Source organism: Spirosoma pulveris, assembly GCF_054781875.1.
In genome coordinates, this window is record NZ_BAAGTO010000010.1 from 57,672 (window position 1) to 114,138 (window position 56,467).

56 protein-coding genes and 1 riboswitch (2 of these 57 only partly in view) are annotated in these 56,467 nt (G+C 50.6%); of the genes, 28 read left to right on the top strand and 28 right to left on the bottom strand.

Annotated features, from left to right (window positions below; genetic code table 11):
* A protein-coding gene (locus ACYVJM_RS25345) for a 4'-phosphopantetheinyl transferase family protein (RefSeq protein ID WP_461151032.1) crosses the window boundary here: on the bottom strand, window positions 1-596 show its 5' portion. It extends 34 nt beyond the left edge of the window; only the first 596 of its 630 coding nucleotides appear in the window; it begins with the start codon at window positions 594-596; its stop codon lies beyond the left edge, outside the window.
* Between the two features lie 71 nt (window positions 597-667).
* On the opposite strand from ACYVJM_RS25345, the gene ACYVJM_RS25350 reads away from it, so the two are divergent.
* From ACYVJM_RS25350 to folB, 3 genes are all read left to right on the top strand, one after another.
* The gene (locus ACYVJM_RS25350) at window positions 668-1,567 is read left to right on the top strand and encodes a WD40 repeat domain-containing protein (protein WP_461151033.1); all 900 of its coding nucleotides are present in this window, start codon (window positions 668-670) and stop codon (window positions 1,565-1,567) included.
* Window positions 1,568-1,687: 120 nt separating this feature from the next.
* A complete protein-coding gene (locus tag ACYVJM_RS25355; RefSeq protein ID WP_461151034.1) occupies window positions 1,688-2,578 on the top strand; it encodes a DivIVA domain-containing protein in 891 nt (296 codons plus the stop codon).
* 81 nt (window positions 2,579-2,659) lie between these two features.
* The gene (folB, locus tag ACYVJM_RS25360) at window positions 2,660-3,010 is read left to right on the top strand and encodes a dihydroneopterin aldolase (RefSeq protein ID WP_461151035.1); all 351 of its coding nucleotides are present in this window, start codon (window positions 2,660-2,662) and stop codon (window positions 3,008-3,010) included.
* A 129-nt stretch (window positions 3,011-3,139) separates the two neighbouring features.
* Here the strand turns inward: folB and ytxJ are convergent, their stop codons facing one another.
* Complete coding sequence (gene ytxJ, locus ACYVJM_RS25365) at window positions 3,140-3,469, bottom strand: bacillithiol system redox-active protein YtxJ (RefSeq protein ID WP_297369132.1); 330 nt, start codon at window positions 3,467-3,469, stop codon at window positions 3,140-3,142.
* 54 nt (window positions 3,470-3,523) lie between these two features.
* Window positions 3,524-3,832, bottom strand: a complete 309-nt coding sequence (locus ACYVJM_RS25370; RefSeq protein ID WP_461151036.1) for a phosphoribosylpyrophosphate synthetase — start codon at window positions 3,830-3,832, stop codon at window positions 3,524-3,526.
* 57 nt (window positions 3,833-3,889) lie between these two features.
* Here ACYVJM_RS25370 and ACYVJM_RS25375 point away from each other — a divergent pair, with 57 nt between their 5' ends.
* Both ACYVJM_RS25375 and rsgA read left to right on the top strand, forming a co-directional pair.
* Window positions 3,890-5,140, top strand: coding sequence for a 3-deoxy-D-manno-octulosonic acid transferase (locus ACYVJM_RS25375; protein WP_461151037.1), 1,251 nt, complete (start codon window positions 3,890-3,892; stop codon window positions 5,138-5,140).
* 76 nt (window positions 5,141-5,216) lie between these two features.
* Window positions 5,217-6,143 carry a ribosome small subunit-dependent GTPase A gene (rsgA, locus tag ACYVJM_RS25380; RefSeq protein WP_461151038.1) on the top strand — a complete coding sequence of 309 codons (927 nt, stop codon included), beginning with the start codon at window positions 5,217-5,219 and terminating at the stop codon, window positions 6,141-6,143.
* Window positions 6,144-6,241: 98 nt separating this feature from the next.
* Here rsgA and ACYVJM_RS25385 read toward each other — a convergent pair whose 3' ends face one another.
* Complete coding sequence (locus ACYVJM_RS25385; protein WP_461151039.1) at window positions 6,242-7,618, bottom strand: cystathionine beta-synthase; 1,377 nt, start codon at window positions 7,616-7,618, stop codon at window positions 6,242-6,244.
* A 256-nt stretch (window positions 7,619-7,874) separates the two neighbouring features.
* On the opposite strand from ACYVJM_RS25385, the gene ACYVJM_RS25390 reads away from it, so the two are divergent.
* Window positions 7,875-8,282 (top strand): hypothetical protein, encoded by a 408-nt coding sequence (locus ACYVJM_RS25390; protein WP_461151040.1) that lies wholly within the window; start codon window positions 7,875-7,877, stop codon window positions 8,280-8,282.
* 63 nt (window positions 8,283-8,345) lie between these two features.
* Here the strand turns inward: ACYVJM_RS25390 and ACYVJM_RS25395 are convergent, their stop codons facing one another.
* From ACYVJM_RS25395 to mce, 4 genes are read right to left on the bottom strand one after another with little or no spacing between them, the layout of a single operon-like run.
* Window positions 8,346-8,963, bottom strand: a complete 618-nt coding sequence (locus ACYVJM_RS25395; protein WP_461151041.1) for a hypothetical protein — start codon at window positions 8,961-8,963, stop codon at window positions 8,346-8,348.
* Window positions 8,960-10,042, bottom strand: a complete 1,083-nt coding sequence (locus ACYVJM_RS25400; protein ID WP_461151042.1) for an AAA family ATPase — start codon at window positions 10,040-10,042, stop codon at window positions 8,960-8,962. The genes ACYVJM_RS25395 and ACYVJM_RS25400 overlap by 4 nt, the downstream gene beginning before the upstream one ends.
* A 46-nt stretch (window positions 10,043-10,088) precedes the next feature.
* Window positions 10,089-11,744, bottom strand: a complete 1,656-nt coding sequence (locus ACYVJM_RS25405) for a M1 family metallopeptidase (protein ID WP_461151043.1) — start codon at window positions 11,742-11,744, stop codon at window positions 10,089-10,091.
* A 13-nt stretch (window positions 11,745-11,757) separates the two neighbouring features.
* Window positions 11,758-12,165, bottom strand: a complete 408-nt coding sequence (mce, locus tag ACYVJM_RS25410) for a methylmalonyl-CoA epimerase (protein ID WP_461151044.1) — start codon at window positions 12,163-12,165, stop codon at window positions 11,758-11,760.
* A gap of 158 nt (window positions 12,166-12,323) precedes the next feature.
* On the opposite strand from mce, the gene ACYVJM_RS25415 reads away from it, so the two are divergent.
* Both ACYVJM_RS25415 and ACYVJM_RS25420 read left to right on the top strand, forming a co-directional pair.
* Window positions 12,324-12,650 carry a HesB/IscA family protein gene (locus ACYVJM_RS25415; RefSeq protein WP_012930277.1) on the top strand — a complete coding sequence of 109 codons (327 nt, stop codon included), beginning with the start codon at window positions 12,324-12,326 and terminating at the stop codon, window positions 12,648-12,650.
* Window positions 12,651-12,822: 172 nt separating this feature from the next.
* Complete coding sequence (locus ACYVJM_RS25420) at window positions 12,823-13,380, top strand: acyl-CoA thioesterase (RefSeq protein WP_461151045.1); 558 nt, start codon at window positions 12,823-12,825, stop codon at window positions 13,378-13,380.
* Between the two features lie 20 nt (window positions 13,381-13,400).
* On the opposite strand, the gene ACYVJM_RS25425 is transcribed toward ACYVJM_RS25420, so the two are convergent.
* The 4 genes from ACYVJM_RS25425 to ACYVJM_RS25440 form a co-directional block, all read right to left on the bottom strand.
* Window positions 13,401-14,429 carry a methionine synthase gene (locus ACYVJM_RS25425; protein ID WP_461151046.1) on the bottom strand — a complete coding sequence of 343 codons (1,029 nt, stop codon included), beginning with the start codon at window positions 14,427-14,429 and terminating at the stop codon, window positions 13,401-13,403.
* A 43-nt stretch (window positions 14,430-14,472) separates the two neighbouring features.
* Window positions 14,473-14,976: a GNAT family N-acetyltransferase gene (locus ACYVJM_RS25430; RefSeq protein ID WP_461151047.1), complete on the bottom strand. Its 504-nt coding sequence runs from the start codon at window positions 14,974-14,976 to the stop codon at window positions 14,473-14,475.
* A gap of 21 nt (window positions 14,977-14,997) precedes the next feature.
* Window positions 14,998-15,780: an SDR family NAD(P)-dependent oxidoreductase gene (locus ACYVJM_RS25435; RefSeq protein ID WP_461151048.1), complete on the bottom strand. Its 783-nt coding sequence runs from the start codon at window positions 15,778-15,780 to the stop codon at window positions 14,998-15,000.
* 98 nt (window positions 15,781-15,878) lie between these two features.
* Entirely contained in the window at window positions 15,879-17,072 is a 1,194-nt protein-coding gene (locus ACYVJM_RS25440; protein ID WP_461151049.1) for a Gfo/Idh/MocA family protein, read from the bottom strand.
* Window positions 17,073-17,150: 78 nt separating this feature from the next.
* Here ACYVJM_RS25440 and pnuC point away from each other — a divergent pair, with 78 nt between their 5' ends.
* The 3 genes from pnuC to ACYVJM_RS25455 all read left to right on the top strand — a co-directional run bounded on the left by pnuC (window position 17,151) and on the right by ACYVJM_RS25455 (window position 18,842).
* Window positions 17,151-17,825, top strand: coding sequence for a nicotinamide riboside transporter PnuC (gene pnuC / locus ACYVJM_RS25445; RefSeq protein WP_461151050.1), 675 nt, complete (start codon window positions 17,151-17,153; stop codon window positions 17,823-17,825).
* Between the two features lie 113 nt (window positions 17,826-17,938).
* On the top strand, window positions 17,939-18,349 hold the full coding sequence (locus ACYVJM_RS25450) for a lipocalin-like domain-containing protein (RefSeq protein ID WP_461151051.1): 411 nt from the start codon (window positions 17,939-17,941) through the stop codon (window positions 18,347-18,349).
* 190 nt (window positions 18,350-18,539) lie between these two features.
* Window positions 18,540-18,842, top strand: a complete 303-nt coding sequence (locus tag ACYVJM_RS25455) for an isoamylase early set domain-containing protein (RefSeq protein ID WP_461151052.1) — start codon at window positions 18,540-18,542, stop codon at window positions 18,840-18,842.
* 106 nt (window positions 18,843-18,948) lie between these two features.
* Here the strand turns inward: ACYVJM_RS25455 and ACYVJM_RS25460 are convergent, their stop codons facing one another.
* The 3 genes from ACYVJM_RS25460 to ACYVJM_RS25470 form a co-directional block, all read right to left on the bottom strand.
* The gene (locus ACYVJM_RS25460) at window positions 18,949-19,911 is read right to left on the bottom strand and encodes a hydroxypyruvate isomerase family protein (protein WP_461151053.1); all 963 of its coding nucleotides are present in this window, start codon (window positions 19,909-19,911) and stop codon (window positions 18,949-18,951) included.
* Between the two features lie 118 nt (window positions 19,912-20,029).
* Entirely contained in the window at window positions 20,030-23,152 is a 3,123-nt protein-coding gene (locus ACYVJM_RS25465) for a PVC-type heme-binding CxxCH protein (RefSeq protein ID WP_461151054.1), read from the bottom strand.
* 428 nt (window positions 23,153-23,580) lie between these two features.
* Entirely contained in the window at window positions 23,581-24,459 is an 879-nt protein-coding gene (locus ACYVJM_RS25470; protein ID WP_461151055.1) for a universal stress protein, read from the bottom strand.
* 237 nt (window positions 24,460-24,696) lie between these two features.
* Between ACYVJM_RS25470 and ACYVJM_RS25475 the strand changes: the two genes are divergently transcribed.
* From ACYVJM_RS25475 to ACYVJM_RS25520, 10 genes are all read left to right on the top strand, one after another.
* Window positions 24,697-25,263: a fasciclin domain-containing protein gene (locus ACYVJM_RS25475; protein ID WP_461151056.1), complete on the top strand. Its 567-nt coding sequence runs from the start codon at window positions 24,697-24,699 to the stop codon at window positions 25,261-25,263.
* Between the two features lie 99 nt (window positions 25,264-25,362).
* On the top strand, window positions 25,363-25,740 hold the full coding sequence (locus tag ACYVJM_RS25480) for a DUF1622 domain-containing protein (protein ID WP_461151057.1): 378 nt from the start codon (window positions 25,363-25,365) through the stop codon (window positions 25,738-25,740).
* Window positions 25,741-25,920: 180 nt separating this feature from the next.
* Window positions 25,921-26,487: a hypothetical protein gene (locus tag ACYVJM_RS25485; protein ID WP_461151058.1), complete on the top strand. Its 567-nt coding sequence runs from the start codon at window positions 25,921-25,923 to the stop codon at window positions 26,485-26,487.
* A gap of 53 nt (window positions 26,488-26,540) precedes the next feature.
* A complete protein-coding gene (locus tag ACYVJM_RS25490; RefSeq protein ID WP_461151059.1) occupies window positions 26,541-27,518 on the top strand; it encodes a mechanosensitive ion channel family protein in 978 nt (325 codons plus the stop codon).
* Window positions 27,515-28,075: a DUF421 domain-containing protein gene (locus tag ACYVJM_RS25495; protein ID WP_461151060.1), complete on the top strand. Its 561-nt coding sequence runs from the start codon at window positions 27,515-27,517 to the stop codon at window positions 28,073-28,075. The genes ACYVJM_RS25490 and ACYVJM_RS25495 overlap by 4 nt, the downstream gene beginning before the upstream one ends.
* Window positions 28,076-28,097: 22 nt before the next feature.
* A complete protein-coding gene (locus ACYVJM_RS25500) occupies window positions 28,098-29,144 on the top strand; it encodes an AI-2E family transporter (protein WP_461151061.1) in 1,047 nt (348 codons plus the stop codon).
* 23 nt (window positions 29,145-29,167) lie between these two features.
* Window positions 29,168-29,566, top strand: coding sequence for a hypothetical protein (locus ACYVJM_RS25505; RefSeq protein ID WP_461151062.1), 399 nt, complete (start codon window positions 29,168-29,170; stop codon window positions 29,564-29,566).
* Between the two features lie 36 nt (window positions 29,567-29,602).
* Complete coding sequence (locus ACYVJM_RS25510; protein WP_461151063.1) at window positions 29,603-29,866, top strand: hypothetical protein; 264 nt, start codon at window positions 29,603-29,605, stop codon at window positions 29,864-29,866.
* Window positions 29,867-30,041: 175 nt separating this feature from the next.
* Window positions 30,042-32,072, top strand: coding sequence for a heavy metal translocating P-type ATPase (locus ACYVJM_RS25515; protein ID WP_461151064.1), 2,031 nt, complete (start codon window positions 30,042-30,044; stop codon window positions 32,070-32,072).
* 450 nt (window positions 32,073-32,522) lie between these two features.
* Window positions 32,523-35,108 carry a TonB-dependent receptor domain-containing protein gene (locus ACYVJM_RS25520; protein WP_461151065.1) on the top strand — a complete coding sequence of 862 codons (2,586 nt, stop codon included), beginning with the start codon at window positions 32,523-32,525 and terminating at the stop codon, window positions 35,106-35,108.
* Between the two features lie 18 nt (window positions 35,109-35,126).
* Here ACYVJM_RS25520 and ACYVJM_RS25525 read toward each other — a convergent pair whose 3' ends face one another.
* A complete protein-coding gene (locus ACYVJM_RS25525) occupies window positions 35,127-35,444 on the bottom strand; it encodes a DUF305 domain-containing protein (protein WP_461151066.1) in 318 nt (105 codons plus the stop codon).
* Between the two features lie 278 nt (window positions 35,445-35,722).
* Here ACYVJM_RS25525 and ACYVJM_RS25530 point away from each other — a divergent pair, with 278 nt between their 5' ends.
* A complete protein-coding gene (locus tag ACYVJM_RS25530) occupies window positions 35,723-37,459 on the top strand; it encodes an APC family permease (protein ID WP_461151067.1) in 1,737 nt (578 codons plus the stop codon).
* Window positions 37,460-37,503: 44 nt separating this feature from the next.
* Here ACYVJM_RS25530 and ACYVJM_RS25535 read toward each other — a convergent pair whose 3' ends face one another.
* The 3 genes from ACYVJM_RS25535 to ACYVJM_RS25545 form a co-directional block, all read right to left on the bottom strand.
* A complete protein-coding gene (locus ACYVJM_RS25535; protein WP_461151068.1) occupies window positions 37,504-37,905 on the bottom strand; it encodes a peptidylprolyl isomerase in 402 nt (133 codons plus the stop codon).
* Between the two features lie 185 nt (window positions 37,906-38,090).
* Entirely contained in the window at window positions 38,091-39,803 is a 1,713-nt protein-coding gene (locus tag ACYVJM_RS25540) for a GMC oxidoreductase (protein WP_461151069.1), read from the bottom strand.
* A 220-nt stretch (window positions 39,804-40,023) separates the two neighbouring features.
* Window positions 40,024-40,554 (bottom strand): gluconate 2-dehydrogenase subunit 3 family protein, encoded by a 531-nt coding sequence (locus tag ACYVJM_RS25545; protein ID WP_461151070.1) that lies wholly within the window; start codon window positions 40,552-40,554, stop codon window positions 40,024-40,026.
* Window positions 40,555-40,868: 314 nt separating this feature from the next.
* Between ACYVJM_RS25545 and ACYVJM_RS25550 the strand changes: the two genes are divergently transcribed.
* Window positions 40,869-42,125, top strand: coding sequence for a cation:proton antiporter (locus tag ACYVJM_RS25550; protein WP_461151071.1), 1,257 nt, complete (start codon window positions 40,869-40,871; stop codon window positions 42,123-42,125).
* Window position 42,126: 1 nt separating this feature from the next.
* Here ACYVJM_RS25550 and ACYVJM_RS25555 read toward each other — a convergent pair whose 3' ends face one another.
* The 8 genes from ACYVJM_RS25555 to ACYVJM_RS25590 form a co-directional block, all read right to left on the bottom strand.
* Window positions 42,127-43,527, bottom strand: a complete 1,401-nt coding sequence (locus ACYVJM_RS25555; RefSeq protein ID WP_461151072.1) for a chloride channel protein — start codon at window positions 43,525-43,527, stop codon at window positions 42,127-42,129.
* Between the two features lie 92 nt (window positions 43,528-43,619).
* Complete coding sequence (locus ACYVJM_RS25560) at window positions 43,620-44,645, bottom strand: nucleoside hydrolase (protein ID WP_461151073.1); 1,026 nt, start codon at window positions 44,643-44,645, stop codon at window positions 43,620-43,622.
* 29 nt (window positions 44,646-44,674) lie between these two features.
* Window positions 44,675-45,079 carry a hypothetical protein gene (locus ACYVJM_RS25565; RefSeq protein WP_461151074.1) on the bottom strand — a complete coding sequence of 135 codons (405 nt, stop codon included), beginning with the start codon at window positions 45,077-45,079 and terminating at the stop codon, window positions 44,675-44,677.
* A gap of 281 nt (window positions 45,080-45,360) precedes the next feature.
* Complete coding sequence (locus ACYVJM_RS25570; RefSeq protein ID WP_461151075.1) at window positions 45,361-46,104, bottom strand: Dph6-related ATP pyrophosphatase; 744 nt, start codon at window positions 46,102-46,104, stop codon at window positions 45,361-45,363.
* On the bottom strand, window positions 46,101-47,156 hold the full coding sequence (locus ACYVJM_RS25575; RefSeq protein WP_461151076.1) for a YncE family protein: 1,056 nt from the start codon (window positions 47,154-47,156) through the stop codon (window positions 46,101-46,103). The genes ACYVJM_RS25570 and ACYVJM_RS25575 overlap by 4 nt, the downstream gene beginning before the upstream one ends.
* Window positions 47,153-49,111 carry a TonB-dependent receptor plug domain-containing protein gene (locus tag ACYVJM_RS25580; RefSeq protein ID WP_461151077.1) on the bottom strand — a complete coding sequence of 653 codons (1,959 nt, stop codon included), beginning with the start codon at window positions 49,109-49,111 and terminating at the stop codon, window positions 47,153-47,155. The genes ACYVJM_RS25575 and ACYVJM_RS25580 overlap by 4 nt, the downstream gene beginning before the upstream one ends.
* Window positions 49,112-49,174: 63 nt before the next feature.
* Window positions 49,175-49,384: riboswitch (cobalamin riboswitch) on the bottom strand.
* A gap of 89 nt (window positions 49,385-49,473) precedes the next feature.
* Window positions 49,474-50,850, bottom strand: coding sequence for a M16 family metallopeptidase (locus ACYVJM_RS25585; protein ID WP_461151078.1), 1,377 nt, complete (start codon window positions 50,848-50,850; stop codon window positions 49,474-49,476).
* A 221-nt stretch (window positions 50,851-51,071) separates the two neighbouring features.
* The gene (locus ACYVJM_RS25590; protein WP_461151079.1) at window positions 51,072-52,415 is read right to left on the bottom strand and encodes a M16 family metallopeptidase; all 1,344 of its coding nucleotides are present in this window, start codon (window positions 52,413-52,415) and stop codon (window positions 51,072-51,074) included.
* A 49-nt stretch (window positions 52,416-52,464) separates the two neighbouring features.
* Here ACYVJM_RS25590 and ACYVJM_RS25595 point away from each other — a divergent pair, with 49 nt between their 5' ends.
* A complete protein-coding gene (locus ACYVJM_RS25595) occupies window positions 52,465-53,235 on the top strand; it encodes an SDR family oxidoreductase (protein ID WP_461151080.1) in 771 nt (256 codons plus the stop codon).
* On the opposite strand, the gene ACYVJM_RS25600 is transcribed toward ACYVJM_RS25595, so the two are convergent.
* Window positions 53,232-54,176, bottom strand: coding sequence for a sugar phosphate isomerase/epimerase family protein (locus ACYVJM_RS25600; RefSeq protein ID WP_461151081.1), 945 nt, complete (start codon window positions 54,174-54,176; stop codon window positions 53,232-53,234). The genes ACYVJM_RS25595 and ACYVJM_RS25600 overlap by 4 nt on opposite strands.
* 698 nt (window positions 54,177-54,874) lie before the next feature.
* Here ACYVJM_RS25600 and rplC point away from each other — a divergent pair.
* The 4 genes in view from rplC to rplB are tightly spaced (at most 30 nt apart) and all read left to right on the top strand, a layout consistent with a single transcriptional unit that may run on beyond the window.
* Window positions 54,875-55,495, top strand: a complete 621-nt coding sequence (gene rplC / locus ACYVJM_RS25605) for a 50S ribosomal protein L3 (RefSeq protein ID WP_461151082.1) — start codon at window positions 54,875-54,877, stop codon at window positions 55,493-55,495.
* Between the two features lie 3 nt (window positions 55,496-55,498).
* Window positions 55,499-56,128, top strand: coding sequence for a 50S ribosomal protein L4 (rplD, locus tag ACYVJM_RS25610; protein WP_297368443.1), 630 nt, complete (start codon window positions 55,499-55,501; stop codon window positions 56,126-56,128).
* 3 nt (window positions 56,129-56,131) lie between these two features.
* Complete coding sequence (rplW, locus tag ACYVJM_RS25615; protein ID WP_012930240.1) at window positions 56,132-56,419, top strand: 50S ribosomal protein L23; 288 nt, start codon at window positions 56,132-56,134, stop codon at window positions 56,417-56,419.
* Window positions 56,420-56,449: 30 nt separating this feature from the next.
* A protein-coding gene (rplB, locus tag ACYVJM_RS25620; protein ID WP_012930239.1) for a 50S ribosomal protein L2 crosses the window boundary here: on the top strand, window positions 56,450-56,467 show its start. It continues 807 nt past the right edge of the window; 18 of the gene's 825 nt are visible here — the first part of the coding sequence; the start codon lies at window positions 56,450-56,452; its stop codon lies beyond the right edge, outside the window.

A 56,467-nucleotide genomic window follows, 5' to 3' on the forward strand; every position in this document is an offset into this window, starting at 1 on the left:
TGAAAGCACCGGATAATGAGTTGCGCCTGGTGGTCGGGTAAGCGAACATGTCCCACTAACTGCTCAAAGTCATCCGCAAAAGGCTCGATCAGTAAGTGCTCCCGAAAGGTAAGCTGACGCTTTCCGTAAAGTTTATACAGAGCTTCCTTGGCGCACCAGTAAACCGCCAGCCGGTTTGGGTCGCCGGCCGCGTGCTGGAGCTCACTCTCCGACAAAACACGTGGTACCACACGCCTGAACTGCTCCCGAATCGGCTCAATGTCAATACCCACCGGGCGTGACCGATGCAGTACCGCAGCAGCCCATCCATTCGTGTGAGACAGGGAAATATGCCAGGGAGAGTCGATAAGGTGCGGCTTCCCGTACTCATCTTTGTACAAGCCGCCATAATCCATTCCCTGCTCTTCAACCAATTGCCGAATCGTTACCCGACAGGCCAGCCATTCGATGCGTTGGGCAGGATGGCTAATGCGCGCCAGATCCTCCTGTTCCGACACGGTTAGCCGCACCTGAGCCCGTAATACAGGCTCATCCTCCGAAATAGCCTTCAGCCGGGCGATACAGTCACCGTTTATATCCAATTGAAAAGTCACCATCAAAAATCGGAAGTCATTCGAGAAAAAGAAAGGATTAACGACCTTTGGGCAACAACTTATCTTTTCATTCAGTGATTGTCGAGAAATTAGATACGTTTGGTGGCCACCGCGACCCTGTATATACCCTGGAACATGGCCTGACAGCCGAACAGTTTTTTTCGGCCGGTGGCGACGGGCAGGTTGTCCGGTGGCATCTGGACCGGCCAGATTTGGGCGAACTGGTGGCTAAAGTGCCCGCTTCGGTGTATGCAATGGCCCTGCATCCAGTCAGCCAGTTGCTGTGGGTTGGCCAGAATTACGAAGGCATTCATTTGATCGATTCGGTTAGGAAACAGGAAGTAGCCTCGCTCAAACTTACCTCGGCGGCTATTTTCGACATCAAGTTTTACAAAGACGACGCCTTCCTGGCCCTATCGGATGGGGTTGTCGCCATTGTGGCTACCGATCAACTCGCCGTTCGAAAACACTTGAAAGCGTCCGATCAATCGGCACGATGCATAGCCATCAATCCCGTTGAGCGTGAACTGGCCATTGGCTACAGCGATAATGTTGTTCGTATTTTTGATTTAATCACGTACGAACTCAAGCAGGTTATTCAGGCCCACGGTAATTCTGTCTTTACACTTGCCTACTCTCCGGATTTTCAGCAGTTACTCACCGCCGGGCGCGATGCGCATTTAAAAGTATGGGCGGTGGAAAAAGGCTATACGCTTCAACAGGATATTGTGGGGCATATGTTCGCCATTAACCACCTGTCTTTCAGCCCGGACGGCCGCCTGATCGCTACGGCCAGCATGGATAAGTCGCTTAAAATTTGGGACGCGGAAACCTACAAACTGTTGAAAGTAGTGGATCGGGCCCGCCACGCCGGACATGGCACATCCGTCAATAAAGTACTTTGGACAAATTATCATCAATTATTACTTTCGGCCAGCGACGACCGTACCATTTCGGTATGGAAATTGATTTAAACCCTTTAGGCAAAGTAGGTTTCGTCTATTTTTCAGACAATTTTTTGTAAAATAGATATTAAGGCAGTTAATTCACCTTTATCTAGGTATTTAGTAACACATTAAACTTGTAGCGCACCAATGAAAATTACGCCAATTGAAATCCGGCAGCACACATTTGAAAAAGGGTTGCGCGGCTATAAAACCGAAGAAGTTGACGCATTTCTGGCTTCGCTATCTCAGGAATGGGAACGCTTGACCGGCGAATATAAAATGTTGAAAATGCAGCTTGAACTGGCCGAAAAAGATTTAGGCAAGCTCAAGGAAGTAGAAATGACCTTGTTCCGAACGCTTAAAACAGCCGAAGATACAAGTACTCAAATCACAGAACAGGCCAATAAAGCGGGGGAAAAATACATCGACGACGCTCGGCAGAAAGCCGATGAAATGCTGGCCGATGCCCGAAAACGGTCTACACTGATGGTGCAGGATGCCGAAAACCAGGCGCGGTATCTGAAAGACAACATTCTTAATGATATCAAATCGTTGGAACACGATTTCAAAGCCCTGGAGAATTACAAGGAGAACCTGGCCATTCAGATTCGCACGCTTGCCAGCAATGCCGTTGATAGCGTGGATCGTTTCGAGAAGAAGTTTGCCAAGCAAAATCTGAGGGGTAAAATTGATGATGTGACTTCGCAGTTGTCGGAAGAGTTGAAACAACCCGAAGCTGAAGTCCAGCCGGATGCAGCAACACCTACCGACGTGGTGGCGGAACTGCCACCGCTGATTGACCGGGAAGAGTCTGTTCCGGAAGCGATTCCGGTCGATGAGGCCGTTATTGAGAAACTCGATGAATCGCTGCATTCCAACCATCCGACAACGGATTCTGCCGTTATCGAAAGTACAGACGATACAGCCTCAACGTCTTCGCTGGTAGACGTACATACGACTGATACCGAAGAACCATCTGTAGAGGCAGCCGAAGAGGTAACGACCAAAAAAACCGGCTCTTTTTTCGACCAGATTTAAGCACACTAGAAAAACAGTCACCCCGATATATCCCTGACTAGCAGCGGGGGTTTATCGGGGTGATTCATCTTTACGCACGTTATGGGAACAATTTCTTTAGAGGGGTTAGAATTTTTTTCGTACCACGGATTTTACGACGAGGAACAGAAAATCGGCAACAAATATTCGGTCGACATTGTTGTAACGGCCGATTTTTCGGAAGCCGCCCGACGGGATCGCCTGAGTGCCACTGTCAACTACGAAGATCTGTACCGAATTACGGCCGGTGTCATGAAACAACCTGCCCGGCTGCTCGAACATATTGCCCACCAGATCATCCAGGAAATCAGGGCGACTTACACTGAACTTGAAGCAGTAGAAGTGAGCGTTTCCAAATTCAACCCGCCCATCGGGGGGGTCTGCCACCGGGCGAAAATAACTTTAAAGGAGTAGTTAGAAGTGAGGAGGGCTGACGCAAAAGCAATACATGCGTCAGCCCTCCTCACTTCTAACTCCTCGCTCCTAATACTATTCTTTGAGCATCAGCCCTCCTACCTTCGCTTCTAACGCCTAACTCCTTCCTTAAACTGCCTGCTGAATACCGGCGAAGGAAATTGCCATGTGCGATGCATCGTAAATGCAGGCACCGTTCCGAATCAACAATACCTGAGGCGACTCATGCTCAACGCCAAATTCATGTTCAATTTTATTGGAAATAGGCCGATTGGCTAGTAAGTCAAGGTAATATGGCTTCACACCAAGTTGGTCATTCCAGTTCCGTTCCATCCGGCTAAGCGCCATAGCACTTATTGAACAACTTGTGCTATGCTTAAAAATCAAAACAGGCTGCTTTGCTGATTCTGCTTTGATCGTATCTAGTTGAGTGTCACTCGTTAGCTTGTTCCAGTTCATTGTACCAACATACATTCTGTTGACGTAAAATCATTTTTACCTATGAAAAGTTCGTCAATTTTCAGGTGTATATCGTAGTTTTTCGGCCATTTCCGGCGTGACCGCTTCGGCGTAGGTTCCGTACGCATCTACTAATGTTCCTTTGTTACCATTCTTCGCTTCAATTGCATACAAAACCATTTCATCGCCCGGGTCGGTTGCCCCTTCGAAGCGATAAACATCGACAACATCAAAGTCTGCCGGACGTAATTCAATGTTATCAGGCTGGCAGTGCAGGTGATCAGGTTTGAGGTTATAATCCTGGGTGAACCCCTGTTTTCTCAGCCCCTCAAGGGCTTCGGTCACTGTGTCGTACGCGTGCATAAGTAGGTGGTTTATTAATTGAGTAGCTTTGCCGAATATAACCAACCTTACCTTTCCTTGGTTTCGGTATTCTATAACACCGGCATATTTGCCTTTCAAACCCTGCTGCGAGCGGTAGCTCCTTTTAACCCTAAAGCACAGCTGTGGGTAGAGGGAAGACGTAACTGGATCGATAAACTTCAGCAGATACTCGACGGCAATACCAGCCCAATTGCCTGGTTTCACGCGGCCTCGCTTGGCGAGTTTGAGCAGGGTCGCCCGGTTATTGAAGCGTTTCGGGCTGCGTACCCAGATTATAAAATTCTACTGACGTTTTTCTCGCCCTCCGGATACGAAGTAAGAAAAGACTACGACGGTGCCGATTATATCCTCTACCTACCTGCCGATACGCCCCGGAACGCTCGCCAGTTCGTTGAGATAGTGAGACCCCGAATTGTCTTTTTCATCAAATATGAATTCTGGTACAACTACCTGCGCGAACTAAAGGCTACTCAAATTCCGGTCATCTCGTTTTCGGCCATTTTTCGTCCCAACCAGCTTTTTTTCAAGCCCTGGGGGCAGTTTTACCGGAATATGCTCCGATATTTCGACCATATTCTGGTGCAGAATCAGGAATCAGTAAACCTGCTGGCTGGCATCGGGCTGACAAAGGTAACTCTCGGTGGTGATACGCGCTTCGATCGGGTCTCGCAGGTAGTCATTACGAAGAAAGCCATTCCCGTAGCCGAAGCCTTCAAAGCGAAGACCCCACTTCTGGTTATTGGCAGCGCCTGGCCCGATGATATGAACGTGCTGATTCCCTTCATTAACCAGTTTGACAAACCCCTCAAAGTTATTGTTGCCCCGCACGAGATTCACGACGAGGAAATTGACCGTTGGCAAAAGCAGTTGACAAAGTCGTCGGTACGCTTTTCTCAGGCAAGTCCAGAGACAGTTCGTTCGTTCGAGGTTCTCTTCATCGACAATATAGGCATGCTTTCGTCGCTGTATCAGTATGGTGAATTCGCCTACATTGGCGGGGCGTTTAAGCAGGGATTACACAATATTCTCGAAGCGGCTACTTTCGGTATGCCCCTGTTTTTCGGGCCGGACTACAACAAGTATCAGGAAGCAATCGACCTCATACATGAAGGAGCCGCTTTTTCCATCAGCAACGTAGCTCAACTTACAACGACGTTCGAACAACAGTACAAAAACCCGGCAGAAGCAGCCCGGATCAGCCGTCAATATGTGCAGCGGAACATTGGCGCAACGGCGAAGGTTATGGAGGTTGTACAGCAATTAAAGAGCGAAAGAGCGAAAGAGTGATCCGCCATGGTGCAGCGGGCATTCATGCCAGTCACTCTTTCACTCTTTCGCTTTTCACCCTTTCACTCTTTAAAAATTGCAACACGGCTTAGTCATACGTTCTACCGGCTCCTGGTACGAGATTCGTAACACGGACGGACATATTTTTCAGGGTCGGCTGAAAGGAAAGTTCAAACTAAAAGACCTCAAGGTTACCAACCCGATTGCCGTGGGCGACCGGGTAGTGTTTGACGTGGAAGATGAAGCCGAAAATACGGCCATCATTACCGACATTTCGACCCGCGACAATTACATTATCCGGCAGTCAGTTCATAAAACGGCGCACGGGCATATTCTGGCGGCCAATCTCGATCAGGCTGTCTTGCTGGCCACGCTGGCCATGCCCCGTACCTCAGCGGGGTTCATTGACCGGTTTCTGGTTTCGGCCGAATCGTTTCGTATTCCGACGACGATCGTCTTCAACAAAATCGACATCCTGAACGACGAAGGTCTGGAATTTCAGCAGGAAATCATCGACCTCTATGAGCGAATTGGCTACAACTGCCTGTCGACTTCCGCTACTGAAGGCGTGGGGGTGGAGGAATTTCGGGCGTTGCTCGACCGGAAAGTAACGCTGGTAGCCGGGCACTCGGGCGTTGGAAAGTCGTCGCTCGTGAACGCCATTGCCCCGGACCTGAACCTGCGCACCAACGAAGTTTCGTCCTTTGCCAACAAAGGTGTCCACACGACGACCTTCGCCGAGATGTTCGAACTCTCCCCCGACACGTTTATCATCGATACACCGGGGATAAAAGAACTGGGCCTGATGAATACGTCAAAAACGGAAATCGGCCACTACTTCCCCGAAATGCGCGACCGGCTGAACCAATGCCGTTTCAACAACTGTCTGCACATTAATGAGCCCGGCTGCGCCATTAAGGAAGCCGTTGCCGAAGACGAAATCGCCGAAAGCCGCTACATGAGCTACCTCAGCATGATCGAAGGCGGGGATAACAGGCGGTAAAAGGAATAAAAGGAGGAGGGGGACGAGAGGGAGGAAAGGGATTGTTCCCTACCCATTTTCCCTCTCGTCCCCCTCCTCCTTTTATTCCCCTATTTCCCTTAACTCGTCATTGCCGCCAGCAAATCGGCCTGGGTGATGATATGGACCTGCTCGCGCTCGTCGCGGACCAGCAACGCTTTGTTGTCGCGGTCGATTAGCGACGAAAGGGCATCAATAGTGTTATCGAGACCAACGAATTTGAACGGCTTATCCATCACTTCGCTCACCGGATGATCTTTCACCGCCGGGTCGTCGATGAGCCGGTTCAGCACCGTGGAATCGGTCAGGCTGCCGACAATGTGGCCATCCTCGTCCGTTACCGGAATCTGCGAAATACCGTAGCGGTTTAATATCTGTATCGCTTGACTGACCGAGACACCAACGCCAATAGTCGTTAGCTGTGACTGGCCTGCTTTGTTGTGCACAATGTCGCGGGCGGTTTTGAAGGCTCGGTCTTCCAGAAACCCGTGGTCCTTCATCCAGGTATCGTTATAGATCTTGGCGAGGTAACGTGTGCCGTGGTCGGGCAGCAGGATAACCATCACATCATCGTCGGTGAGGTGGGTTTTGGCCCATTCCAGCGCACCATGCACTGCCGTACCGCACGACCAGCCCACAAACAGCCCCTCTTCGCGCGCTAGTCGCCGGGTCATGATAGCGGCATCCTTGTCGGTTACCTTCTCGAAATAGTCGATAACGCTGAAGTCCACGTTTTGCGGCAGTATGTCTTCGCCGATGCCTTCGGTCAGGTAGGGATATATTTCGCCTTCGTCGAACTGGCCCGTTTCCTTGTATTTCTTGAACACCGAGCCGTAGGTATCCAGCCCCAGCGATACAAGGTTCGGGTTCTGCTCTTTCAGGAATTTCGACGTGCCACAGATAGTACCGCCCGTTCCGACGCCAGCAGCAAAGTGCGTGATTTTCCCGTCGGTATCGCGCCAGATTTCGGGGCCGGTGGATTCATAATGCGCGGCTGTATTGGCGAGGTTATCGTACTGGTTCGGGTACAGCGAATTGGGAATATCGCGGTTGAGCTTTTTGGCGACGGAATAATACGAGCGTGGATCATCGGGAGCCACGTTGGTAGGACAAACGACTACTTCAGCGCCCACCGCCCGCAGAATATCGATCTTCTCCTGCGACTGCTTATCGGCCATGGTAAAAATGCATTTATAGCCTTTCCCGATAGCAGCCAATGCCAGCCCCATACCCGTGTTGCCGCTAGTGCCTTCGATGATGGTACCGCCGGGTTTGAGGACGCCCCGTGTTTCGGCATCTTCGATCATGCGTATGGCGATGCGGTCTTTCACGGAGTTACCGGGGTTAAAATACTCGACCTTCGCCAGTATCGTTCCCCGAATCCCTTTCGTGACTTTATTGAGCTTCACCAGGGGCGTGTTGCCGATGGTCTCAATGATAGAATTATAGTAGTTCATGTTGGTGAAGGGCCATGCAGGCCAGCTTTTAATAATGCAGTCTGTGGTTTACCAGTTAACGCCGGAAGCCGGTAGTTCGTTTTACCGCTTCCTAAGGTTAAGATTTTGGCCGCTCTCTTGGGCAGTTCGTTCCCTGTTTCTATCAGTTCAGTCTATGTTTCCGCGTGTTCAGCCAACCGCCTATTCATGAGGGACTTATAGCGCCATACCTTTGACCTGTTCTTCTTTTATAACCAACAACAAATACATAAACATCATGAAAACGTTAGCTCAATCTTTACTCGCTGCCCTGCTCCTGAGCACGGCCACGCTTGCCTCAGCGGAAACCATTCACCCAACTACAACGGCGAACCCAACCGTTACGACAAACTCGTACAAAGCCGCCGTTTTCCCATCGGCCGTCCCCTCAAAACTGAACGTCTATGTGGAGCGCGCACCCGGTCAACCCATGACGATTTCGTTTAAATCGACTGATGGACTGGTTTTAGGAAAACAGTCGGTAGGCAAAAAACAAGGCAACTTCCACTTCCAGTTCGACCTATCGGATTTGAAAGACGGCACCTACACTGTTGAAATCACTTCGGGCAGCGACGTATCCGCGCACCCGATCACGCTGACGACACCAGCGTTAAAGTCAGTAACCCGCACCATTTCACTGAACTAAACAAGGGGTATTTATACAAAACGCCACGGCCGTAAGCTCGTGGCGTTTTGTATTTGAAGGAGGCTACTGGTTATATTGAACGAGGAAATCCGCGACCTGCTTGTGGAAGTGCGCGAAACTGCGGGATTGTTTGGCTAGCTCTTCAAAATCGGCAGACAAAGCGATTTTTTCTGCTACATTGGACATAGTTAGTCCATTATCTTTTGTACCATACAACAACTTCTTTAAATCACTCTGCGGCTTACTTTCAAGGCTTTTATCTGGAAATTTGTTACTTAAGCCAACTTTGTAAGCTTGATAGGAAAGCCATTGCTCAATTGCCTGAACTGTAACAAAGCAGACGATACGATTCCCAAAGTTTGTATAGCTCTTACCTAAGGCTAATGTCAATTTTTGGCATTCGGCCGTATGCTTAGGTTGATGGGTTTCGTGATCGGCCATATCTAAATCAACCCCAACAATAACCAGTTGGTTGTTTTGTTGAATCGCTATCACAGAAATAGCCCCAGCTTCTTTTAAAACTTTAGATTTTCCAGCATCCTGTCCACGAAAGCCTAATCGACTACGTACTGCCTGAACGTTGTGCTGTTCAGCCAGTAATTTCAAGTAAGTGGGAATAAAGGCGTATTCGGCAAAGCCCTCGGCAATAAGTGTGTAATCCAGCCGCTTATCTTTCTTCATAGTTCATCCGCTGGAACGCCCCCTATTAAACCATAAAGCCAGTTTTCACCCAAATTAGAGGTTAAATCAATTTTATCTAATCCTAGCTCTTCACTCTTTCGATCTGTCGGCTTAATGATGTCTGTTTGTAAATTCCGGACGTAGGTAGCACCTTCATCATCCTTGTCAAAAACAAAAACAGATTCGGGCATAGTCGAAAATGCATTAACAACATGCTCGTTGTGCGTAGTCAGAATAACTTGGACATCTTTTTCCTCCGCTAGCTGAAAAATAAACTTCACCACTTCCCAGATACGCCTTGGGTGAATACCCTTTTCAGGTTCCTCTAAAAGCAGAAGTTTAGGTGGGTTGGGCTGGTTGATGATTGTTAAGAGGGCTAAAAAGTATAAAACTCCTTCAGAAACGTCTTCTGCCCAATAATTTTCATCATTTTTTCCGAAGAATTTTAACCCCAGTTTGCTCTCACCTTCAACTTTAACCGGTGGAGTGCTAAAACTGACTATGTCCCGAACACATTTATCCAAATTCTTTTCAAGCTCCTGATAAACGCGTTTATAGTTCGTGTTTAAGTAGAAAAGGAACGGAATTAAATTTGAGCAATCGCCTTTTAGCTCTATTTCATCAGCTGAAAAGTATGCGGGTTGAGTAAGTTTATTAGGATCAGGTTTGTATATTCTTAACGAATTAAGCGCTCGTCGTAAAAACGCAATATCAGGATAGCCCTGATCATTCCTCGCTATTTCAACTCCATTATTTTTAATTATCTGCGCTGATTTTACGTCTACTGCACTGGATGGATCTGAGAAAACAAATTCACGTAAAAAAGTTATTTCTTCATCTTGTCGTTCGAGGATCAACTCAATAGACAGAGTATCAGAAGACCGTTTGAATCGAAAATCGCGAGACTGATGCTCAGCAGTCACATCATCCTGTAAGACCCCAAATCTAAAAAACTCCAGCGCCTTCAAAAAATTCGTCTTGCCCGAGTTGTTCGGGCCGATTAACAAATTGACTTTCTGTAGGTCGAGCGTGACGTCTTTCAGGCTCTTGAAATTCTGGATAGATACGCGCTTGAGCATGGTTGATAACAGTAAGTGTAGGCCTGCTGAATGGCAAGGTAAGAATTTACTTCCCCATTTCGACAGCCCGCATCAACACCGTATTATCAGGGTCGATCACAACTGAAGTTGGTTTGCTGGCCAGCGGCACGGTGAACGTTTGGTTTTGCTCGGTCATGCTTAGTCTGGCAGTACGGCTGATTTCACGACCATTGGCACCCCGGATGCTGAACGTGAGCGGTATCGCAAAAACCACGCCCGACCGCTGTGCCTGCCGAACATCAATAACCAACGCCTTTTTGGCTGCATCGTATTTCGAGCCCCAGACAACTTCGGGATAACCTGGCTGGTGGAGCCACTGCTGGAAAAACTGGCTTAGATTCTTTCCCGAAACGCTTTCCATCACGGCCTGTAAATCGCCGGACTGGGCGTTGGCGTTACGGTACTTTTCATAATACGCCCGGATGCCTTTCCAGAACGTGTCGTCGCCGAGTTCATGGCGGAGCATGTGGAGCACCCAGCCGCCTTTCTGGTAGGAGTTCGGATTAAGCAGATCCATCAGGTTCGACGCTGTTGAATCCACGATGGTCCCTTTGGGCTTTAACGCCGAGAACCGGTAAATCTGCCCTTTGTTCTGGTTCATCACCGCGTTGAGCGTGTCTTTTCCGTAGGCGTGTTCAAGGTAAAGGGCCGAGAAATAGGTCGCAAAGCCCTCGCTTAGCCACAACTGCGACCAGTCGGCTTCGGTGGCCGAGTTGCCAAACCACTGGTGCGCTATCTCGTGAGCCAGCAGAGCCTCCACATCGGAGTCTTTCTTGCCCACGATGATCTTCTCATTGTAGAAGATACAACTGGCATTTTCCATCCCCCCAAAAATGGTGGTCGACTCTACATTGGCCAGCTTCTCGTACGAATACGGCCCGATCTTATTGATGAAGTACTGTAAAATCTCTTTAGCCGGGCGGTAGTCGACAAAACCCTTCTGGCTATCGTTCGGATAGAGCCAGCTTTGCACGGGCACCCCACTAACAGAACCTACTTCCTCCACGGCGAATTTAGCCGCGCCAATCACCATCACCTTTGTTGGTATGGGCGTATTTTCCTGCCAGCGCGTGAGCTTGCGGCCACCCGGCAGGTTACTCTCACTTTGGAGCTTTCCGTTGGAGATGATACGATACGTTGCAGGGGCATTGACGGCAAAAGAACAAGTCGCTTTATCGGATGGGTGATCGACCACGGGTAAGTAATTCCGGGCGTTATTAGGCCAGTTGTCGCCGAAAAATGTACGCTCACCAAACTTGTTCTGGCTGATGATGAGACCACGTGCCGGGATGCCATCGTATCGGATAGTCACTTCCGTTGCCTGATTGGGCGCGGCTGGCAGGTTGATAAAGACGCGGTCGTTGCGCTGGCTGAACGGCAGTGCCTTGCCATCGGTTGTGGTAACGGAACGAACCCGCATGCCCGTTTCTGCGGAGTCGCGCGGGCTGATCAGGTCAAACCAGACCGTTTGCCGGTCATCGGAGCGCATGAACCGGATGGTGGTTTCGCCTTTAATTTGGTTCGTTGAGTCGCTGATTGTGAGCGAAAAAGCGTAATTCTGAACATCGACGCCCGGTTGCGTATAGCGGGCTGCGTAGCCGCTGGCTAACTGTGCATGGGTGATGGTGGCGGCTGCCAGTAGTAGCAGCCCAACTAAAAATCCTTTTTTCTTTTCCTTCATTCCTGGTTATTCCTTATTCCTTTATTTCCTGACATAATTCCACCAAGACGCCATTTGTGCCTTTGGGATGCAGGAAACACACTAACTTATTATCGGCGCCCCGCTTAGGAACTTCGTTCAATACGGTAAATCCTTCGGTTTTCAATCGGTCCATCTCGGCTAGGATATCATCTACAGCAAAGGCAATGTGATGAATTCCTTCCCCTTTTTTGTCCAGAAACTTAGCGATGGGACTTTCGGTATTGGTTGCTTCGAGCAGTTCAATTTTCGTTTCGTTTACCTTAAAGAACGATGTCGTCACCCCTTCCGAGGCCACCGTTTCGGCTTTATAGGGCTGCACGTTCAGTAGTTTGGCAAACAACTCATTTGATGCCGACAGATCGCGGACGGCAATACCGATGTGTTCGACGTTGGTTAGCATAGGTGTGTTGTAGCCGACAGCTTCTGGCTGTCGGTGTTAACTAAGATACTAGCATACCGACTGCCAGAAGCTGTCGGCTACAGAACAAGAACTTTTCCGTTTGGCCGAAAGTTATAGAGAAAGCATTGATATGCCTCAACATTGATTCGATTACAACTATGGTTACGGTTTCTGATATCGCCAAAAACAAAATTGTTGAACTCCGTCAGAAAGACGGTCTTGCTGAAGATACAGCCATCCGGGTAGCTGTTGAAGGTGGCGGCTGTTCAGGGTTGATGTATGACCTTCAATTCGATGCGACCCAGCAACCCACCGACCATCTTGTTGAAGATAAAGGCATCAAGATTCTGGTAGACCGTAAAAGTCTGCTGTATCTGGCTGGTACTGAACTCGATTTTTCCGACGGTTTGAATGGTAAAGGCTTCCAGTTCAAAAACCCGAACGCAACCCGCACCTGTGGTTGCGGAGAGAGCTTTGCCGTTTAAACCTGGATTTTTGAGATTTATTTGATTAGCTTGATTTTAAGAGCCGCTGCTAAGCGGCTTTTTTGTTTCCCTGACATTAACTAATGGCATTAAAGAGATTTATTAGATTGCACAATTACGTATCAGAGAAAAATCATAAAAATCAATTTAATCAAATAAATCCCGGTCCCCGATGAACGCCAAGCCCGTTAGCCATTCCCAAACTACCCTTACCGAGTTGATGATTCCATCCTATGCCAATTTTGGCGGTCGTGTCCACGGAGGCATTCTGCTGTCGCTGATGGATAAGGTGGCTTATGCCTGTGCCGCCAAACACGCCGGTCAATACTGCGTGACGGTATCGGTCGATGGGGTCAATTTCCGGCAGCCGGTTGAAGTCGGCGAACTGGTTTCGCTGCTGGCATCTGTGAATTATGTGGGCCGGACATCGCTGGTAGTGGGTATCAAAGTGATTGCCGAGAATGTGAAGTCAGGGACCGTAAAACATACGAATACCTCCTACTTTACGATGGTCGCCAAAGACGAGGACGAACGCCCCACCGAAGTGCCTCCCCTCCTGCTTGAAACCGTCGATAACATTCGCCGTTTTCTGGAAGCGATGAAGCGCAAGGAACTTCGTGCCTCCTACGGCGAACATTTCGACAATGCCAAAACACGCATGTTGCTAAACGAAAATGTAGGAAAATTGGAGAAAGAGCGGTGCGAGCTGGCAGATGGGTTGGAATTGTAGAGACGCAAGGGATTGCGTCTCTACAATTCCAACCGCACGATCTTCGCCCCGGCCACCATATTCGCTAGCTTCTGCTTGGCAGCCCAGCGGGCGGTTTGGCTCAGGCCACAGTCGGGTGCCACAGCCAGCTTTTCGGCAGGGACGTAGGGCAGGCATTTGCGGATGCGCTCGGCTACATCTTCCGGGGTTTCGATGTAGTAGCTTTTTACGTCAATGACGCCCACCGCCACGTCGAACTTCTCGGCGAAGCGGGCCAGCAGGTTCACTTCCGAGAAATTGAGAATGGTCATTTCGGAATGCAGCTCATCGACAGTCATGTCCAGAAAATCGGGCAGCATGGGCGCAATGCTCTTTTTACCCACCGACCGACCTTTATAATTGCCGAAGCAGAGGTGCATCGACAGGCGCGTTTTGCCCACGCCCGGTGCCACCGTCCGGTTGAAAATATCCACGAATCGTTTGGTGTCTTCGCGGTAGGCATAGCATGACATCGACGGTTCATCGACACAAATTTCAGGAACGCCCAGCGCCACCAGATCTGCAATTTCTTTATTGACCAGCGGCAGTAAAGCCTCCGTCACTTCCCAGCGATCTTTGTACAAACTACCGGGCAGCAACCGGCCACTAAGCGTGTAGGGTCCTGGAATCGACACTTTAAGGCCCTGACCTTCGGGAGCCAGCCGTTTCAAGCGCAGGTATTCTTCGACTACGCCCAAGCCTTTGGGCGCGGTAAGCGGCTCAATGATGTTATGCTTTCCTCGCTGGTCGTGGGCGGGTGGCCCAAACCGCCGGAGTTCGGTATCGTTGTTCTGAATCCCATTGATGTAGCCGTAAAACGACAGATTAAAGTCGAAGCGGGTTTGCTCACCATCGGTGATCACATCCAGTCCGGCAGAAACCTGATCATGAACGGAGGCCACGACCGCATCTTCAATCATTTCGTTGATGTCGGCGGGGCCGAACTGCGGAAGGTTCTGGCTGGAAAATTCGAGCCAGCCGGGAAACGGCATCGAGCCGACAACTGTGGTTTTGATGGGTACGGGCTGCAAAATTATAAGGTGTTTGTTGGTTCAGAAAAGGGTCAGCGCCGGGTTATTTACTAATCTCCCACCAGAGCATGTCTTCAATCTGGTCGAACAGACGGAAGCCACTCTTTTCAAGCACTTTTTGGGAGGCTACATTATCGGCGGTTGTATCGGCCACCACTCGCTGAACGCCGGGTTGCTGCAACGCCCAGTTCACCATGCCAACTACCATTTCGGTCATGTACCCTTTCCGGTGTACGCCCGGATAGGTTCCGTAGCCAATTTCGACAGTTCCGGTTTCGTCAGGCTCCCCTTTGAATTTGGCTTCGGCCACAAACTGTTTCTTATCGCGATCGATCGCCAGCCAAAGCGTATGAAAAAGCGGGTCGAGGGAGGAGTCCTGCAAGCGCGGTATCGTGAAATAAACGACGATACTCCGGACCGGTTCGACCACCTCCCGATAGCCCTTTTCCAAACCGAAAAGCTGCTCAAGCTCGTATTTATTGGCCAGGTGCGTACGGAGCTGGTCGAGTGTTAGCGGAACGAGCGTTAGGCGGGGCGTTTCAATCATAATCGTGGATAGGAACGCGGATTAAATCTGCCCTTCGCTAACACTCCAGCCGCCATCTACCGTCAACACCTGCCCGGTGGTAAAAGCAGAGTAGTCCGACATGAAATACACAGCGGCCCCGTCAAGGTCGTCCGGCTGACCAATGCGCCCTCCATCGAGCGGCTGCTTGGTTTTGGTAAAGGCTATAATCGTTTCGTCTTTGGTGGCCCGCTGCGCCATGGGGGTTTCGACCAGGGCAGGCGCCAGCACATTGATGCGGATATTATCATTCGCATAATAAGCCGCCACCGACTTGGTAAAGCCAATCACGGCGGATTTCACGGCGGCATAGGCATGGGTAGCGAAATAGGTGGGTGAGGGCCGTTCGCCCAGCACCGAACCCATGTTCAGGATAACGCCACCCCCACCCTGCGCCCGAAACGCCCGGACGGCCGCCTGATTCGACAGCATCATCGACGTCAGATTGAGGTTTACCGTATAGTTCCAGCCATCGAGGGTAATGTCGTGCAGCGGGCCATCGCCAAACCGACGACCGCTGCCACCGGCCACATGATACAGCCCATCGAAGCCCCCGAAAATCTGCTGACAGAGCGCAATGGCTTTTGAGGCCGTTTGAGGATCGGAGGCATCGCCGGACATGGCCAGTCCATTACCGTCCAGTTGCTTTTCAGCCGCAGTGCAGCTTTCCGGATTTCGCCCGACAACCACAACCTGCGCCCCCTCCCTAACAAACGCCAGTGCCGCCGACAGGCCCATACCCGTCGTGCCACCCACCACCACAATTTTTTTAGAATCCAGCCACATAAGATGAATGGGTATGTTATTCAGGATGCAAGAAACGAACTCTGTCGATTTTCATCAACAGGTATTTACACACGAAATAATTAAATACCCTCAAAACTTCACACAATATCCCGCTCGATGATCTTGCCGCTGGCTTTCTCTTTCAGGATGACTTTATTCCGACCATCGTGGGTCATTTCCTGCTTGATGAGGTAATGATCGGCGTCGTACTCGACCAGCGTCGACTCAGGTTTCAGCCCTTCCTGACCTCGCCAGACCGGCAGGTTCACTTTCTCCCACTGCTTCGTTTCGGCTGATTTATAAGCTGCGTCCAATACCGCGTTGACAATATAGCCATCATAAAACGTTTCAGCGGGGTCGCGGCCTTCTTCCTGCGCGCTGAACATGTCGGTAAACATGTGATTGTAGCCCAGATCGTTTACTTCATCGCCCACGGGAAACAGCCAGCCGGTGTTGGATTCGGCTTTTTCGGCTACGTAGTCGGCCCCTTTGCCGGTGGTAAACATCTCGAAGCCCGTTCGCAAAAAATTATTGATCCAGATGGTGCCTTCGGTGCCCATCACCTCATCGCGGAGGTCCATGCCGCCCCGGAACGTCCAGCTTACTTCAAACTGTCCGATAGCCCCGTTTTCGTACTTTACCAGCGCAATGGCATGGTCTTCGGCGTCAATGGGTTTTACCTGCGTAGCGGCCCAGCACATAACCTCAACGGGTTTTACATCTTTGCCAATAAAATTCCGGGAAATCTCTACGCAATGGCATCCCAGATCGAGCATACAGCCGCCCCCGGCCTGCTCTTTATCCCAGAACCAGTCGGAGTGCGGGCCGGGGTGCGTTTCGCGGGATTTGGCCCACAGAATACGCCCCAGTGCACCACTTTTCACGCTTTCCAACGATTTCAGAAATTTGGGCGTGTAGCATAAGTCTTCCAGATAGCCGGCAAAAATTCCGGCTTCCTCAACTGTCTGCATCATCCGTAGTGCTTCGTCGGCATTGCGGCCGAGGGGCTTGGTGCACACCACCGATTTTTTGTGTTTGGCGCAGAGGTTGACCGCCGTTTCGTGAATGTTGTTCGGCAAGGCGATACAAACCATGTCGACATCGGGATGAGCGATAACCTCCTCCATGTTGGTCGAAGCGAAATCGCAGCCGTAGTCGGTCTTAAATTTCTGGGCGGTTTCTTCCCGGCGGGCGTAGATAGCCACCACTTTATCGCGGCTACGCTGGCCGTGGATGGATTCGGCGTAGAAGCGGCCAATGAAGCCGCCCCCAAGCATGGCAATACGTTGCATAGGTAACGATTTAGGTAAAGGGTTAATCCGTACTTTCGTGCGGTTAAAGTAAAGAACCCCCACCGTTTATTTTTACCCATGCCCGATTTTTTCGACATTCATACCATCTTCTTTACGCTATGGGACTACCCCATGAGTTACCTCGAATTTTTCGGGGCTCTGTCGGGGGCGGTGGCTACCTGGCTGGCGGCTAAAGCCAACGTATGGAGCTGGCCCATTGGCGCGGCCAGCGTGCTGTTATTCTTCTTTCTGTTCTACCAGATTCAGCTTTACCCCGACATGTTTCTGCAAGTGTTTTTCTTCATCACCAACCTACAGGGCTGGTGGCGATGGACGCACCCGAAAGCTCAGGAAGCCGACAGCCGCAATGAACTCCGCATTACCCGCCTGATTGGCAGACCACTTGTTTTGGTGTTGATGGGCGGGCTTATGGCAACGGGCGTTCTGGGCACCTTCGCTCAGAATCTGCATATCTGGTTTCCGGTGTTGTTCAGTCAGCCGAGCGCATTCCCTTATCTGGACTCCTTCACTACGGTCATGAGCATCATCGGTACGTTTATGATGATTCACAAAAAGCTGGAGTGCTGGTGGGTGTGGCTGCTGGTCGACATCATCAGCACGTACATGTACTTTACCAAAGGTGTAAAACTGGTGGGCGTCGAGTACGCTGTTTTTTGCCTGATCGCCTTTCAGGGGGCCTGGCACTGGTGGCGCGAATACCGAACGTATCCGGTCGGGCAGACAATACCTTAACGACAGCCTATAGTCTGACCAGCCATCGACAGACGCTGACAATTAATACGAAGTATATTCCAACGGCTGTTAATCCGTTAGGGTCTGGTCTGTAAACTAGCGGCTATCTCCTTATGAAACAGGCTATACTTCTTTTTATGGTCGTTGCGACCTTCTCCTGTTCGAAACCTGAAACAGATCCAATTGCCAGCGGCCTCGTAGGAACATGGCGATTAACCAGCTACTGCAAACCAACCGGTACTTCAACCTGTACGCCGGTAAGCGTACCCGCCGATAAAGGTGTATTTATAAGCTTTGATCAAACTGGTCAGTTCAATGAACTATATCAAAACACGAAGCCGGTTGAGTACTGTTTTCTGGGGTGTGGCGGTGGAAGTTTTAACATTGACGGAGATAGTTTACGCATTCGTGCTGTCTGTATGTCGTCGTTAAATGGGCGACTGGTAAAAGTGGTTTCTCTGGCCAATAGCCAGTTAATCCTTAATCCATTTGGCACAGGTGATTATGTATTTATTAGACGGTAGCTCTTTGTTCAGGGGCCGTCCAGGAACACTGCGTGTCTATCGAATTAGTACGTTTTTTAGATAGCCAAGTATAAAACAAGAGATAATAAATATAATAATATTAAGAATATTACAGGTTAACCTACTGATAACTATTATATTACTGATTTTGCATTATAACTTTGCATTGAAAATCAAACAGTGGACCTCTATGGCAGTTGCCAAACAATTCCTCAAAAGCAAACCCCTTGCGAAAGTTACATTCGAGTTGTCGGCCGAAGCCGTCAACGGTGCAAAAACGGTCGCTCTGGCCGGTGAATTTAATGGCTGGGATGCACAAGCCCTGAAGAAGCAGAAAGATGGTTCTTACAAAACGACGGTAGAACTGCCCGTTGGTGGCGAATATCAGTTCCGTTACGTTTTGGATGGTACAACATGGACAAACGATACGGCCGCAGACAAATACGTTCCAAGCGGTGTTTCGTACGACGAGAACTCGGTTGTTGTTCTTTAACAAAGACATTTGATTATAAAAAAGGGGAATCCAGCTGTTCAACTGGATTCCCCTTTTTTATAGTACCGACTGTCCCGGTCGCCGGGCCGACGCTCGGTACTATAAACTATACCGTAAAGCTGTCCGACTCAACGTAGGCTTTTACCAACGCAATTTCGCCTTCTTTACCCTTCTGCGACTTGCCGTGTTCCATGCCAAAGATGAACTCTTTGCCCTCAGCTTTCTGCTTCTGGTAGATGTGCTTAAAGATATTCTTGTAGTTGATTTCGCCCGTTGTTGGCTCGTTACGACCGGGGTTATCACCAATCTGGAAGTAGCCGATCTCAGACCAGCACCAGTTGATGTGCGGAATAACATGCCCTTCGTTCTTCTGCATGTGATAAATATCGAACAGAATCTTACAGAACGGACTATTAACGGCCCGGCAGATTTCGTAGGTCTGATCGGAGGTGCGCAGGAACAGGTTTGGCGAATCGCTGAGGGGTTCGAGTACCATCGTTAATCCGGCGGGAGCCAGAATATCGGCACCCCGGCGTAAGGCGTCGATAACGTGCCCCGTTTGAATACCGATGGGCAGATTCCGCTCGAAATCGCCCGGTACGACCGTCGTGAACTTCGTATTGCAACGCTTGGCCGTTTCAACGGCTTTGCGGCAGCCATTCAGGAAGATGTCAACATACTCCTGCTTACCGGCCGCCAGTGTATTCTGCGAGTTACCTCCTTTGTCGAGCACGAATACGCCCATTGTCATGCCCAGCCGCGCCATCTCCTCCCCTATTTTGGTTTGCATGGCGGGTTCCCGACTCATCATGCCGTTATCTTCCAGTGCTGTAAAGCCCAGGTCGGCCATGAACTTGAGCTGGTCGATGAGATCCTTACCCGCACTGTTTTCAAACATGCCGAAGTGCGGGGCATATTTCAGTTTGAAGTTATTCTTGGCCAGAAATGAAGGCTGCGAATGCCAGTCACCGGCTACAGATTCAGTGGTTACGGCACCAGTGATACCTAATCCAGCCGCGCTTAAGCCAGCTGCACCAAAAGTTGATTTTACGAAGTTGCGTCGTTGCATAAGGAGGGTGTCTGAACCGGGATTTTTATGATTTTTCTGATTGCGTATGATTGTTGCTTTCATAGAAAGCTTCTTATAGAAATCATAGGCAATCAGAAAAATCACAAGAATCCCGGTTCTACTTTTTCTTTAAACTGGCCAAATATTCTACTAAATCCACTAAATCTTTGGTACTCATAGCTTCCTGCAAGCCGGATGGCATCATGGAGTTTTCCATCTGCTTCATTTTAACGACGTCGGCCATTTTGTAATTCTGCACTACGCCCCCCGGAAACTTCATTTGCAGGTCGGTTTCGGTTTTGCTGGATACGATACCGGTCATTGAACTACCATCTTTGAACTTCACTTCCCAGCCTTCATAGCCGAAACTAATACCGGCGTCGGGGTGCAGAATGGCCAGGTACTGCCCTTCTTTCGGCAGCTTGGAGCCAATCTCTGAGAGCTTCGGGCCGAAGTCCATGCCCTCTCCGTTGACTTGGTGGCAGATGTTACAGTTATTTTTGAACACCAACACGCCACGGGCTGCATCACCGTTCATGGCTAACAACTCAGGGATGGCGGGTAGCTTTTTACCTTCGGCACTCTGTCCACCATCGAGGTAGTTGGCGGCTTGCTGCCGGATGCTCTTCCGCCAGTCGTTACTAACACCCTGCACCGCAGACTTTTTGAACTCACCTTTGATATCACCGGATTTCAGGAGAGCCACAACCATGTCGGCTCCTTCGGAACTTCCTCCCAGCGAGCGGGTTGCCTCCCGACGCAGCGCTGCCGGATATTTGTCGGCCAGAGCGACCGTTTTCAGTATGTCGATGGATTCCTTGTTGCCCACCCGACGCAAGGCTACCAGCATGTTTGCAGCAGCCTCGGCATCATTGCCATTAATAACCTCCCAGGCCATCGAAGCCCCTTTTTGCTTGAGTAATTGCCGGGCAGCATCACGGCCCATTCCATCACTCGCTTTCTGAACGGCTAACTGCTTCAGACGTGCATTTTCGGATGTAGGCTCGTAGCGGCTCACCAGATCGATGTATTCGGGAGTGCCGTATACGTCGTTCATCACCTTGTTAAGGGCTGTTATTGCCACCGGGGAGTTTTTCACGAATGCCGGGTCGAGGTGACGCAGGGCTAGCTTCGTTACGTCGGTCGAGTTGCTGTTTGCCTGTAAGATACCGAGCAACGCATTCGATTTTTCGAGCGCAGCGGGGTTGAAATCAAACGCCCGGAAATACCGTAACCGCTGGCTGACATCCACCGATTGATCACCCGCCAGTTTCGCCAGCATCGGAATCGACTCTTTGGTGCGGGCCCGCCACACGATATCACGACCACCCGCATTGGCGAGGGGATCGTTGTTCATCTGCTTCACCCAGGCCGTGTAGTATGTGTCCCAGCTGCCGTCGGCCCCAATACCGAGCGCTTCCAGATACCAGCGGTCTTTGCCATCGTACTGACTGGCCAGCTGTGCCCACAAAGCGGGTGCTTCGGGCGACTGCGGTCCGGTGCTCATATTCTTACGTAAGGCAATGGCGCACTCCCGGCGAACCTGTGGTTCAGGGTCATTAACTAATTGTTTGACATACGGCGTAATATCACCTTTCAGCTCACGCGCGGCTCGAAGTGCCGTAATCCGCATATCGGAATTGTCGCTTTTTAGCGCTGTTTCGATGTATTTCGTGCCTTTGTCCAATTTGCTCAACAGCCAGAGCGCCCGCGCCTGCATGCGTGGGTTAGCCGAAGTTTTATATAGTTTAGCCAGTGCTTTTTCGGCCTTTTTGTCCATGCTCCGCAGCGACTGCCAACCAGCATAACGAATCGACATGTTTGGGCTTTGAAGCGCTTCGATGGCGCCATCGACGGTGGTTACGTCTACTTTCGGCATTTTGTAAGGCGAGTTGGGTGGTGCTACGCGATAAACGCGACCACGGCTCTGGTCACCGGCCTGGTGTCCGCCCACGCCGGGGTCGTACCAGTCGGCAATGATGAGCGAGCCATCAGGAGCCACACAAACGTCGGCGGGCCGGAACCATTGGTCACGGGCGCCTTCCAGAACATTGACGATCTCGGCTTTGTAGCCCGCACCATCCTTTTTAACCGGATACGACCGTACCACATTCGGGCCTGCATCGCAGTGGATCATCTGGTTGCGGAACACCTCCGGCAGCAAATTTCCTTCGTACACAATCATACCCGTTGGCGAGCCAGCCCCCGTCTGAAGCAGGTTAGGCATGGCACCGGGATCGTTGAGGTGCCAGTGACGACGGGGAATTTCGGGTTCGATGTTTTCCCGATTGGCCTGCCAGCCTGCGCCGGTTAGTTCGTCGGTATAGCCGTAGTTGCCGTACTCCATCACGTAGTTAATCCGAACACCTTTGTTGCCGTCGTCGTCGTTATCCGACTGCCAGAGGGTACCATAGGAGTCAACGGCCACTTCGTAGTTGTTTCGAAAATTCTGGCCGAGCAGTTCTACGTTTTTCCCGTCAGGATCGCAACGGAAAACCATGCCCTGTTTAAAATTCTGCTTGTTGATCGCTTTACCGGTGGCGATGTCGATAACGGGTTTGCCGTCTTTGTCCAGCAGTTGCTCACCCGCGTTGCCGAAGTTGAAATACCATTTGCCATCGGGGCCGAACACAAACGTATGCATGCCGTGGTCATGCTGCTCCCCACCGATGCCGGTAAAGAGCAGTTCTTTCTTATCGGCTTTATCGTCGCCGTTTTCATCAGTCAGTACCCACACATTCGGGCTGTCGGACACGATGACTTTGTTGCCCTGCACCCAGATGCCCAGGGGAGATTCAATACTGGGGTCCTGGTAAAATACCTTCGTTACATCGGCCTTGCCGTCGTTGTTGGTATCTTCCAGAATGACAATACGGTCGCCCTCCTTGCGGGTTGGGTTGCCATTGATTGCGGGCCGGTAGTTGTATGCTTCACAAACCCAGACACGCCCCCGTGCATCGACATCAATGTCGGTAGGGTTGGTCAGCATGGGTTCGGCGGCAAAGAGGGTCGCTTCGAGGCCAGGCGCTACGTTTAAACTACCGACCGCGTATTTCGGATCGTGCTTGTCGTCGTCGCTTAATTGAGCGAACAGGCTTGTCAGGTAGGGGTTAGAGGCTCCGTTCAGGTTTTTGTTCTGATAAGCCCCAATAAATACACCGCCAACCACCACCCCGGCAGCCGACAGAGCCATCAGCCGACGAGAGAAGGCCGAGCGTTTTGAGGATAAGAAATTGTTCATACGAGTAGCCTGCCAGTAGTAAGAAGTAGCTTATGAATGATAAAGCTACGTGCTGGTTTACAAAAAAGAAATTAGGTCGTATTTATACCCATTGCCTGCCATTATTTTCAACAGCCCTGCAAATCAAGTAAACAAGAAGTATCTTGTTGTAACATTACACAGGCAACTGTTTTGCCCTTACACTTAACTGCTTATACGCATAAAATTTTTGTATACACTTCTGCGGGGTGGTGTTTCCGTATGGTACGGAACGCGTTTGACAGCTATTAAAAAAGGCTGTCAAATTTAACGCCCGAATCAATGAGCAGTTGTATGAATACCTCGTCGTCTCAAGGAAAAGCGATTTGTGAGATTAGGGATAGTAGTCTTGTCTCCTGATGCACCAATGCTTAAAAGCCAATCGCTGTAAGGTCTGGATCGCTCAACCCCTATTTCCAGAAGGGAATAGCGGAGGTTTGTTCTTGATTGCCATCTGGTCGAATAGATAGCACGGGCACTCGCGCGTTGTGAATCATCTGCTGTGAAAACGGGCCAACCAGGAAGTTCGATGATGTAATGGCTAAACTAGCCGTTATGATTATCAGATCAACGGTTAATTCATTGGCTTTCTCCAGAACTGTCTCCGCCATAAACTCCGTTGGGTAATACAAAATAGTACTCCTGATGCTATCCTGAGCCAGCTTTGTTTTCAGCATCATTAACTCATCCTCCAACTGAAGAATACTGATGACCTCATCGGGCGCCGTTAATGCTAATACCGTTAATTGCGCATCATTTTCCTGACAGATCATTCTGGCCAATTCGTATTTATCCAAGGCACCGGCTACAGGCCGCACCGGCAGAAGAATTTGGTTGAAGGCGGTCCGTTTCAGCTGATCCGGCACTGTCAGCACCGGGCAGGGAGCAGACTTCAGAACGTTATAGGCATCTGAATTTAACCGGAAAGCGCGGGCATCTGAACCAACGTGAGTGTTCATAACCACCAAACCGGCATTAAACTCATTGGCAGCCGCAACCAATTCATCAATCATATTCCCTGCCCGGCAAACTCCCGTGCAGCTAATCTGGTATTTCTGAGCCGTTAGCGCTGCCAGTTTTTGTATCTTCTCCGTCTCGATGCCGAACCTACTGTCGGCCGACGCGTCAGACAGGGGAACTCGGGAAGACGCCATCCTCTCCGGATCCAGTACACAAACAAGATGAACGACTGGCTGTTTCGGGTGGTTCAGCCGAATGGCCACGTCCAGTGCATTGAGGGAGGGTTCAAAATAATCTACCGGAACGAGTAGCGTAGAAATGGCATCCATGTTGGTTGAGTAAAACAGTTTCCGGCAGCTAACCGACAAAGTCAACAGAAGGTAAGCAAGTAACTGTAAATCTGGCTGCCCGGTTTATAGAAACGCAGCTCACCTGTCAAGAGATGGAAAGGCATTTAGGCAGAGCCTGTCAACTTAATCCAATCAAAACAATCAAAGGTATGCACGGTTAAAACTATAGTAAATTACTCGACTAATTGACCATCAACAAACGGAAAGTAGATCCTCATGAACGCAAATCGCATCCTTGTTGTCAGTCTTATCGGATCGCTGCTCTTCGGCGGGCAACTGGTCGCACTGGCACAAAGTAGCCCCGATCCGCTAAAAGCAAGCGGGATCAAGACTGAAACATCCCTGGGCCGTATTGCTGCACGGTCGCCCGACCATACTACGTTGCTCCAGTTACTAAAAGCCTCGGGGTTAAGCGAACAGGCAGCCGGAAAAGGGCCATATACTGTATTTGCCCCTAACAATGGCGCTTTCTCTGCTTTGTCGGAGCCCTCAATCAATGAACTACTGTTACCCTCGAGCAAACAAAGGCTTATCCAGTTACTGGCCTACCACGTTGTTAAAGGCCGCCTGACATCAGATCAACTCAGAGATGGCCAGACCTTAACCAACCTGACGGGGCAGATTCTGGTGATTCACAAACAGGGAAACGACATAACGATTGAGGATGGACGTGGTACAGTTGCGGATGTTATTCAGGCCGACGTACGGGCCACAAACGGTGTAGTCTACTCCATTAATAAAGTGCTTCAAAAGACATCGCCAAAAGGGCCTATTGTTCGCTGACGGAAATCGGTTCGCTTGCCACCACGATTATACATTCTTTAAAACGGATAGACCAATGACTGACTCAGTCGCATGATTGGTAGACCCGTTAGAGGGCCAATGGAAGAATTTATTAAGGCTACTACGCTATTATCGGCCCGCTGGATCGAAGCCGGGGCAGCCATCGTTATTGCAACGGCATCGGTGCGGGCATTAGGGAGTTTCCTGCTGGCGATTGCTACAGACCGCAGTCTGGCAGTACCTAAAGAAGAAATCCGATTATCGCTGGGCCGCTCGCTGGCGCTGGCTCTTGAACTGGAGCTAGGTGCCGACATTCTGAAGACCGCCGTTGCACCCTCCTGGAATGACATTGGCCTCTTGGCCGCTATTGCCGTGTTGAGAACGGCCCTCAATTACTTTCTCGAACGCGAACTGCGTAATGCCGAACAACGGGATACTACTCGGCAAAAAATCACTTCTTCCCAATCGGGTACATAAAGCAAACCCATGTATGTTGGCGGGTTTCAGGCCGGCTCGTGTAGATCGTCTCACTAATTGAAGGGTCTTTCTAACCAGATTCTAAGCTTTCCTTAAGTCCTGTCTAAGCCCTCCGCTGTTCTTTGAGGTAAATGCTATCCAGTCATAGCATTTAATAACCCTAATGACTCAACGGATACGATGACAACTCAACAACCCCTGCCAGAAACAACAACAACGTCTAAACTTAGTTTGGACCCCAAAAACGTGCTGTATGCCGCAATCATTCTTTTAGGCGTTGGTTGCGCCTATTTGCTGTATCGCAACTGGACCCTTAAAGAGGAGTTTATACAGGAACGAAGTACCATGCGGGTCACCGCGTTAAACAACCAGCTTTCGGCTAATCAGCAGCAGTTGACCTTTGGGATGAAAACTTTTGCCTGGGCTGTTCGCAACGCTTTGTTACAGAACAAACCCGGCGAAATCAACGAATACTTCAATACGCTGGTGCAAAACAAAGGGGTACAGGAAATGCTGCTGGTTGACCCCGCCGGGAAGGTGACCCTATCGACGAACAAGAAAAATCAGGGTATTGTGTTCGCCAGCCGTTTCCCGGATTATCTGCTCCAGAAGGAGGATATCTATTTCAACAACAAAGCCGTTTATGAACTCTCGGCACCCATAATGGCGCCCAACAAGCGATTGGGTACGCTGGTCCTGTTTTATAAGCCAACGCCTGTTTTACCGACCCCTGCTACAAACGAGTAACAGACGAACCACCAGTAATAATCAGGAGCTATTGGGCGTCTGATGCCAACGGTATGACCTTTCTATTGATTTTTCTACAACCTCCGCGCGTCAGTGAACCCCCATTTACGCTTAACGATGGCCTGATCCTGTTCTGGCGCACCGTTCGTGATTTCCTGAAAGGCACAGCCGAGCGGCTCCCTTACCTGTTGGTGGGCATTTTTGTCTTCGTGCTGTTCTGGTTGCTGGGGAAACTCCTGCGGAAAGTTATCAACAAGGTGGCGGTTCAAACCCACGCTATTGACGATATGCTGGCCAACCTGGTGAGCCGTATTGTAAGCACACTCATCACCATTTTGGGTTTTCTGGTCGCCTGCGTCATTTTCTTTCCGTCGTTTAAGCCGGGGGATATTATCGCCGGATTGGGGATTACATCCGTAGCCATAGGCTTTGCCTTCAAAGACATTCTCCAGAACTTCTTTGCGGGCCTGCTCATTCTGTGGCGTCGCCCGTTCAAAGTAGGAGACCAGATCAAGATCAATAGTTTCGAAGGCACCGTCGAAGACATCAACATGCGCTCAACCCGGTTGAAAACCTACGACGGCCAGCGCGTGATTCTGCCAAACGGGGATGTCTATACCAGTTCGATCCTTGTCCGGACGGCCTACGATAAACGTCGGGTGAAGTTTGTGGTGGGCATTGGGTATCCTGATTCGATTGACCAGGCCCGTACCGTCATTCACGGCGTTTTAAGTCGTATTGATGGCGTCCTCAAGGAGCCCTCCCCTTGGGTATACGTTTCCGAACTGGCGGGTTCGTCGGTCAACCTGACGGTTTATTTCTGGGTAGAGTCGCATCAGGCCAACGTTCTGAAGGTGAGTGACCAGGTGGTGACAGGCATAAAACTGGCCCTCGATGAAGCCAACATCGATATGCCGTATCCGCATTCGGTGGTCCTGCTGGAAAAACAACCCAATGGACCGGCTATTCTGTCCCGCCCACCCGTGGCCACGCCCAAAAAGACGCCAGACCTAAACGGTAAACAACTATGATCGACGTCGTCGTTCACACTATCAGCGACTGGCTTTTTAAGGGCTGGGAAAGCATTGGGCGCATTTTGGTCGTTGGCATACTGGCCTACGTTGGTCTGTTGCTTATCCTGCGAATTTCGGGCAAGCGCACATTGTCAAAAAAGAATGCATTTGATCTGGTGGTCACCGTTGCGTTGGGATCTACCCTATCGACAATTATCGTCTCGCGGCAAACGGGAGTGGCCGATGGTTTGACTGCGCTGGCACTGCTGGTGGGTCTGCAATATATGGTAGCCTGGCTGTCGGTGCGGTGGCCGGGATTCAAGCAGCTCATCAAAGCAGAACCGACACTACTGTTTCATCAGGGACATTACCTGAAGCAGGCCATGCGTCAACAGCGGGTTAGCGAAGATGAAATTCTGGCGGCCATACGCAGCTCCGGTTCAGCTAATCCCGACGAGGTGAAGGCTGTCGTCCTGGAAACCGACGGATCATTCACTGTCATTTCCAATAGTCCTTCGTCCGACATCCGCAGTCTGCAAAACGTCACCCATGCCACTCTGGCAGAAAATAATTAGATAAATTAATTCTGTATACACCATGAGACACCACTCCTCCTTTCCAATACGGACGGCCACGGCAGCATTTATTTGTTTGCTGATTGCGGCTTTGTTTCTGCTGGTAGGGTATGCCGCTAATTTCTTCTTTCTGGTGTTTGGCGGAATCATTGTGGCGGTGGTACTCAGTGGCCTGAGTCAGTTCGTCAGTAGCAAAACACGGTTATCGTATGGCTTGTCGCTGGGGCTGGTGATGCTTTTGCTAATAGCATTGGTGGTAGGGATTATCTGGGGACTGGCTCCCACCGTCAGCCAGCAGGCCAATGAACTGGCGAAATCACTTCCCGCGTCGGTCGAACGACTCAAAGGCAACCTGTCACAAACCGAGTGGGGTAATAAGTTGCTGGAAGGCATACCCGACCAGCCCCGTAAACTCCTGTCGTCAGGCGGTCGGGGTATGGGCGTGCTCACCCAGATCACCGGTATTTTTTCCACTACGCTGGGTGGTCTGGTTAATGTACTGATTGTGATCATCACCGGAATTTACCTGGCCTCTAGCCCTGAAGTATATCGAAAAGGATTTGTTAAACTCTTTCATCCGTCGTACCGCAGTCGACTGTTAGGTGTCATGGACCAGTGTTTTGCGACCCTGAAGAACTGGTTTATGAGCCGTTCGATTACGATGACGGTTGTGGGAGTAACCACCAGTGTGGGTCTGGCCCTGCTTGGCATTCCCTTTCCTATTGTGCTGGGTATCCTGGCTGGCATACTGAATTTCATTCCTAACCTGGGTCCTTACATTGCCCTGGCTCCGGCTTTACTGGTGGCTTTACCACAGGGCGCGAGCTCGGTTGTGTATGTCTTTGCGCTATACATGGGCGTGCAATCGCTGGAAGGGTATGTGCTGACACCCCTGCTGGATAAAAAGTTTGTTTCCCTACCGCCCGCTCTGCTCCTGTTCGGGCAGGTGTTGCTGGGCATTCTGGTCGGGCTGGCGGGCGTCCTGTTTGCCTCTCCGCTCATTGCCGTCCTGCTGGTGATTATTCAGGAGTTGTATGTGAAAGACCGCCTGGAAAAAACGTCGAATTAAAAATTATCTAAAACGTCAACGAAATGAAAACGATCCGAACAATCATGCTGCTGGGTTTACTCTTAACGATCAATGCCTGTACACCTAAAATGACCTTTACCACCTCATCGGTTGTTCCCGCAGCTGCCGGTACTATCAACGTCAAGAAAGACAAGAACGAAAATTACACACTGGATGTACGGGTCCAGAACCTGGCAGAATCCCAAAAACTGACACCTGCCAAAGATACGTACCTGGTCTGGATGAAGCAGAATGACAATTCCGTCAAAAAACTGGGTCAGCTGAATCCGTCCGGTAAAGCCCTGACGGCGACTTTAACCACGGCAGCCGTTGCCAAACCTCAGGCCGTTTTCATTACGGCTGAAGACAACGCCGACATACTGTATCCGGCGGGGCAAACGATTCTGACAACCGAAAAATAATGGAGTCAATACATTCAATTTTAAAATTAAAGCGATATGAAAAGCGACGAGAGAGAAGACATTATCCGGGCAAAAAAAGCCATTTCGCCTGATGGGCTGGAAAATCAGTCGACAGAAGGACACAGTGGCGTAAGCAGCGAACAGCCTGTCAGCGATTTACCCAACGAAGCACTTCCTGATGATGAGCTGAACGAGCGGTATACGGACGGGCCCGATGAGCCGGGTCAAAATGTTCGGGTAATGAATCCGAACAGAAACCCCAACGACAAACCGGATATCGACAAACCGGCTTATTCCTGATATGACAGACAGTAGATTAACTTAGTGAAATTCAAACCGGTGATTTATGCAGAAATGGTAAGTCATCGGTTTGATTCCTTGAGAAAGAGTCCAGGATTGAATGCTTGCTTGATAACTGGCATCATAATACATAATACTACTTTGTTTGAATCCAAATAAGTAGCCTACTAACAGGATGGCACACGAACATACGCACGACCACGACGATGTCGAATTAATTGAGGAAGGCACTACGCCCGCTTCAGACGCTATTTCAGATGAAGAAGACTCATCAAAGGCCGGAGATAGTCAGACTTGGCGTACGTATGCACCAGCCAGTAGTAGCCTGGTGCTACTTTTGATTGGCATTGGGCTGGATCACTTCGCGGGAGATGACCAATCGGCCTCGCCGGGCTGGTTTCATGATCCCTGGCGGCTTCTTTGGTATGTGGCGGCTTATATCCCTGTGGGCTGGCCTGTGCTACGCCGGGCGTGGAGCGGAATAACCAGCGGAGACGTGTTCACGGAATTCTTTTTAATGGGCGTAGCCACGCTGGGGGCCTTTTCCATTCGGGAGTATCCGGAAGGCGTTACGGTGATGCTATTCTACACTATTGGCGAACTGTTTCAGGAAGCGGCTGTGCTACGGGCGCGTCGATCAGTAAAGGCATTGCTCGACGTCCGACCCGACGAAGTAACGCTCATTCACGAGGGTCAGACGAAAGTGGTGCGGGCAGCGACCGTTGCCGTGGGTAACATAATTCAGGTGAAGCCGGGTGAAAAAGTAGGGCTTGACGGTACGCTACGTTCTGAACAGGGCTCGTTCGACACGGCAGCGCTAACGGGCGAAAGCGTGCCCCGCACAATTCAGAAAGGCGAATCCGTGTTGGCCGGCATGATTAACCGACAGTCGCTGGTTGAGATGGACGTAACAACGCCGTATCAGGATTCCAAACTATCGCGTATTCTTAAGCTCGTGCAGCAGGCAACGGGTCGTAAGGCTCAGACGCAGGAATTTATTGCCCGATTTGCTAAGATCTACACACCGGCGATTTGCGGACTGGCGGTACTCATTACCCTACTTCCTTACTTTTTTGTTCCTGATTATCAGTTTCGAGACTGGCTTTATCGGGGACTTATTTTTCTGGTTATCGGCTGCCCGTGTGCGCTGGTCATTTCCATTCCACTGGGCTACTTCGGCGGCATCGGTGCCGGTTCACGACAGGGTATTCTGTTCAAGGGTTCGGTATTTCTTGACCTGGTGACCCAGCTTAAAACGGTGGTTATGGACAAAACCGGCACCTTAACCAAAGGTGTATTCGATGTGCAGGAAATAAAGCCGATTGGCATCGACGCTCATGAATTGATCCGGCTAACTGCCGCTCTCGAAAGCAAATCGACTCACCCCGTCGCTACGGCTATCGTTACCTATGCAAGTCGTGAGACTATTCAGCCAGACTACGAAACGATTTCAGTTGAAGACGTAGAGGAAATTCCGGGCCATGGACTTAAAGGGCGCGTTGGGGGTAAAGATATGCTGGCGGGTAACGCTAAACTGCTCCGCAAATTCAACGTATCGTTTGATGAATCCTTGACAAAGGTGCCCTATACGGTCGTTATGACCGCGCTCGATGGGCAGTTTGCGGGCCACTTTACTATTGCTGACGAAATCAAACCCAGTGCGGCAGCTGCCGTTAGCCGGTTGAAGCGCGAGGGTATACGCACCGTCATGCTGTCGGGTGATAAGTCGGCCGTGGTTGAGCTGGTCGCCAGGCAAGTGGGCGTCGATGAGTACCACGGCGATCTTTTACCCGAAGATAAAGTCGCGCAGGTTGAGCGGCTAAAAAGCGAGCTGGCCGGTGATCCCAACCAGAAGGTAGCGTTCGTGGGAGACGGCGTTAATGACGCTCCTGTTGTAGCGTTGGCCGATGTCGGTATGGCCATGGGTGGCCTTGGTTCGGATGCCACCATCGAAACCGCCGATGTTATTATCCAGAATGATGAACCATCTAAAATTGCGACGGCCATAGCTATTGGCCGGGCTACGCGCCGGATTGTCTGGCAGAATATAACCCTTTCGTTAACGGTCAAAGGTATTGTGCTGATTCTGGGAGCTGGCGGGCTGGCAACCATGTGGGAAGCCGTTTTTGCGGATGTCGGCGTAGCTATGCTGGCGATTCTAAACGCTGTTCGGGTACAGAATATGAACGTTGACAATGAACAGTAAGGCGACATCGACTTCTGCCTTGCCGTATTATCCTTGAATAACCATTCCGAACTATACGGCTGCCTTTCTGCCGACAGTTAGTCATAAACTATACATCCGGGCCGGCAACTCATCATCTACTTTTGTGGTTGAGGTAGCCGTTCGTGGTACCAACTGCTCTGATTTTAAGGAAATTCTAAGTTTTTGTTAAGCTCTCTTTAAAACCCGTTCAGGAAATTTGTAGCCAGTTGCCGCTACCAAAAGACCTGTCTGTTACTAGATCCAAAAACGGGTTTTCCATTTCTTCGCCAACCTATCTTCAGGTTCTCTACACCTAAAAAAGTGTTTTCAGCCCGACGACCAGTCGGTTGCCTTACCAGTTGTTTGAGTTGTCGATTTGAGCCGCACGTTGCTGCCAAAGTGATAATACAAACAGCTTCTTACCTTTTCCGCTACTCTAAATGCTGCCTTATGAAGTATACACCCCTACTTTCGGTAGTTATTTTTACCAACGTACTCCTTGGCGAAGCTATGGCTCAACAGCCAGCTCCTGCCGGGCAGGATGTTCTGCGCATGTTGGGTATGCAGCCCGACACGGTGGGCCAGGAAACGCCCTACCTAAACGCTCAAACACCAGCCGACAGTAGCGACACAGATACGGCTTCTGATGCTGCCATCGGTGCGTTGACGGGTCGGCTAACGGCCATGCAGAATGGAAAGGCCCAACCTGTTGAGTTTGCCAGTATCGGGCTTTTCCGATCCAGTGATTCCAGCTCCGTTACGGATGGCCTTACCGACGAGAAAGGTTTTTTTACCATCAATAGCCTGGCTCCCGGTGGTTATTATGCCCTCGTTCAGAGCCTGGGTTTCGCGCCCAGGCAACTTACGGGCATTCGCATCAGCGGGAGTAACCCATCCGTAAATCTGGGTACTGTTGTGCTGACCCAAACAGCAACGCAGTTAAAAGAAGTAGTGGTTCAGGGGCAGCGGCAGGCGTATGAATATTCACTCGACAAGAAAGTGGTCAATGTGGATCAACTGCCCATTGCCCAGGGTGGATCGGCCGTTGATATTTTACAAAATGTTCCGTCCGTAACAGTCGATGTCGATGGAACCCTCAGTTTGCGCGGTAGCAGCAATGTTATTGTGCTGGTGGATGGGAAACCGTCCGGCCTGACGGGCCTCGACCGGCAGGCGGTGCTGGACCAGATTCCGGCCAGTAACATCGAACGGGTCGAAATTATTACGAATCCATCCTCCCGCTATGATGCCGATGGCGCATCGGGCATTATCAATATCATCCTGAAAAAAGAGCGGGCACCCGGTTTTAACGGAACGGTTCAGCTTAATGTCGGCACGCGGGATAAATACAATGCCTCCGTGAATCTGAACGCCCGGCTGAAAAAGCTCAACCTGTTCGGCAGTTATAACTTTCGGGATTTTCGTCGTTTCCAGTACCGTATTTCGGATCGTCAAAACCTGTTCACAGACTCAGTAAGCTATCTTTCCCAGCGCAACGATGCCGTTCGGCGGAGTGTTAATAACAACCTGAGGCTTGGTTTCGATTATGCACTGACTTCCCGCGACAACCTCACCGTATCGGCCTTATACCGGCCCCGGTACAGCTACGATTCCGAATTTGAGACGTTCAACACCCAGAATGCCCGCCGGGAATCGCTGGGCCTGACCCGCCGGTCGACCGAAGAGCGGGAACCCCAAACCGGCCTTGACTATACCGCTGGCTACCGCCGGACGTTTGACAGAAAAGGACGCGAACTAACCGTCGACGCGACCCTATCGACCAACAGTGGAACGGAAAATCAACTCTTCACCAACACAACGACCTTGCCCGAGAATTTACTGACGCCTAATTTCCTGATCGGGCAGCAGCGGGCCAGTAATTACCAGAACAATCGCGTAGCGGTATTGCAAACCGACTTTGTTAACCCCCTTAAGAATAAGCAGCGGATGGAAACGGGGTTAAAGTACACCTACCGCCGACTGGGGGCTAACTATGTGTTCGAAAATCTGCTCAGCGACAGCTGGGAGCTAAACCCCAACATCAGTAACAACTTTCTGTATAACGAGCACACTAGTGCCGCTTACATCAATTTTGGTAATGAGCTGAAGAAGTTCAGCTACCAGGCCGGACTCCGAACGGAATATACCAGCATCTTCACCGATCAGCGCACAACGGGCCAGCAAAGCAAACGGGATTATATCTATCTGTTTCCCAGCGCGTTTGTTAATTATAACCTGACCAAAGAGCAAAAATTACAGCTCAATTATACCCGGCGCATCAACCGGCCCTCGGTACGTTCGCTCAACCCCTTTGTCGACCTCTCCGACCCGCTCAATATCCGCTTTGGAAACCCCCAGCTAAGTCCGGAACTAATTAATTCGATGGAGTTGAGCTATCTGTGGAATGGCAAAACGACCTCCGTCAACTCATCGCTGTTCTACCGGCAAACAAACAACGAGATTACCAGCTACCGCACGCTGCGCGAGGATGGCATTACCGAGCAGACGTCGCTTAACCTGAACCGGTCGCAGAACTACGGGCTGGAAGTGGTGGCAAATCAGGACATTACCAACTGGTGGAAAGTCAATGGCACGTTCACCTTTTTTCAGCGGACCATTCAGGGCGGGGCCAACATACCGGGCGTACTGACTCGAACCAACCGAAGCTGGACAAGCCGCGTCACCACCGATCTTCGACCCTGGCGCGGAACGGCCATTCAAGTGGCGGTTAATTACCGTTCGCCATTCATCGTTGCGCAGGGAACCATCTACAGCTTTTTCAATGTGGACATTGGCGTGAAGCAGGATGTACTGAAAGGCCGGGGAACGCTTAATTTTCGGGTGAGTGACATCTTCAACACCCTTCAGTTTCAGATCGACAGCTTCGGGCCAAATTTTCTGGCAAATACCGTCGGAAAACGGGAAAGCCGGATTGGCTTCATCGGGTTTAGTTACCGGTTAAGCCGGAAGATCGTTAACGTGCGGGATAACGAAGAGCGGGATTCCGATTCGTCATCGGAGGAACGGGACTTTTAGCCGAGTGTAGGCAACCCGTTATTTATTTTCCATTCGGCAGAGTATCTGCTTCATTTGGGCAATCTCCCGTTCCTGGGCCTCAATAATTCCCTGGGCTAGTTTTTTTATTTCCGGGTCTTTCAGATCAGCGTTTTTACTGACCAGAATAGCAATCGAATGGTGGGGAATCATGGATTGCATGAAACGCTTGTCGTTAATGAATACCTGATTCCTGACGCCAAACAGGGCAGCAACAAACAGGGCAATACTACCGCCAATAATCATCGCATTCATTCGGGCGTTCTGGTACATCGAGCGCATGAATAGTAGCATGACAACAGCCATTGTCGCAATCATGAGCGTAGTCTTGTAGAGCCGCGTTCATGTTCTGCAATTCCATCAAGTTATTCGTTTGCTGTTGATAGAAAAACACCTGAATGATGAAGCTGTTCAGCTTATTCACCTAATAATTCATGTCATCGACTTCGCAACCTGAAAGCCCCCGAACATTGCCGATAATCCGGTATCCGGTATGACGACCTACCGATAGGCAGCCCCTTGAAGAGACTGATTTTAAGGAAATACTAACTAGAGTGTGATTCGTGTTGTTTACGAGGGAAAACACGGAGCCTTTCATGACAACGCACACAAAATTAAGTGAATTGCCAGCGACGGCTATCTGCGGCAACGACATCAGTTCTTCCTGCCTGTACGTTTCGGCACTCAGCATTATGTATGCTGGCCAGTTCGCCTGGATTTCGTTATTAATGGTGGGCGGAACGCTGTTTCTGTTTCGAAAAATCTACGGCGAAGTCGTCGGCGCGTTACCCCTCAACGGGGGCGCTTACAACGTACTTCTCAATTCGGCCAACAAGTCGATGGCTTCACTCGCGGCCTGCCTGACCATCCTTTCGTACGTTGCCACCAGTGTTATTTCGGCCAATGAAGCCATTCATTATGCGTCGGCGTTCAACCATGGGTTGCCCATTATTTGGGGGACCATTGGCTTGTTACTTCTGTTCTTTTTGCTCAATCTGCTCGGTTTAAAAGAATCGTCGAAAGCCGCCATTGTCATTTTTATCATTCACCTGGCCACGTTGATCGTCCTGTGTGCTGTTTGTGGCTGGTATGTGTTAACGAATGGCGCAGGACATTTTACAATTAACTTTGCAACTAAATCCGAGCATAGCCTTGCCTATCAGCTCTTTGCGGGCTTTGCAGCCGCCATGCTGGGCATTTCGGGATTCGAGAGTTCAGCCAATTACGTGGAAGAACAGGGACCGGGCATTTTCCCAAAGACGCTTCGCAACATGTGGGTTATCGTTACAGTTTTTAACCCACTGATTGCGATTCTGGCACTAGGGATCATGTCCATTGGCGACGTGAACGGCCACCAGGAATCCCTGCTTGCGTTTATGGGCGAGCGGGCGGGTGGTCAATGGCTGTCGTGGCTGGTTTCTGTAGATGCGGTGCTGGTCCTGAGTGGTGCCGTATTGACCTCATTTGTGGGCGTTGGCGGGCTGATGAAACGCATGACGTTAGACCGGATTTTCCCTCAGTTTTTGCTGAAAGAAAACAGCCGACAGGCGCCGTATTATATACTGTTGGTATTTTTTATCCTGTGCGTATCCGTCTTACTGAGCACGGGCGGCAACCTCCAGGCACTAGCAGGTGTCTATGCCATTTCGTTTCTGGCCGTTATGGGTTTGTTTGGGATTGGCAACCTACTACTCAAGCTTCGACGAAAACGCTTACCCCGACCCGAGCGGGCTACGACAGGCTCAGTTTTTTTGGCACTGATTGCCGTTGGAACAGCGCTTCTGGGAAACGTCATGCTGAACCCGCACTACGTACTGGTCTTTTTTGAATATTTCATCCCTACCTTTTTGATAGCTCTGATGATGATGGATCGTTCGCTGATACTAAGCGGGCTGCTGTCGATTATTCTGTATTTCTTCAAGCCAATGAAACAAAGCATTGAGCGGTTTACGGACTGGACTAACCAAACGATTAAGGAAATCAACGACCAGGAATTTGTTTTCTTCTCCAAAGGCGACGACATCGCATCGCTCAACCGGGTTATGATCTACATTGAGGAGAATGAAGAAACAAATCGCCTGCGTATTGTAACTATTGAAAGTGAGGAGTTTACAATACCCGATAACTTACACCGGGATATCGAAACCCTCGACCGGGCCTATCCCGAAATTGACATCAGCTTCGAAATAATCAGGGGCGATTTTGGACCTGAACTCATTCAGGAGTTATCCGAAAAATGGCAGATCCCAACCAATTTCATGTTTATCGGCTCACCTAGTCAAAAGTTCGAATACCGCATTGAAGAACTTGGTGGTGTACGGCTCATCATCTAATTTTCGCTACCCGGACTGGTCCTGAACAATGAGGACGTAACGGACTATCCCTTTACCTTCAAAAGCAGATGCCTGGTTAAAACCTCCCCTTCTTTTCTGTCTATCAATTGGACGATATGATAGCCAAAATCCGATTTGAAGGGCTTCGAGATTTGACCCGGACTCAGTTGGTTAACCACGTTGGCAAAAGCCGGTACAAACTGATTTGTTTTTTGCCAGCCTAATTTGCCACCTAGCGTGTAGGAGCCATAATCCTGAGAGTACATCTGCGCCAGCTTATCAAATGAATAACCCGCTTTTATCTTTTGATAAAGCAGAGCGGCTTCCTTTCGGGCCGTCACGGGCGTATAGTGTCTTTTATTGTTAGTTTCCGGTAATAGCTGCCCATAGGGAGAATAGGCCGTTTCGCTAATCAGTAACAGCAGAGCAAGAAAATAGACGTTCATACCTGTAAGCGTTTTGACAAGCAGACCCTATACTGTTCAACTCCGTTGGAAAGCGGCATATTATCATGCATTTACCTTTTCCAACCTAAACTGAATATTACCCAACTTCCGATTACGCCCAAAAAAAGAATCCCCGCCAGCTAAAAATTAGCCTAGCGGGGATTCTTTCATTCATAGTATGTTATCTAAATACTCTTCCGCTTCATTTCTTTCACGGCAAAGTCGGCCGCGCGGGCGGTGAGCGCCATGTAGGTCAGCGACGGGTTCACGCAGGAGGCCGATGTCATACAGGCACCATCCGTCACGAATACGTTCTTCACGGCATGCATCTGGTTGTTACCATTCAGCACCGACGTTTTAGGGTCGCGGCCCATGCGGGCGGTACCCATTTCATGAATCGCCATGCCCAGATACGAGCCCCGATCATACGCCTTCACGTTCTTAACGCCCGATGCTTCCAGCATTTCTTTAGCATCGTTCATCATATCGATCCGCATTTTCTTCTCGTTTTCCTTGAGTTCGGCGTCGAACACCACCAGCGGCATACCCCATTTATCTTTCTCGTTCTTATCGAGGTACATCCGGTTTTCGTGATACGGCAGCGTCTCGCCGAAACCACCGAGGCCCATTGTCCACGGACCGGGCTTGGTGAGTTCTTCCTTGTAATCAGCACCGAAGCTCATTTCGGCAATGTTACGCTGCCACCCCTGGCGGCTGCCACCACCCTGATAACCGAAGCCGCGCAGGTAATCGCGCTTGTCGCTGCCGATGTTGCGGTAACGCGGAACATAGATTCCGTTGGCCCGGCGACCGATGTAATACTTGTCCAGATCGCCTTCCCAATCGCCGGAGGCACCGATGCGGAAGTGGTGATCCATCAGGTTATGGCCGAGTTGCTCCGAATCATTACCCAGACCATTGGGGAAGCGGTTCGACTTGGAGTTTAGCAACACCGCCGTTGAGCCCAGCGTACTGCCGCATACGAAAATGATGCTGGCGTAGTACTCTTTAGGTTGTAGGGTTACGGCATCGACAATGCGGACACCAGTAGCCCGTTTTTTATTCTCGTCATACATCACCTCCGTCACGACAGAATCGGGACGCAGGGTCAGGCGACCTGTTTTAGCCGCTGGCGGCAACGTACACGACTGCGTGCTGAAATAGGCGCCGTAAGGGCAACCCAGCGAGCACTTGTTCCGATACTGGCACGAGGCCCGGCCAACGCCCATCTGCGCCTGAGCAGCTTTCGACAGGTTAGCTACCCGCCCAATAGTCATGGTCCGGCCGGGGAAGTTCTTCTCGATCCGTTTCCGAACTTCTTTTTCCACGCAGTACATCTCCATGGGTGGCAGAAATTCGCTGTCGGGCAGTTGGGGAAGGTTCAGCTTCTCACCCGAAATGCCGGCAAATTTTTCCACATAGGAGTACCAGGGAGCTACGTCTTTGTAGCGAATCGGCCAGTCGACGGCAATACCTTCGCGATCGTTCGCGCCAAAGTCAATATCGCTTAGCCGATACGACTGACGCCCCCACATAATGGACTTACCGCCAACGATATTGGGCCGGTACCAGTCGAAACGCTTTACTTCTTTGTAATTGGAATCGGTATCCTTCATCCAATAGTTCTGGGTCATCTCGTTGTACGGGTAATCGCGCGCCAGTTTCGGATGCGACTCCTTCTGCTCCTCCGTTAGCCGACCGTTGTATTTGGTCTGCCAGGGATCTTTCATGGCGTATTCGTAGTCGGTTACGTGGTCGAGCTTATGCCCTTTTTCGAGCATGAGCACGCGAAGGCCTTTTTCGGTCAGTTCTTTGGCGGCCCAGCCACCCGATATACCCGACCCGATCACAATGGCATCGTACGTCTGGTCTTTAATAGAATCTATATTGAGGTACATGTTCTTTTAAAAGAGTTAGGAGTTAGGAGCGAGGAGTTAGGAGGGCTGACCGGCATGCTCTCTGCTGATGCAGTAGCCCTTTTCACTTTTCACGCCTTACTCTTATGTTAGGAGTAAGTATCAGGAGCAAGGAGTTAGACCTGCGAGATAGAGAAGATGATACGCTTTTTATTCTGCCGGACGGCTCCTCTCTTCTCGCTCCTAACTCCTACCTACTTTTTCACAATGCCCACGTCTTCTGGCCGGGTTTCATGGGCGCACAGCCGTTGAACTGGCCCGGAACGGGCAGGTATTCGAGGGCTTTGGTGGCACCGATTTCGGAGGTGAAGTAACCGGTGGTTGTTAGTTCTTTCATACGAAGGAAGAAGGGCTTGTCGGTAGTCATAGTCTGTTTGACCATCTCGATTTTCTGCGCGCCTTCCAGCGCGGCAAATCCTTTGCCGAACTTGGTTTTGCTATCGGCATCCAGCTTGGCCAGACCCGCATAGAATTTTTCCTGATCGGCTTTGGGGTAGCAGTCGCGCATGACCCGGACAATGAATTTTTCGGCACCGGCGGCTTTGGCTCCCGGTGTACTGGTCGTTGGGATAATCACATCGGCTACCTCGGCTAACAGGGCTTCCTGATCGGGCGAGACGGCCAGGCTGGGACCTGCGTTAGTCACGCGCCCCATAGCACCCGCCAGCGTGGGAGCCGATAGCATAACCCCCATCATTAGGGCTGCCTGTTGTAGGGCTTCTCTACGTTGCATATATAAAGTGAGTAGTATAGTAAAGTTTGGCAACTAAAATTCCTCCAATACTACTAAATTAACGTCAAAAAGCCTGATTGTGAACCCGTAATAAACCAGATAAATAATTGATTCTTCCTATTTCAGCATAAATAGTCAACGTAAAACGCCACTTGAGAATCGAGTAAAATGCGATTCAGCTGGTACAGGGTGAGTTACGCCGAAAGGCGTTACCGGAATCATTTTCCTAACATATACGAATAGGCACCGTTTAGTTAGTACCATTAGACTTTAATCGGAAATTAATACATCACTATACGGTACCCTATTCAATTATGGATCTATTTACCCTGATTACATTGCTCATTGTCGCTTCGGCTCTATTTGCTTACTTAAATACGCGCTGGCTCAAACTACCCGATGCCATTGGTATTATGGTTATATCGCTGGGATTTTCGTTGCTGTTGATCGGCACGAATGCAGTCTACCCCGATGCGTTGAAACTGGTGCGGGAAACTATTCGCGGAATCGACTTTGAGAAAGCTCTGTTTGACGTTATGTTAAGTTTCCTGCTCTTCGCAGGGGCCTTCCACACCGATGCCGCCAAGTTGCGGGTCGAACGTCGGTCAGTGATGCTGTTTGCTTTCGTGGGTGTATTGCTCAGCACAGCGTTAGTTGGCACAGGCGTTTACTACGCCACCAAGTTCCTGGGCATTGATATACCTTTTCTGCTCTGCCTGCTTTTTGGCGCGCTCATTTCCCCTACGGACCCAATCGCTGTACTGGGCATTCTGGCGAAATTCAAGCTACCGGAAAGCGTAAAACTTAACATTGTCGGGGAATCGCTTTTCAACGACGGTGTGGGCGTTGTAATCTTTGCCTCTATCTATCAGATCGTTCTTAATGGCACTGAAAGTGTAAGTGCCGGGGAGATCGTCTGGCTATTTGTGGAAGAAGCTGGCGGTGGCGTCATTTTCGGAGTAGCGCTGGGTTACCTCATGTACTGGCTCCTACGCTCCATCAACCACTACCAAACCGAAGTGATGATTACCGTAGCCGCCGTAATGGGTGGATACCTCCTTGCCCAAAGCCTGCACATTTCAGGCCCATTGGCCATGGTAGTGGCCGGTTTGTTTGTAGGTGATAATAACGCCCGGCAGGATGCCATGAGCCAGACCACAAAACGATATGTAGATGGATTCTGGGAGTTGATCGACAGTATTTTGAATGCACTGCTCTTCGTCCTGATCGGCATTGAGCTGCTGGTCATTGAGTTTCACATCTCTTACTGGATCATCTATATCGCTGTTATATTGATTGTGCTGCTGTCTCGCTATATGGCCATCATTATCCCATTCTCGCTGGCTCGGCGCTGGCTCGACCTCGACTCAAAAGCCCCGATTATGCTTACCTGGGGCGGTTTGCGCGGTGGCCTTTCTATTGCCATGGCCTTATCGATCAGTAGCTCGGTGCCTCAGAAAGATTTCATTGTGACTATCACTTACGCGGTAGTTCTCTTTTCTGTGATTGGGCAGGGGCTAACGATGGAACGGCTCATCCGGCGGTTATACCCACCCGAAAAACAGATTTAAACTAGTCAGTATCTGTCCGGACAGCAGCCGGTACCGACGCAACAGGCTGCGCCAGCGTTTCCTTGATGAACCCTTCTTTTAGATGTTCATAAAACGAAACCGGGTCAATCAGCGATGCAGCTCCCTGCGCCATAAGGCCGCCGAGTAATAACTGAAAAATAGCCGAATGCCGGTCGGTCATTTCCAGCACCAGGATGGCTGCGGTGAACGGCGAACGGACTACACCCGTCAGGAAGCTCACCATGCTGACCAGAATAACCAGATTTGTATCACTCGGGGTTACGCGGGCCAACCGGGAGAGGGCATCTCCGAGGATGGCCCCGGCACTGAGCGACGTTGCGAAAACGCCCCCGGCGGCTCCGCTGCTGTAGCTGAGCGCCATACCCGCAAATCGGATCGGGAAAAGGTACCAGGGCGTTAGATGATCATTTTGAAACAGCAACCGGTTGATGATGGGTTTGCCCGTTCCCACGGCGTCGGTACCGATCACATACGCCAGAGCCGCCATCACCAGGCCGCAACCAGCTACCCAGGCCGCCTGCTGGGGCAGCGTGGTGAACCGTCGTCGATAGGCGTTTACCCACAACAGCGTTTTGGCAAATACAGCACCTGCCAGTCCGCAGAACATGGCAACGAGTACGACAATGCCCAGAAACCAGCCCGTCGACGCTGTTACTTTAGGAAAGCCCAGGTATAAATAAGGTCCCTGAATTGCCTGCGCCGTCATACCGGCAATGATAACGGCGGTGAACACCGCGGTACGAAAGCGGGTAATGTGCGTCTGTGTAAGCTCTTCAACGACGAAGACAATCCCGCCAAGGGGCGTGTTGAAGGCAGCTGCCAGCCCGGCCGCGCCACCCGTAACGAGGGCAATTTGCCGCGACAACTGGGGCCAGCCCGCCGGTTGCAGCCGATTGATGGCCCGGAAAATAGCTGCCGAAATCTGAATGGTTGGCCCTTCCCGACCAATGACTCCACCACCCGCCAGCAAGACCAGACTGCTCAACACTTTCACCGCTACCACCCGCAAATTCAGCAGATAGCCGATACGCCCGTGCGTTGTGGGATTAGAGAGTTCAATACCAGCCATTACCTGTGGAATACCGCTTCCCCTGGCTGCCGGAGCCAGTTTTCGTACCAACAGCCAGGCCAGCAGGAAGGCAAGGGGCGTCAGCAAAAATACCAGCAGGGGATTTGCCTCGATCCAGGTAAAACTAATATCTTCCGCCAATACGAACACTTCTTCATAACCGACGGCCACGAGCCCGGTAAGCAACGAAGCGACCCAAAACGGCAGACTTTGCAGAATAACCCGGCGAATTCGCTCGGTATACAGCCCCCGGATAATGTATTGATCAAGCCAGGCCAGCACCTGCGCGTATCGGGAAGGTCTATCGGCCATTCGTACGGAGTTCGTATTGATTAGCTATTAAACGACCGAAGTATCTATCTGGTTGACAAGAAAGTGAACTCTAAGCAAATTTTAAGTTTTGCTCATGGTTTCCCCATCAACTCCAGCTTGGCGAAAAAGTCCGTGAACATCAACTGAATATCCAGCCGGTTGTACACCCGGATCAGACGTCCGGTATGGTTGTATTCGTATGTTCCCCGGGGCGTAATGTGCGGAGACAGTTTAAGTACATACTCACTGGACGATGGGTCGGCCTCGAAGGAGGACTGCAAGGCCGTGAGCAGCACCAGCGGACTATCGCCAAGCACATACGTTTCACCAATGTTGAGTCCATACTGCTTCATCCGGGCCATGATCTGCTCAAGCACATCGACCAGGTACTTCCCCACTTTACCGTATGGCTTTACCTTCAGTAAAAGCTGCGAATAGGGGAGCAAGGCCTGCCGGTAGGCGTTTCGGGGTAGTTGCCAGATAGGCACGGCTGTTCGGTTAAACACAACCCGGGCTGCGGCAATGTCTATGTTGAGGTTATACTCGGGTGTGGAGTAATTCGGCGGGGGCAGTGCCAGATCGGTGTATTCCGGCCCGCCAATCCAGACCAGCGTTAGTTTATTGGCAATTTGCGGATTGGTCAGTAATGCCGAGGCCACTTCGGTGAGCCCGGCTCCGCAGAGAACATACAAAGGCAGTTTTGTATCCGTGCGTAACGCTTCCCGAACAATAAACGCCACCGCTTCGCTTTTTACGGGCGTACTGTCGTTAGTCATGGCCATATTTGACCCGGCTATGACAGGAATGGCGGTCTTCAGGCCCATCACCTGGATAAGCTCCCTGGCTTTTTTGGCGGCATTGTCGGCCTGGGTAGTCGAATTATCGAACCCGTCTCCCACGCGCAGGTGCGAACCAATGATGGCCCTTACATCGACCGAAGGCGATAGCAGCAAATGAGCTAACTGGAAGAGCCCATCGGGGTCGCCACTAAAATCGTTATCGACAATCACCCGCATTCGGGGCGCAATACTGGTTTGACCAATGGCATGTTGGCCAATCGTCCTTAGAGGTACTGCCGACAGGAGCAGCAAAAACACAAAGCAACCTTTCTTTAACATGGCCGGAAAAGCCAGTTATAAACCGGTTTTTACTTTGTTTTCTCCTCAACTTTTGGCTGAAGCGTTCCCCGCGCAATGGGTTCGGGTTTGGATTTCGGCGTTGTGTACCGAAGCAGGGTTGCCGTCGCATGCACGTCTTTCGGCGACTTGGTGATCAGCAGTTGATACGAACGGGTACCAATCACCAGATTCGAATAGCTCATATTTCCCGATTCCTGAAGTAAACTCCAGTTGGCTCTGGGTTCTTTTGCCAGCAGCGAATCGTCCTGCGCGGTCAATGCGCCATACGTAGTATCAGCCACAAAGCGTTTACTGGTGATACCCTCAATAGCTGCAGTGATGGAAGGCGGAACAGCCGGTGCCGTTTTAGTTTGCGCCAAAGCCGACATGCTCATCAGCCCCAGCGATAGTATGGTTAACAGTTGCTTTTTCATAACGTTACATACCAATAACCTCTTTATTATTGAGAGCGTTTAAAAAACCCTCATCAAAACTTATTCCGGTTACTGCTTATTATAAACGCTTTTGCTCCTGAATTGCTTTTTTATTGCACAGTATCTTACAAACCGAACCTCTTTAACTGGCCCCGTTCTTAGGTACAGACTTACTGGAAATAAGAAATAACTACACTAGTCTGTCCGGGTCTTATACACAAATGACCAGACTGATCTAACTTTCTCGTTTCGGCATGTCGCTTGCTGTACCGAAAAACCGACTAGAGATTTATTGCCGAATGCAGTATTAGATCCTGATACCAGAAGCTCGTATCCCAGCGGCTATCGGTCTGGTCGGAGTGGCAGTCGGTGCCGCCCGAAGGCGCATACGAACGGCGGACAACTTCGCCTTTCTCAAAGGCAATAGGGCTCGAGAAGATGGGGCCATCGTAGACAAACGAGTGGTACTCGCCGTTCTCTCCACAGGAGTCCACCGTTTTGGGAAGGTCTTTCAGAAGGTCCAAATCCAGCTCACGCCCAACAAACTCCGCGCCGAGTTGTTTGTCATTGACGCAGACAAGTACCGCCCGGAATCCCAAATCCACAAATTCATGGACAAGTTCGATGGTGTTACGCTGCCAGAGTGGAAACGCGCCGATGAGGTTTACCGGCTTTAACTGACTTTCCCGATACTGCCGCAGGTCTTCCAGAAAAATATCGCCAAAAATAGAGTGGGTACTACCCTTTTGGGTCAACTCCCGCAACGTTGTCTGCATCCGGTCGTTGTATTCCTCCATCGACACATCGCCGGAAAGTTTTAGTAAGGTTAACGGTAGGCCGAGCCGCTCGGCCTGCGCGGCCAGCAACTCCATACGAACCCCGTGCATGCTCACCCGGCCAAACTGCTCATTGACGCTTGTCAACAACGTTTGTATGTCCCACCGTTCGGAACGGAGGCTATGATATAGAGCGAGGGCCGAATCTTTGCCCCCGCTCCAGTTCATGATTGCCCGCTGGCGACTCATCGGAAATAAAACCCGGACGGGGCAATTTCAGCCTTAACGGAGTCAACCAATGCGCCACTCTCTTCGTAACGAAGTACATACCCTGCCTGCGCATAGGACGGAATGACACTGCCGTAAATTCGTTTGGTTTGCGGGTCGATTCCTAACGCACTGAACGAACGCGCAATGATCTGACTCCCCGAAGCGGAAGTGGCTTCAATAGGCAGCCGGTAGGTTCTACCACTTAAGGTGTAATAAAACGCCTTTTTATCCGCACTGATAACGACTGAACCGGGCGCGGTCGAAAACATAATTCGCTTGGCAACAATCCGGCTCGCCGGGTCCATCTGTACCAGTTCATTACCTGCCTGTATCCACAGTTTACCATTGGCATCAACCGCGAGAGGTTCGGGAGTTGACCCGAAGTCGATCCGTTGCTTTTCTGTATCGGTATTGGTGTCAATGATTAACAATGTCTTGCTACCCGTGTAGCTGCCACTGCCAACAAACGCTTCGGTTCCGGTAACGACCATCTTTTCAACGCCTTTTACGGCCGGTATTTTCTTAACAACCGTGTTCGTATTTAAATCGACGACAGCGATGTAACCGGGATCTTTGTAAAACGTGCCGGCGTTAAAATCACCCGAAACATCCCAGCAACTGATATAGGCCTTGTTCGGACCCGCCGAAATCACCTGACGCGGGTTTTCGATGTCCGGGGTTTTCAGGGTAGCCCGCGATTTGAACGTACCCGACTCCACGATCTCCACCTTGTCCTGACCGGCGGTACTGTTATCGACCAGAATCAGCCCTTTGCCGTTTACGTCGGTATACCCCTGTAGGCTACCACTGATCGACATAGACGGGTTAGCGGTTTGGAAGATGCTCGTAGCTACGGTCGTGCCGGTGCGCGGAAGAAACGAAATGGTCCCGTTGTTCTGGGAGAAATTACCCTGATTCAATATAAGTACACCCGACTCGAAGGGCGTTGGCTCTGGGTCGGAAGTTTTACAGTTCCAGAGGCTCAAGGCCAGTAAGCCAAGCAGAATTCCTTTTGTTGGTTGATAGTTCATTGGGTATTATTTGGTAAATTGATAAGCAGATTAAGTGCCCAGTTGCGTCCCGGCAGGGCATTCCGTTTTACGCTGAATAGCAGCGCGTCGAATACATTATTGACCTGACCCTGCACCCGAATCGGCACCGGACCGATTTTGGCGGTCGTTTCCAGCAACACATTGGTTAACGTCGAGCCCTTGAAAAATTGGCTGTTGTCGAAAGTGATGTACCGGCGTGAGTTCGCCTGTGTCTGTACCGTAAGCCGGGTTTGTCCCCGCTGGACATACGCATTGAGGGTCTCGGTATGCAGCGGTACGTAAACCAGTTGCTTGCCAATCACATCCTGCGAATAGGCATCGTACGCCCGCTCCTGCGACGACCTCGTTAGGGCGTACCCCGCCCGGAAACCTGCCCGCCAGATGTCGCGTGTATAAGCAAGGTTCAGCGTCAACTCGCCCCCTCGTGCCACGACCAGTTGCAGATTTTCGACGTGGTAATTGGTCGTTGGGTTCCAGTACGTCCAGTTATCCACCCGGTTCCGGTAACCCGTGACTTCGGCTGTCAGATGAAGGTGTTCGTTAATGATGATATTCGAAGCAAGTCCGGCTTCGAGATTGAACCCGTCTTCAGGTAATAAATTCGGGTCGCCCAGTTCGATCCAGTAGCGTTCGTTCAACGTTGGAACGCGGTAACTACGGCTGACGGCCCCTTTGGCGGTCAGCGCAAACTTTGTACGCTGCACCAGTTTGTATTCTGCACCGAGCGACGGCGTGATGGGCGGGTTGAAACGCGTAACAAACGCCTGCCGTATATTCGCTGACACCAGCCAGCGGCTGGTTTGCAGACGGAGTAAAGCGTATAAATCGCCCCGATCTTCCTGAATCAATTGATCACCGTAACCGTCCGTCCGGGTGCGGTAGTGCGACCACTCGCCCCCAACGCGCAGATTCAGCGATACACCCGTTCGTGATGGAATCATGGAAAACTCCCGCTCAACGCGGCTGATGAACCGGTCTGTTTCGGTATGGTCGGGAGAGAGGAAGTCTCCTTTGCCGTAGTCGAGCGCATCGTGAATCCAGCCCAGGCGCAGGGTAAGGTGGTTGGTTTCGTAGGTAGTCAGGAATCGTGCCGATTGCGTCCGGGTGCGTTCCCGCGCAACAGGGTCCTTTGGTGCCAGTACCAGATCATTGTCCGTAATCCAGGCATTGACGGATACCTGCCGGCCGCTTTTATGCAGAAAGTACAAATCCTGAACAAGGCCCCGCTGCGCCGTTGTCGACTGCTCCATGAAGTAGTTCCGGCGTTCGGTGTACGGATAGACGTTGTTGAACTGGTTTCGGTAAGCAAATGTCTTGCCCGATAGCTTCCAGGTCGGCCCCAGTCCGGTACTGTAGCGAACACCAACCTGTGTGTTATTATTTTGAAAACTGGCCAGTTGCTGCCCAATCGTTACCCGAATGCCGGGTTGCCAGACGGGACTACTCCCCAGCAGAATGCTTCCTCCCACGGCATCGGAGCCAACCGCACTCGCCGATGAGCCGTACTGCACCGATAGCCGGTCGAAACCCGCCACGGGAAGGGTCGAGAAATCGGTCAGGCCCAGATTTGGCTGGTTGATGTTGATCCCATTCCAGAGCACCGCCGTATGACTGGCCGACGTACCCCGAAAGGCCACCGTAGCCAACTGGCCCGGCCCATAATTCTTAAAAGCGATTGGCGTGTTCAATGCCAGCAGATCGGTTAGTGAGCCAAACCGAAACTGAAGCAGCGTGGCCGAGTCGATCCGCTGGAGCTTCTGCCCCGCCAGAAACCGTTCGGGTGCGATAGCCCGAACGGTCACCGCCGATAAAGATACGGCCGACGAATCTGTTTGTCCATAACCGTTATATGCTATAAACGGACCGACAAACGGCATTAGCAGCCACCAATAAAGGGCTTTCTTTCCCACTATCTTCCTGTACAAAATGTGCATCTAATCGCCAGCGCACCAAAGTGACTGGCAGCACGCGATTGGGGCGTTTCCTCCGAACACCAGAACAACGGATGGTCTTCGGCAGGTCTCCTGGCTCGTCTTATCGGTTCGGACCTTCCCACGCTGACGATCAGCGCAGTGGCCATGTAGATTGAATCGATTTTAGGTAAGACTTACAGTTGCGGGGACAGCGCTGGTGTTGCACCAACTTCCCTTTTAAGCCTTGAAAGCCACTACGAAGCAGCATCAGGCACCGAAAACTCGACAGCAAAGGTAGGGTTATTTACACAAAGGGGCACGGGCAGCACAAAGAAATCTATTCAATGTGTTGCCCGTGCCCCTTTGTGTTGGTAGCGTTCCGGTTAAAAACCTTCGGCTTTAATTTCTTTTTCTGTGATGGCTCCGTATTTCTTCACCTTGTCGCGAATGGTTTCAGCTTTGCCGATCAACACGAACTGAAGCTTGTCCTTAGGAAAATACTGGTCGATGATCTGCCGGGTTTTGGCTACCGTGAGTCCATCGACGTTCTTCTGGAAGTTGTTGATAAACGACTCATCGAAACCCAGGCTAAACATATCCGTCAGCAGATTCGCCAGTTCAGCAGCCGACTCATACCTCGGCGGGAAGTCGGCTTTGACGTAGTTTTTGGCCGACGAAAGCGTTTTCTCGTCGATGCCCGTCCGGTGCAAACTGTCCAGTACCTGTATCGCCATGTCGATCGCCTGCGTGGTTGTACTCACTTTTGTAAACGTCGAAATGGCGAAAGTGCCGCTCTTGCGGAATGTGCCAAAACGGCTGCTGGCACCGTACGTCAACCCGGAATTAACGCGCAGAGCATCATTCAGCCAGGACGTAAATCGACCACCCAAAATGGTGTTGACAACGGTAACCGGTATAAAATCGGGGTTGTTCTGGGTAATGCCTTTGCCACCAATCAAAAACGTTGTTTCACGGGCATCATCTTTATTGACCAGCAACACTCGGCTTTTGTCAAACGCAACGACCGGGTCTATCAGCGCGGGCGATGTAGCAGGAGCCGTTTTCCAGGTGCCAAACAGGTTGGTGATGCGTTTTTTCATAGCCGCCGTGTTGAAGTCGCCCACGATGGCAATGGCCGCCCGATCGGTGGTGAAGTTTTTCTGATAGAACTGCCGGACATCGTTTGCCGAAATCGCCGATACCGAATTAGGCGTCCCGGTCAATGGGTTAGCGTAGGGATGACCTTCGAACACGAACTTATTGAGGTACGACGCCACCACCGCCCGCGGACTTTCTTTCTGCTGGGTCAACTGGAGCAACTGCCGCTGTTTGTACTTATCAAACTCACCCTGATCGAAAGTTGGCTTTGTGATTACATCCTGAATAATATCAAATAGCAGATCCTGGTCTTTCACCGCAAACGAAGCGGTCAGTTTAGCGACTTCTTTCCCGGCATAGGTATCCACGCTGGCCCCTACATATTCGATTTTCTCTTCCAGTTGTGCCTTGGTGTATTTCGAACTGCCAAACAGCAGCGCATCGGCCGTCATGTTGGCCAACCCATATCGGCTCCCATCCTGCACAGCCCCCGCGTCGAATACCGTCGATACATTGATGAGCGGCACCTCATGCTGTTCCATCAAGTAGACCGTCAGGCCATTCTTCAGCTTGAATTTTTGATAGGGCGGCACTTTAAACGTCTGCGCCAGCGACGCTCCCGTTACAATAAGGGCAATCAAAAAAGTGAATATGAATTTCATTGAGTGATGTCTGTTAATTTTTGAATCGACATACGGGTCGCGTTAGCGACTTAATGTTTGTAGCCAGTTATATCGTGAGCAATTACAGTCGCTTAGCGACGTAACCCGTAATTTCTAATTTGTCGACGCCAGTAGTCCGGTCGCTATGCAACCAGGAATTTCGGGTGTGCAATCAGATTTCTACAAATAGTTAATCGCTACGCGACTATAAGCAGGTTTATTTAATTGTTTTTGACTGGATTCGCTTTGGGCTCTGGCAAGAGATACCCCACGGTGCGGTTTCGACCTGTCAAATACGTCTTGGCCACGCGTTGCACATCCTCTTTCGTGACCTTTTCGTAGAGAGCCGGGGCTTCGTAGAGCTTTTTGTAATCACCGAAAAACAGTTCATACGTGCCCAGCGAGTTCGCTTTTCCATTGATTGACTCCATCGTCCGGTAAAACTCCATGAGTTTCTGATTCTTCAACTTTTGCAGTTCCACATCCGTAACGCCCTCATTGATGACTTTGTCAATCTTATGCAATACCGATTGTTCCAGCTTTTCGGCCTTGATCCCGCTGGCAGCAATGGCATAAATCGAGAAGAGGCTTGGATCGAACGATTCGCCAAAGCTGGCAAATGCCCGTGATGCAATGGTGGAGTCGAGCACCAGCGATTTCACTAGACGTGATGAGTTACCCGAACTTAAAATACCACTCAGCAAATCGAGCGCATAATAATCGGGATGGCTTGTTGCGGGCGTGTGGTAGGCCAACATGATATTCGGCGTTGCCACGTCCTTGTAGGTCGTTACGCGTCGTTCCCCGTTTTGGGGCGGCTCAACGGTCCGCAAACTATCGGGTAGTTTCTGCGCCGGAATGGATTCAATATACTGTTCAGCCAGTTTCTTAACCTGTGCGACCGTTACATCGCCTACTACGACCGCTACGGCGTTGTTCGGTGAGTAATACGTTTTGAAATACTTTTCCAGATCGGCCTGCGTCCACTTCTTAATATCCGACTCGAAGCCAATTACCGGAAACATATATGGGTGTTCGACAAAAGCTGTAGCCTGAACCAGTTCGCTGATGACCCGGTAATTGCTATTTTCCAGCCCCGTACTCCGCTCCGACAGCACAACGCCCCGCTCACTCTCGACCATTTTCGGGTCGATAGCCAGATCACGAATCCGGTCGGCTTCAAGATCGAAGATCGTTTCAAGGGCTCCGCTTTGAAACCAGTCGGTATACACCGTTGTGTTTTGCGTTGTATACGCGTTGTTCGAGCCGCCGTTGGCTTCCATCACGCGGTCAAATTGCTTGGGACCGTACTTTTTGGCCCCATTAAACATCATGTGTTCGAAAAAGTGAGACAGGCCTGTTATGCCGTGTACCTCGTTACGGGAGCCGACTTTCCAGAAAGTATAGAAGTTAGCGTTAGGAATGGAGTGGTCTTCGAGAACCATGAATTTCATGCCGTTCTTCAGCGTGAATGTTTGTACGTCCTCGGCTTTAGGCTTATTCTGCGCCAGCACAACGCCTGTTGCAAGCGTCAGTACGGCCAGAAGCCTCATTCGTTTGTCCATGTGAGCAGTTTTAGTTTGGTGAAAAGCTAAAATTAATGACCTTTAGCTCATGAACCAATCACTCTGGTCGCTTACCGGCCAACGTGCCCTCGTAACGGGCGGAACTAAAGGAATTGGCGAAGCCATTGTGCGGCAATTCCTCGACCTCGGCGCTGCGGTATTCATCGTAGCGCGAGATAATACGCTGCTCCAGCAACAACTAACTGACTACCGGCAACAGGGCCATACCGTCGATGGACTAGCCGTCGATATGAGCCAACCCGGCACTGCGGCTCAGGTAATACAAGCCGTGACGATGAACTGGGGAAGTCTGGATATTCTGGTCAACAACGCGGGCACTAACGTCCGGAAACCTACCGCCGACTACAGCCCGGCGGAGTATGACCATATCCTGAACACGAATTTACGGTCGGCTTACGAACTGACTCAGGCGGCCTACCCAATGTTAAAAGCGTCCTCTGCCGGGAAAGTGGTTATGATCTCCTCCGTATCGGGTCTGGCACATACTAGTAGTGGTTCGCTGTACGGCATGACCAAAGCAGCCATGCTTCAGCTCACCCGCAACCTGGCGGTTGAATGGGCTGCAGATGGCATTCGGGTCAACTCGGTTGCGCCCTGGTACATAAATACCCCGCTGGCAACGCCCGTTTTAGCCATTCCCGAAAAATTAGCGGGTATTCTGAAACGAACACCCATGAATCGCGTGGGCGAACCAGAAGAGGTAGCTTCGGTGGTTTCGTTCCTCTGTATGCCCGCGTCAAGCTACGTAACGGGGCAAACCATTTCCGCTGATGGCGGCCTGATGGCCTGGGCGTATTAAAGTCCGGCCACCATGGCTTTCATTTTTGCCATTGCCGTTTTTGTAACGGTCAGGGCATCCTGTGCGTAATACTCTTTATTGAAAACCTCCAGGGAGAGAACGATTGGGTGGTCGGTTCGCTTGATGAGCTTCAGCGTCTCGCGAATCGGCGCCACGCCATCGCCCGGAAACACCCGATCGGCATCAACGATCTTCTCGCGGGTGAAGTTGGCGGTGTAGTCGTTCACGTGGAATACTTCGATAGCCGATTTACCGACCAACGGGAGCATCGTATTTCCTGAACCACCTTTATACAGGTGATAAATATCCAGCAGTACCCGCGCCGATGGGTGACCACTCTCAATAGCCACAAACATCACTTCGCCTAATCGACTCAAGTTGGGCGAAAAACCCCATAATTCCAATTGGGGAACAACGCCGGTTTTGTCGCCTATTTCGAGAATAGCCCGGTAGCGTTCGGCCGCTTTATATAGATCGACTTTGGGACTCCCCGGCGACTGGGCACCAATGGGGGGAGTCGCTACGCGTTTGCAACCGACTTCGGCCAGCATCTCCATTTCGCTTTTCAACTGAGCAAGCCCTTTGGCACGGGCCGCTTCGTCGTCAACAATCCAGGGGGCGAATCCAATGGCATTTTCAACTTTTATTCCGTTATCGCCAAGAATCCGACGGGCCTCTGCTGTTGTCCCGCCATTTTTCAGGTAAGTCTGTAATGTCTCGATCCAGATTTCAACCGACCGAAATCCGGCTTTTGAAGCGGCTTCGAGTTCTTTCACAAAACCCAGCTTTTGCCCCCGAATGGTACTCATGTTCAGGCAAATTGTAAAAGGAGACTGGGCAGCCGGAGCAGGTTTAGCTTCTAGTGAAGTTGCAGAGAGGGAGGCACCCACAGTGGCAGTCAAAGCCGCTAATGTTTGACGGCGAGTTACAGATTGAGACATGAAGAGCTAAGAATTCAGGCGTTTGTAGAAATCGTATAGTAAACGAGAAAAGGGGATAAACCTACTGTTTTACGGCCTCTGTAGTTTTTATACTTCTGAACTACGGAACGGAGTACTCATAGTTCGTTTAAGTCGTGTTAACGAGCCAGCCTTTAAAGCGATGGTTCTGTAGAGTTGCGTCGCTATGTAACAGTTCTTTTGAAATTAATTTGGTCATCGTCACATGACATCCTTCTGTTATAACGCCCTATCACACTCATGACTATCTGCTATTTAACCTAAAATGCGACCCATCCGGTACACGAATTGATAAAGAATACAGGAGCCACTAGGTTGCCAAAGACGGGATGATCTACCTCCAAAAAACTTCTTTAAAATAAATTTTCTATTTCTCCTAACTATTTCATACTTTTGCACTCCCAAACTCGGAACATCGAGTCTAACGACATACGAGGGTGAAGGTCCGTAAGGAAACCACATCTGACTTTTTCGGCAAACGGACGTTGCATTGCATCGTGCTGTCTGCCATTTGAGGTCAGGTGCTTTGCGCCCGACCTTTTTTTATGTCGTTTTGGGGCTGATAGTTAAGCAGATATAGGATTCGTCTGATTATTTGCCTACCTTTGCGCCCCGATTCGGAAGGTCCGAACGGGGAAATGAATACCTATTTTTTACCTGCTTACTTTAAACAAACACAAATGTCTGGTTTAATTGGCAAGAAAATCGGGATGACCAGCGTGTACAATGCGGACGGGCAGGCTCTGGCATGTACAGTGATTGAGACGGGTCCCTGTGTCGTAACGCAAGTTCGTAGCGTCGAGAAAGATGGCTACACAGCTGTGCAGCTGGGTTATGGCGACAAAAAAGAAAAGCACAGCAACAAGCCGGAGTTGGGCCACTTTAAAAAAGCGGGCACCACACCTAAGCGGAAACTAGTTGAATTTAAAGAATTCGATCAGGAACTGGCTTTAGGTGCAACACTTACGGTAGCCGACGTATTTGCAGAAACTGACTTCGTTGACGTAGTCGGAACAGCTAAAGGTCGTGGTTTCCAAGGCGTTGTGAAACGTCATGGATTCGGTGGTGTAGGCGGTCAAACGCACGGTCAGCATAACCGGGGTCGTCACCCAGGTTCGATCGGTGCCTGTTCGTTCCCATCGCGTGTGTTCAAAGGTCTTCGGATGGCCGGCCGTATGGGCGGCAACCGTGTGAAGGTTCAAAACCTACGCGTTTTGCGTGTTCTGCCTGAGCAAAACCTGCTCGTTGTTAGCGGTTCAATTCCAGGAGCCAAAAATTCATACGTTATTATCGAGAAGTAGGTCATGGAAGTAATCGTATATAACAGCAAAGGCGAGGACACAGGCAAAAAGGTCACGCTTCCGGAAGAGGTTTTCGGTATTGAGCCGAACCAACACGCGATTTACCTCGACGTGAAACAATACCTGGCCAATCAGCGTCAGGGAACGCACAAAGCGAAAGAGCGTGCAGAAAACGCACACTCAACCCGCAAACTGAAGAAGCAAAAAGGTACAGGTGGTGCCCGCGCGGGTAGCGCCAAGTCGCCGGTCTTCGTTGGTGGTGGTACCATTTTTGGACCTCGCCCCCGCGACTATAGCTTCAAACTGAACAAGAAAGTGAAAGCGCTGGCTCGCCAGTCGGCTTATGCCGTTAAAGCGAAAGCTGAGAAAATTTCAGTTATCGACAGCATTGCGCTGGAAGCTCCCCGCACGAAAGATTACATCCAGTTCCTGAGTGACCTGAATGTAACGGGTAAGAAAACGCTGCTGATTCTGCCCGACGTAAACACGAATGTCGTGTTGTCGAGCCGGAACGTTCAGAAGGCGAAAGTTACAACAGCTTCGCAGGTGAATACCTACGATCTGATGAACGCCGACCAACTGCTCATTAGCGAAGACGCCCTGTCAACCATTCAAACGTTGTTCGACAAATAAACCATGAGCGTACTAAAACGACCAATCGTCACAGAAAAAATGACGGGCCTTAACAAGCAGGGGAAGTATGCTTTTGAGGTTGAACTAAAAGCCAACAAACTCGAAATCGGCAAAGCTATCGAGAAAATGTATGGCGTAAACGTTGAAGCTGTTAATACCTTCCGGGTATATGGAAAGAAACGCAGCAAGAACATCAACGGACGTGTTGTATCGGGCAAGACCCCAACCACTAAGAAAGCAATTGTTACGGTTGCCGAAGGCGAAGTAATTGATATCTACGCTGACCTGTAAACCGAGCACTGCTCTACCAATTAATCAGTCATGGGAGTTAAAAAACTA

What these genes read in the sequence shown, in the direction of transcription:
- ACYVJM_RS25515 (WP_461151064.1), top strand. Translation starts at nt 30,042, where the DNA reads ATGGCACACGAACATACGCACGACCACGACGATGTCGAATTAATTGAG.
- ACYVJM_RS25460 (WP_461151053.1), bottom strand. Translation starts at nt 19,911, where the DNA reads ATGCAACGACGCAACTTCGTAAAATCAACTTTTGGTGCAGCTGGCTTA.
- ACYVJM_RS25570 (WP_461151075.1), bottom strand. Translation starts at nt 46,104, where the DNA reads ATGAGTCGCCAGCGGGCAATCATGAACTGGAGCGGGGGCAAAGATTCG.
- ACYVJM_RS25480 (WP_461151057.1), top strand. Translation starts at nt 25,363, where the DNA reads ATGGAAGAATTTATTAAGGCTACTACGCTATTATCGGCCCGCTGGATC.
- ACYVJM_RS25450 (WP_461151051.1), top strand. Translation starts at nt 17,939, where the DNA reads ATGAAACAGGCTATACTTCTTTTTATGGTCGTTGCGACCTTCTCCTGT.
- ACYVJM_RS25590 (WP_461151079.1), bottom strand. Translation starts at nt 52,415, where the DNA reads ATGGACAAACGAATGAGGCTTCTGGCCGTACTGACGCTTGCAACAGGC.
- ACYVJM_RS25535 (WP_461151068.1), bottom strand. Translation starts at nt 37,905, where the DNA reads ATGAACGTCTATTTTCTTGCTCTGCTGTTACTGATTAGCGAAACGGCC.
- ACYVJM_RS25555 (WP_461151072.1), bottom strand. Translation starts at nt 43,527, where the DNA reads ATGGCCGATAGACCTTCCCGATACGCGCAGGTGCTGGCCTGGCTTGAT.
- ACYVJM_RS25510 (WP_461151063.1), top strand. Translation starts at nt 29,603, where the DNA reads ATGAAAAGCGACGAGAGAGAAGACATTATCCGGGCAAAAAAAGCCATT.
- ACYVJM_RS25560 (WP_461151073.1), bottom strand. Translation starts at nt 44,645, where the DNA reads ATGTTAAAGAAAGGTTGCTTTGTGTTTTTGCTGCTCCTGTCGGCAGTA.
- ACYVJM_RS25435 (WP_461151048.1), bottom strand. Translation starts at nt 15,780, where the DNA reads ATGTGGCTGGATTCTAAAAAAATTGTGGTGGTGGGTGGCACGACGGGT.
- ACYVJM_RS25530 (WP_461151067.1), top strand. Translation starts at nt 35,723, where the DNA reads ATGACAACGCACACAAAATTAAGTGAATTGCCAGCGACGGCTATCTGC.
- ACYVJM_RS25595 (WP_461151080.1), top strand. Translation starts at nt 52,465, where the DNA reads ATGAACCAATCACTCTGGTCGCTTACCGGCCAACGTGCCCTCGTAACG.
- ACYVJM_RS25385 (WP_461151039.1), bottom strand. Translation starts at nt 7,618, where the DNA reads ATGAACTACTATAATTCTATCATTGAGACCATCGGCAACACGCCCCTG.
- folB (WP_461151035.1), top strand. Translation starts at nt 2,660, where the DNA reads ATGGGAACAATTTCTTTAGAGGGGTTAGAATTTTTTTCGTACCACGGA.
- ACYVJM_RS25585 (WP_461151078.1), bottom strand. Translation starts at nt 50,850, where the DNA reads ATGAAATTCATATTCACTTTTTTGATTGCCCTTATTGTAACGGGAGCG.
- mce (WP_461151044.1), bottom strand. Translation starts at nt 12,165, where the DNA reads ATGCTAACCAACGTCGAACACATCGGTATTGCCGTCCGCGATCTGTCG.
- rplW (WP_012930240.1), top strand. Translation starts at nt 56,132, where the DNA reads ATGAGCGTACTAAAACGACCAATCGTCACAGAAAAAATGACGGGCCTT.
- ACYVJM_RS25470 (WP_461151055.1), bottom strand. Translation starts at nt 24,459, where the DNA reads ATGGATGCCATTTCTACGCTACTCGTTCCGGTAGATTATTTTGAACCC.
- rplD (WP_297368443.1), top strand. Translation starts at nt 55,499, where the DNA reads ATGGAAGTAATCGTATATAACAGCAAAGGCGAGGACACAGGCAAAAAG.
- pnuC (WP_461151050.1), top strand. Translation starts at nt 17,151, where the DNA reads ATGCCCGATTTTTTCGACATTCATACCATCTTCTTTACGCTATGGGAC.
- ACYVJM_RS25415 (WP_012930277.1), top strand. Translation starts at nt 12,324, where the DNA reads ATGGTTACGGTTTCTGATATCGCCAAAAACAAAATTGTTGAACTCCGT.
- ACYVJM_RS25485 (WP_461151058.1), top strand. Translation starts at nt 25,921, where the DNA reads ATGACAACTCAACAACCCCTGCCAGAAACAACAACAACGTCTAAACTT.
- rplC (WP_461151082.1), top strand. Translation starts at nt 54,875, where the DNA reads ATGTCTGGTTTAATTGGCAAGAAAATCGGGATGACCAGCGTGTACAAT.
- ACYVJM_RS25370 (WP_461151036.1), bottom strand. Translation starts at nt 3,832, where the DNA reads ATGCACGCGTACGACACAGTGACCGAAGCCCTTGAGGGGCTGAGAAAA.
- ACYVJM_RS25500 (WP_461151061.1), top strand. Translation starts at nt 28,098, where the DNA reads ATGAGACACCACTCCTCCTTTCCAATACGGACGGCCACGGCAGCATTT.
- ACYVJM_RS25545 (WP_461151070.1), bottom strand. Translation starts at nt 40,554, where the DNA reads ATGCAACGTAGAGAAGCCCTACAACAGGCAGCCCTAATGATGGGGGTT.
- ACYVJM_RS25465 (WP_461151054.1), bottom strand. Translation starts at nt 23,152, where the DNA reads ATGAACAATTTCTTATCCTCAAAACGCTCGGCCTTCTCTCGTCGGCTG.
- ACYVJM_RS25565 (WP_461151074.1), bottom strand. Translation starts at nt 45,079, where the DNA reads ATGAAAAAGCAACTGTTAACCATACTATCGCTGGGGCTGATGAGCATG.
- ACYVJM_RS25395 (WP_461151041.1), bottom strand. Translation starts at nt 8,963, where the DNA reads ATGAAGAAAGATAAGCGGCTGGATTACACACTTATTGCCGAGGGCTTT.
- ACYVJM_RS25520 (WP_461151065.1), top strand. Translation starts at nt 32,523, where the DNA reads ATGAAGTATACACCCCTACTTTCGGTAGTTATTTTTACCAACGTACTC.
- ACYVJM_RS25430 (WP_461151047.1), bottom strand. Translation starts at nt 14,976, where the DNA reads ATGATTGAAACGCCCCGCCTAACGCTCGTTCCGCTAACACTCGACCAG.
- ACYVJM_RS25575 (WP_461151076.1), bottom strand. Translation starts at nt 47,156, where the DNA reads ATGAACTATCAACCAACAAAAGGAATTCTGCTTGGCTTACTGGCCTTG.
- ACYVJM_RS25390 (WP_461151040.1), top strand. Translation starts at nt 7,875, where the DNA reads ATGAAAACGTTAGCTCAATCTTTACTCGCTGCCCTGCTCCTGAGCACG.
- ACYVJM_RS25355 (WP_461151034.1), top strand. Translation starts at nt 1,688, where the DNA reads ATGAAAATTACGCCAATTGAAATCCGGCAGCACACATTTGAAAAAGGG.
- ACYVJM_RS25440 (WP_461151049.1), bottom strand. Translation starts at nt 17,072, where the DNA reads ATGCAACGTATTGCCATGCTTGGGGGCGGCTTCATTGGCCGCTTCTAC.
- ACYVJM_RS25550 (WP_461151071.1), top strand. Translation starts at nt 40,869, where the DNA reads ATGGATCTATTTACCCTGATTACATTGCTCATTGTCGCTTCGGCTCTA.
- ACYVJM_RS25405 (WP_461151043.1), bottom strand. Translation starts at nt 11,744, where the DNA reads ATGAAGGAAAAGAAAAAAGGATTTTTAGTTGGGCTGCTACTACTGGCA.
- ACYVJM_RS25475 (WP_461151056.1), top strand. Translation starts at nt 24,697, where the DNA reads ATGAACGCAAATCGCATCCTTGTTGTCAGTCTTATCGGATCGCTGCTC.
- ACYVJM_RS25420 (WP_461151045.1), top strand. Translation starts at nt 12,823, where the DNA reads ATGAACGCCAAGCCCGTTAGCCATTCCCAAACTACCCTTACCGAGTTG.
- ytxJ (WP_297369132.1), bottom strand. Translation starts at nt 3,469, where the DNA reads ATGAACTGGAACAAGCTAACGAGTGACACTCAACTAGATACGATCAAA.
- ACYVJM_RS25580 (WP_461151077.1), bottom strand. Translation starts at nt 49,111, where the DNA reads ATGCACATTTTGTACAGGAAGATAGTGGGAAAGAAAGCCCTTTATTGG.
- ACYVJM_RS25495 (WP_461151060.1), top strand. Translation starts at nt 27,515, where the DNA reads ATGATCGACGTCGTCGTTCACACTATCAGCGACTGGCTTTTTAAGGGC.
- ACYVJM_RS25540 (WP_461151069.1), bottom strand. Translation starts at nt 39,803, where the DNA reads ATGTACCTCAATATAGATTCTATTAAAGACCAGACGTACGATGCCATT.
- ACYVJM_RS25600 (WP_461151081.1), bottom strand. Translation starts at nt 54,176, where the DNA reads ATGTCTCAATCTGTAACTCGCCGTCAAACATTAGCGGCTTTGACTGCC.
- ACYVJM_RS25505 (WP_461151062.1), top strand. Translation starts at nt 29,168, where the DNA reads ATGAAAACGATCCGAACAATCATGCTGCTGGGTTTACTCTTAACGATC.
- ACYVJM_RS25455 (WP_461151052.1), top strand. Translation starts at nt 18,540, where the DNA reads ATGGCAGTTGCCAAACAATTCCTCAAAAGCAAACCCCTTGCGAAAGTT.
- ACYVJM_RS25490 (WP_461151059.1), top strand. Translation starts at nt 26,541, where the DNA reads ATGACCTTTCTATTGATTTTTCTACAACCTCCGCGCGTCAGTGAACCC.
- ACYVJM_RS25525 (WP_461151066.1), bottom strand. Translation starts at nt 35,444, where the DNA reads ATGATTGCGACAATGGCTGTTGTCATGCTACTATTCATGCGCTCGATG.
- ACYVJM_RS25400 (WP_461151042.1), bottom strand. Translation starts at nt 10,042, where the DNA reads ATGCTCAAGCGCGTATCTATCCAGAATTTCAAGAGCCTGAAAGACGTC.